The sequence below is a fragment of the Cryobacterium luteum genome (assembly GCF_900110125.1).
Lineage (GTDB): Bacteria > Actinomycetota > Actinomycetes > Actinomycetales > Microbacteriaceae > Cryobacterium > Cryobacterium luteum.
In genome coordinates this window covers 283,932-341,400 of record NZ_FOCN01000002.1, presented here as the reverse complement: position 1 = coordinate 341,400, position 57,469 = coordinate 283,932, and the positions used below count along the sequence as shown (strand labels likewise).

The following is a 57,469-nucleotide window of genomic DNA, read 5'->3' as shown; positions in this document are numbered from 1 at the left end:
GGCAGGATGCTGTACGAGTACGAAGAGAGGGAATACGTGCGCGGGTCAGCAGATGTGTAGACGTTGGTGAGGTCTTGGGTGAGGTACTCGGGTGAGGCGGTGTCTTCGTTGATTTGAGCACTGAGCAGTCCAACGGCAACATTCTGAGCGGTCGGCTCGGTGTAGTAGCCGGCACCGTTGAGCACCTTGGCGACGGGGTAGCCCGAGTTCAGGGCGTAAGAGTACTCGACGAAGGTGATCGCCCCCACGGCATGCGGGAGTGCCACGTAGCCGGCGACACCGTTGGATCCGGATCGGGCGACGAATCCGGAACCGGGAATGACCGGGTAGTTGCTCGTGACGCCGCAATGATCATTCACCAGGGGACGCCCAACCTTCGGGCAGTACGCATCCCACAGGCCCGCATGTTCTTGTCGAAGCCAGATCGACACCTGCGCGGTGGCGCCGGAACCGTCAGAACGCACCACCGGAACGATCGGGATGGAAGGGAGTACGAGGGCGGGATTGTCGACTTTCACCTGGGGGTCGTCCCAACGAGTGATCACGCCGGTGAAGATCTTCGCGATGGTATCGCCCGACAGTCGCAGGTTGGTTACCCGCTTACCACCAATTTCGAGGTTGTACATGAATGCGGTGCCGCCGGCGACGATCGGCATGTACGCGAATTCGCGACTGGGGCGAATATCCGCCTCATTGCTGTTGGCGATGGCGTACGGAATCTCCGAGACGCCGAAGTCGGAGGTGCCGTTCGCGAAATCGTTTCGACCCTGAGTCGAGCCGGACTCGGAGTAGGTGATCTTCCACTGGTAGTTAGCCCACACGTTACGAATCCACGCCTGCAGCGCATTGGCCGACCAGGTGGAGCCTGAGCCTACGATCGGCGAATGCACCGTTCCGACGGCGTAGGCGGGTAGAGCACCGGCGGCTCCAAAGACGCCAAAGGCGATCAGGGCGAGGCCAAGCAACGCGACGGTCACGCGCGCCACACCCCAACGTGGGATTCTCTGCAGGCTCATCGGGTGACCTCCTGGTCGTCGGGAATTGCTGGAACGTCAAGCCGATCGGGTGTCGTCGGCACGCGCTGGTCGAATCGAACGGCGTCGCGCAGCGAAGCGGCGCGAGCTCGCGCCTGCCCCCCGGGAGAGAGCACGCCTGCTCCCTTTCCGCCGATGATGCGGGCGACAAGGAACAACACAAACACCAGCACCATCAACACCGCCGCGGCACCGAAACCTCGCGCGATCTGCGAAGGCTCGGGCGACTTCACCAGCGTGAAGGTGGCGAAAGGCAAAGACACCATCGGCCCGGAAAATGGGTTGAGGTTGTAATAGGTGGTGTAGCCGGCGGTCAGCAGCACCGGCGAGGTCTCTCCGATGCCGCGGGCAGTGCCGAGGATGATCGCGGTCATCAGACCGGACTTGCTGGTGGGCAGCACCACGTGCCAGATCGTGCGCCACTGGCTGGTGCCCAGTGCCAGCGACGCTTCCTTCAGCGTGCCGGGCACCAGGCGCAGTACGACGTCGGCCGAGCGGATAATGATCGGCAGGATCATGATCGTGATTGCCAGGCTCGCCGCGAATCCCGATTTGTCGAAGCCGAACAACAGGATGTAGGTGGCGTAGATAAAGAGGCCGCACACGATGGACGGCAGCGCCGTCATCGCCTCAACCACGGTGCGCACGATGCGGGCGAAAGGACTCGGAAACTCAGCGAGGAACACCGCGCAGAGAAGCCCGAGCGGAATCGCGATAGCGAGTGAGATCGAGATCATGATCAGGGTGCCAATGGCCGCATGCGCCATGCCGCCGACGGTCATCGGGTCGAGCGGGCCAGCCAAAGACAGGTCCTGAACCCAGAAGTTCCAATTGAGAAAGGCCTCGGAGCCGCGACCGAGAGTGAAGACGATCACCACGGCAAGCGCCAAAATCAGAACCACCGCGAGGGAATGCATGACCACCGCGGCGACTCGGTCAATCACCGTCACCCGGTTGTCGTCGAAGCTGATCAGCACCACGAAGAACCCGACGAAGAGCAGGTAGGCGATCACGACGAACGTGAGCGGTCCCTCGAAGGGAAAAACCTGAGCAAACAACCAGGCGGTGCCGGCGACGGCTGCGGCCGCTGCGCCAACAACGCGCAACACGTCGTCGCGGCGGATCCGCGCGAGGTTTCGCCGCGTCTCGGGGCGGGTGGGATGGCTGCTGCGACCATCACGGCCCGGGACCGCCGTGCGGGTGATGCGTCCGGGTCTTTGCGCACGCCGCTGCGCGCGAGGAGTATCAGTGATTGTCATCGGGGTCTCTCAGCTTGCCGCGCCGGAACGGGAACGTTGGATGATGATGCCGGCACCGAAGTTGACCAGCATCGTGATGAGGAACAAGACCAGCCCGGCCGCCATCAGAGCAGACAGCTCAAACGGCGACGCCTCCCCATAGCGCAATGCGATCAGTGAGGAGATCGAGTTGCTGCCGGTCTGCAGAATGTGCGGCTGGATGACGAAGACGGGCGAGATGACAAGGTAGACCGCGATCGTCTCCCCGAGCGCCCGACCGAGGCCGAGCATGGCACCACCGATCATGCCGCCCATACCGAAGGGGTAAACCACCGAGCGGATCATCCCCCACTTGGTCGACCCCAGAGCCAGAGCACCCTCACGCTCGCCGATCGGAGCCTGCGCGAAGACCTCACGCATGATCGACGCGGCTACCGGGGCGACCATCATCGCTACCACTAAGCCAGCCAGGAAGGCGCTGGCGGTGAACACCGTCGGTGTCGCGAGGGGGTCCCCTGGATTGAAGTTGGGAACGTTGAAGATCGGAATCCACCCGAAGTAGGTCGAAATCCATTGGGCGACCGGCAGGATCGCCCCTTCGAGCCAGAACATACCCCAGAGGCCATAAACCACAGAGGGGATTGCGGCCATCAAATCGACGATACCCACCAGCAGCGGCCTCAGCCCCAACGGGGCGTACTCAGAAATATACGTCGCGGTACCGACCGCGAGCGGCAGGGCGACGACGATCGCGATCAGCGCAATCGCCACGGTGCCAAACAGTACAGCGGCAATGCCGAAACGGCCGGAGTTGGGTTCCCAGTCCTGCTCGGTGAGGAACGACGGCCCGGCCGATGCAATCGCTTCCGCGCCCCTGACCGCGAGGAAGAGCCCGACGAGCGTCATGATCGACAGCACCAGCACGCCACCACCGTGCGCCGCGACGCGGAAAACAGTGTCGGACGGGCCACGCACCGTGGTTAGCTGCCGCGGGCTATCGTCTTGGGGACGTGAGCCGTCGGAGACGTCAAGCGCCTCAAGAATGTTGGGGCCGCTCATGCGTCGAAGCCGTGAAGAGGGGGAAGGCCTGCTATCAGTGGAATCTGGCTGTACTCCAGAATCGCGCTGTGCGGCGTGTTCCGCGTGATCATTATCAGTTCCCCCTCGGCACCCGCCGACCGCGATCGGTCGGCGCTCTCGGGGCACGAAATCACGGATCTTTACTGACCGGTTTACGCCCCGCTAGCCAGTATGGCCGCCAGGCTCATGGCCAAATCTGTCTCACGCCGAAGATTTGGGTAACTGTCAACTGCACTTTGGCAGACACATAATGAACACTTCGGAGGAGGGGTAACGATTGTTTCGCAGCGGACATATAGGGATGGAATGCGAGTTGCGGATCGCGACTGGACCGCGGGCCAAGGCGCAGTATTCACGCCTGCCTGCCAGGGAGCTGAGCGTCACTCAAGCGCGTCGTCGCGGCGACCGGTGACGATGTCGGTGTTGCGCCGCACCGTCAGAGTGCGCTGCGTGCGTGCTGGGCGTCGTGCAACACGACACCCACTCGCCCGGTACTTCCCTGGGTAGCGATAAGGACCACGACCGCCAGGCCGAGCGAGACGGTCGCGACCACGCCGATGCCGGCCAGGGCACGGCGCGTGCGTCTGCGCTTGTGGTGGTCGACATATTCCAACACCTGCTTGCGCATCGCCGCGCGGCGCTCGGGCGATAGCTGCGGCTCGTTCACCGTGCGCCGCCCAACTTGCCTTTCAGCCGCGAACGCACTCGATTCAATCGTTTGCGCACCGAAGGTATCGAGATATCGAGGGCGCGAGACGTCTCGTCGTATGAGGCTCCTTGGCTGATGATGGCGTGGTAAACCTGCTGATCCAAAAACGGCATCGATACCACCTCCTCCTCAACTCGGTCCATCAGCATTCGCGAGTCCAGACGTGCATCGAGTAACTCTGCTTCAAGAACATTAGGTCCTTGATCGTCAAAATCCGTGGTGACTGGCCGACGGCTGGCGGAACGCAGTCTGTTGGCGGTCACATTTCGACACGTCATAAGCAGCCACGGCAAAATCGACCCGTTCACCATTCGAATCTTCGGGAGCTTTCGCCACGCAATCGCGAAAACTTCCTGGGTCACATCTTCAGCGTCGTCCTCACTACCGAGCTCGTGAGCGGCTTGAAGGAACACCGCCTCGACGTAGAGGTCGTAAAGGTCACCGAAAGCCCGCTCGTCACCACGTGAAGCGGCAGCGACGAGACGCTGATCCCCCGTCGCGTCCATCACGGGGACTATACCGCACCGCGCAGTCCGACAGACTGTGTCTAGTGAAAACCGTAGCCGTCAGGCGGCAGCCCGACGGCGGGTCATACGGTCGGTGACGAGCACCAGCGCGAGCGCAACGACCAGCACTCCAACGTAGACAATCGGCACCGTTTCAAGCCCGACGCTGTCGATCAGCATCGCGCCGAGGAGGGCGCCGCCGCCGATTCCGGCGTTGAACGCGGTGGTGTAGAAGGCGGAGGCGGTGTCGCGAATGCGGGGTGACGCGGCGTGCAGCATCCGCGTCTGCAGGAGCGGGGGGAGCGTGCCGAACGCCATCCCCCAGAGCACGAAGGCGGCGAGCGCGATGGGTAGGGTCGCCGTGAACATCGCCAGGATGGTCACGCTCAGGGCGCTGATGGCCAGGCCCAGAATCAGGCCGAGGCTCGGGCGCGTGCCGAAAACCGTTCCGACCAGCAGCAGTCCGACCGCGCCGGCCACGCCGTAGACGAAGAGCAGCGGGGCGACAAGACCCAGGTCGACGCCGAGCCCATCGAGCAGAAAGGGCGTGATGTAGGTGTAAAAACTGTAGTGGCCGATCATGGTGATGCCGGTGATGATGCAGATCAGAACGACCGCCGGCACTGTCGCGTCGCGCGGCGGTCGCGTCGTGGCTGCGGCAGCGGATGCCGGTGCGCCGGTCGAATACCGCGCCACCGGTGGCAGAAATTTCCAGACCAGAACCGCTCCGACGAGCATCAGCCCGGCGAGCACGACGAAGGAGAGCCGCCAGCCGAGCAGGTGCCCGCCCGCTGTGCCGAGCGGCACCCCGAAGACGAAGGCGAGCGTGCCGCCGGCGACCGTGATGGAGACGGCGCGACCGATCTGGGCTTTCGGCACGAGATGCCCGGCATAAGCACCGACCACCGACCAGAACAGCCCGTGCGCGACGCCGCCGAGCACCCGCGCCGCGACGACGAGCTCGTAGGTCGGCGCGATCGCGGTGAGAATATTGCTCACGGCAAAAATGACCAGCACGACGATAATCAGGCCGTGCCGGGGAAAGCGGCGGGTCCAGATGGCCACCGGCGCGCTCGTGAGCACGACCGTGAACGCGAACCAGGAGACCAGCAGCCCGATCTGGGACTGCGCCACATTCAGGCTGCGGCTCATTTCGGGGAGCAGGCCGGTCGGCAGCATTTCGCTCGTGACCGAGAGAAAAACGGCGGCGGAGAGGGTGATCAGCCCGACCCAGGGGAACGGAGTCGGGAATCCATTCTTCGCGTCGGACACGGCCGGGAGAGACCCGGTCGGCAGAAAGATATTGGCGGTGTTGGTCATGGCTGCATTCGAAGCTGGTAAGTCGGGGACGACCGGTGGGACCATTCACACCGAGATCGAAGCCGCACGACTACGCGCCGACGTGCGCGCCCGGGGCCGACTTGTTCAGTGCGACCAACACGTAGTCTACCCAAACAGGGTGATGCGGCAACCGGGAGGACCGCGGCATCCGCTCTCGTGCCGGGTATTCTGAGCCAATGACTTCTTCGACCCCGCATCACTGGGTAATCACGCTGGTCTGTGCCGACCAGCCCGGCATCGTGCACGCCGTCAGCGGTGCGATCGTGCAGGCGCACGGCAACATCTCGGAGAGCCAGCAGTTCTCCAGCGACGACACCGGACGCTTCTTCATGCGACTGCAGGTGCAGTCGCCCGCCACCCGGCCCGAGCTCGAGGCCGCGCTCGCGCCAGTAATCGAGCGCTACGCGATGGCGTCGATCATCGACGTCGTCGGGCGTCCGTTGCGCACGCTCGTGCTCGCCTCGTCGGCCGGACACTGCGTGAACGACCTGCTGTTCCGGCAGCGCGGCGGACAGATTCCGGTGGAGATTCCGCTCGTGCTGAGCAACCACGGCACGCTGCGCGACCTCGTGGGGTTCTACGGGGTGCCGTTCGAATCGCTGCCCATAACGGATGCCGCCAGCAAGGCCGACTTCGAGGCCCGCGTGCTCGAGGCGGTCGACGAGCTCGACATTGAATTGGTCGTGCTCGCCCGCTATATGCAGATTCTGTCGCCCGAACTCTGCGCGAAACTGAACGGGCGAGCGATCAACATTCACCATTCGTTCCTGCCGGGGTTCAAGGGCGCCAACCCCTACCGCCAGGCGCACGCGCGCGGCGTGAAGCTCATCGGGGCGACGGCGCACTTCGTGACCAGCAACCTCGACGAGGGGCCCATCATTGAGCAGAACGTGGTGCGGGTCGACCACTCGCGCACCCCGGCGGAGCTCGTGTCGATCGGGCAGGACGAGGAGAGTCGCACACTCACCCAGGCGGTGAAGTGGTTCGCCGAGAACCGGGTGCTGCTCGACGGGGCCCGCACGATCATCTTCAAATAGTCGGACGGGGCCCAGGCCCCGTCCGTGGGCCCAGCTTATAAACTGGGCCCGGGGCCCGGGCCTGGGCCCCGTCCGCAGTGCGGCAAGGAACGTCAGCCCGGAAAGCAGGGGTGCGACGCCTCGCTAAGATTGACGGGTGACAGATACGCGCGAACTGCCGAAAATCGGCCCCAACGACATGCTCCGGTTCGTGCTCGAACTCTTCGCCTTCATCAGCCTTGGAATCTGGGGCTTCCTCGCCTGGCCGCTCCCCTGGCCCGGCGTGCTGGTCGGCTTGGCCACCCCCGCCTTCGCCATTCTGATCTGGGCACTGTTCCGGTCGCCGAAGGCCGTTTTCCGCCTCGACGCGTTCGGTAAGGCCTTCATCGAGATCGCCATCTTCGGCTCGGCCGCGATCGCCTGGTGGGACCTTGGCTTTCCCATCATCACCGTGATCTTCGCCGTCGTCGCCACGGTCAGCGGCGTCATCTCGGGGCGCAAAGAGCTCCGCTAGGCCAACCACCTCAGGGCGGCGGCGACATCGGAGTCGGCGATGCCGTGCCCACCGGGCCGCAACACCTGCTCCACCGTCGCACCGCGCGCTTCGAGCAAGCTGACGAGCCGGTGCACACTCGACAGCGGCGCCATCGGGTCACTGTCACCGTTCAGCAGCAGCAGAACGGATGCCGCCAGGCCGCTCGTCGTGACCCGCGCGCCCGAGCCTCCCACCGGCAGACCGTCGAGCGGATGCATTCCGGAGAACGCGATCACGCGTGGCACCATCTCGGGGCGCAGCAGCGCCAGGGCGAGGGCGATGTTGGCGCCGTTTGAGAATCCGACGGCGACCAGCGGGCGATCGCCCAACTCGTAGTACTCACGCGCCCAGACCAGGAATCCGGCGAGGTCGTCGGCCCGGCGAGCCACGTCGTCGGTATCGAAAACCCCCTCCGACAGGCGTCGGAACCAACGATTCATGCCGTTTTCGACTACCCCTCCGCGCGGGGCGAGCACGGCGGCTCTGGGGTCGAGCGCAGCGGCCAGTCCGCTGATCTGCTGCTCGTCGCCTCCGGTTCCGTGCAGCATGAGCAGCACGGGCGCGTCGACGGAACCGGGCCGAAACAGGTGCGGCCATTCGGCCTGCGCGGCGCTCATTCGGTGACCGAGGCGGCAGCGGCGACCGGCGCCGCGGCATCCGCCAAACCAGGGTTGTTCTCGGCGGGCACGCTCAGCGGCACGACCGAATTCTCGATGGCCTCGCGGCTGGGCTCGAGCCACGGCGGAAGCTTGAGCGACCGGCCGAGTTCGAGCAGCGGCTCGTCGATGTCGAATCCGGGGGTGTCGGTGGCGATTTCGAACAGCACACCGCCGGGTTCACGAAAGTAGATCGAGGTGAAATAGTCGCGGTCGAGGATGGCCGTCACACCGTAACCGCGGTCAACGAGCTGCTCACGCCAGACTTGCTGGGTGGCACGGTCGGGCACCCGGAACGCTACGTGATGCACCGAGCCGCCGGCGGTCAGTCCCTGTTCGCCGGTGGGATCGGCGAGCACGTCCACGAGGTTGCCGGCGGCACCATCGCCGGCACCGACGCGAATGCGACCGTCAGTTTCGGAGATGACGTGCATGCCGAGATCGGCGGTGAGCACCTGCACGGTCGTCGCCGGGTCACGCACGGAGAGCACCGAGGAGTGCTGCCCGCGCACCGCGAACTCGGCGGGAACGGATGCGGAATCCCAGGGATTGCGCGGATCCACCGTCGACGACGCCACGAGATCGATCTGCAGCCCATCGGGGTCGCGCAGCGAGAGGCGTTCCTCGTGCGAGGAGCGGCCGGTGATCGCTGATTCCACGCCGATTGTGGCAAAGTGGTCCTTCCACCAGCCGAGGCTGCCGGCCGGAACCGAGAACGCGGTGGTCGTCGACTGGCCGGCGCCGATGCGTCCGCTGCGAATTCCGGTCCACGGAAAGAAGGTGAGGAGCGAGCCTGGGCGGCCGGAATCGTCACCGTAGTAGAGGTGGTAGGTGCCCGGGTCGTCGAAATTGACGGTTCTCTTGACCAGGCGCAAGCCGAGGCCGGTCACGTAGAAGTCGATGTTGCGTTGCGGGGCGCCCGCAATGGCGGTGACGTGGTGCAGTCCGCTGGTCTTCACGGTCATGAGGTCTTCTCCTTAGCGAATCAATCGTTCGATATTTATGCAAACGCATGTATCTAGGATTTCATTCCCCATTCTTGCCACGCCAGAGCGTTCCCACGTGGCTAATTCAGGAAATCGGCCCCAGATGCCCGGCGAGGTCCCGTCATCATGCGGAAGTTCAGTGGGCACCGCCGATCTTTCCTGAATTAGCCACGCGAGCGCGGCCACACCTGCGCGGCCGGCCCGGCTCAGGCGCCGACGCGCCGCTCCGACGGCATCCGCAGTGCGTAGGCGGCCGCAACGAGCAGAAACACCCCGCCGACGGCGAACCCGGCCGAGAACGAGAAGGTGTCGACGAGCAGGCCGGCCACCAGCGGACCGACGATGGCACCGGCATCCGCGCACATCGAGAACACCGACACCGGGCGGCCCCCGCGGGCACCGGCGGCATCGCCCACCGCGGCGGCCGGAGCGGTGCCCATGAACGCCGCGGCGACCCCGTAGACGCAGAGCAGGCCGCCGAGCACCCAAATGTTCGGCGCGAAGGAGATGGCCACGATGGTGAGCCCGGCCACGGCGAAAGCCCCGATGATGGCCGGTTTACGCCCGACGGTATCGACGAACCGGGCGGCCGGCGCCAGTGCAAGCGCCTGCGCCACTGCCGCCGCGGCGAGGGCGATGCCGGTCCACGAGCTCGTGCCGCCGAGCACCACGACCACGAACAGCGGAATGAGTGTCGTGCGCACGCCGAGGGAGGTCCAGCCCTGGGCGAAGTTGGCCAGGCAGGCCGCGCGAAAACGCTCGTCGCGCAGCACGGTGCGAAACGGCGTACGCACAGCGGATGCGTCAGCGCCGGCCAGCGCGCTGCCCCGCCCGCCCGAACGCAGCAGGAACAGCCCGACCAGGCCGGCCACCGTCAGGGTGCCGGCATAGAAGAAGAACGGAGCGGTGAGGGAGATCGTGGCGAGCAGGCTGCCGATGGCCGGCCCGGCCATGCCGCCGATCAGAAACCCGCCCTGGTAGAAGCCGATCGCGCGCGCCCGACGGCCCGGCTCGGCCGTGCGCAGCAGCAGCGTCATCGCCGAAACCGAGAACATGGCCGAGCCGATGCCGCCCGCGCCGCGCAGCAGCAACAGGTGCAGGTAGCTGTCGGCGGCGCCAACCAGCCCGCTGGAGAGCGCCACGATGCCGATACCGACGGCAAGCACGGTGCGTTCCCCGGCCCAGTCGATCAGGCGTCCGCAGGCGGGGCTGAACACGAAGCGCATGAGGGCGAACGCCGAGACGACCGCCCCGACCTCGAGGTTGCCCACCCCAAAGCTCTGCACGTACACCGGCAACACCGGAACGACGACACCGAACCCGACCATCACGAAGAACGCGATGACGCCGAGCACGATTACGTCGCGATTCAGTCGGGGCTTCGGGCTAGCTGGGCTCAGTTCGCGTACAGCGGATGCCCGGGGCCGCCCCCGCATCCATCCCGCCACTCGCATCCCTCCAGCCTAGGCTGCCGCGCTGGGCGCCGGGTTCGCCCTGGGCCCACCTTATGACCATGGGCCCAGTTTCTAAGCTGGGCCCGGGGACGGGGCCCGGGCCCCGTCCCGAGAGAGACGGGGCCCGGGTTCAGGCAGAGCGCGCGGGGCTACCGCACGATCAGCAGCGCCCGCGCGGCGCTGTTCGCGGCCGCGACCGCGTCGTTCCCGCCGTAGTGCCCGACCACCTTGTACAGGCCACGACCGAGCTTGGGCAGTGTCACACTGCCGTGCCCGTTCGCATCGAGCGCCACCCTGAAGCTGCGCTTGTCGACGGTCACGGTGGCCGAGTCGCCGACTTCACCCTTGCTGGTCACGGTGACGGACACGGTGACCCGGCTGGAGGAGAGAACGACCCGATGGTTGAGATTCACCACTACCCTCGCGGGGTACTTCACCCTGAGCCCAGCCGACGTCGCCGTGGCACTCGGCCCGCCTGTTGCCGTGGCGGTCACCACCACGGTCAGCGTGGTTCCGGCGAGCGCCCTGGTCGGCGTGAAGTTTGCCGAGGTGGCACCGGAAATGTCGACGCTGTCGCTCTGCCACTGGTAGCCGAAGGCGAGGCCATCGGTGTTCCACTGGCCGGGATCAGCCGTCAGCAGCGACCCGATCTCCGGGGTGCCGGAGATGCTGGGTGCCACCGTGTTCACCGGGGCATCCGTTTCGCCGCCTTCGCTCGCGGCGATGGCGAGAATCGTCGACGCGGCACTGTCGCCGTAGTCGACCACACCGAGGTACGGCGTGTTCGGCAGGAGGCCCGCCCAGCTCAGCGTGTAGGTGATCGGAACGCCCTGCGGCCCCTGAATCGCCGGCGGAGTCGCCGTGAATCCATTCGTGGGCTCCCCCGACGCAACCGAGAAGGTGTTCACGTCGAACGCGGTCGTACCGTTGAACACGTCCACGACAACCTGATAGAAACCGGCCTCGGGGTCGGAAAGGTCGACGCGCTCGTCGGCTGAACCGGTGGCCGACTGCCAGCCGGCAACCGGGTCACCACCGGCGCCGTCAAGGAGGAACACGAACAGGTCGAGGTCGGTTGAATCATCGACGGCGTCCAGGTCGAACCGGGCCAGCCGGCCTCCCTGGATCTCGACCTCGTAGGCGAACTGATCGCCGGTCGTACCCGCACCGGTGCGCGGGTCGAGCGGGTCGTCGGCGTTGTTCTGGTGCACCCCGTTGGCGAGGCCGCTGAGGTTCAGCGCCACCGGATCCGAGCCACCGGGCGCTACGGTCACATCGACCGTGCCGTCCACGCCGGCGCCGTCCACCTCGGTCGGGGCGACGACGGTGACCGGACGAACGGCGATCGGGCTGTGCACCACGTCGAAGAAGTCACCGGGGTCACCCGAACCGCCGTTGCCGAAGCCCCAGTCCAGCGAGCCGGTCGCGTAGACGTCGAGCGGGGCATCCGTTCGGGTGAAGGTCACCGTGTAACTCTGCTGCTCGCCGACCGCAGCGAACGTCATCTCGGCCGGGGAGACGACGGCGTCGATGCCGGGAATCTCGATCGGGGTGGCGGTGTAGGTACCCTCCCGAACGGCGGTGACCGTGCGGGTGATCGTCTCAGGCGCGGTCAGGGCTCCGATCTGAATCGACGGCAGGTTGAGGTTGCTCGCGTCGATCGGCTCCACGCCGGCATCGAACCCGATTCCCTGCAGGTAGGCCAGCCAGTCGACGGGGCCGCTCTGGTAAACCAGTCCCGGATAGTCGAAGGACGAGGGATTGACCTGCCCGGCCCCCTGTGCGAACGGGTCGGTCACCCGGTCACCATTGGCGTCGACCGTGTCTTTCGCGGTCGTCATCATGACCGATTTAATCTCGGACGGGGTCGCGAGCGGCCGGAAGCCCAGAATCAGCGCGGCAAGCCCGGCGATGTGCGGGCTGGCCATGGAGGTACCCGACAGAAATTCGAACGTCGGGTCGGCGCCTTGCGCATTCGGGCCGTCGGCCAAAATACTGACACCCGGGGCGGCGATATCGGGCTTGAGCAGGTCGCCGCCGTCGGCGGTCACCGGCCCGCGGGAGGAGAATCCGGCAACCTGGGGCACCGGAGTCTGCTCGGCGGTGGTGTTGTCTGGCGTGAACGTGACCGTCGCGCCATCCGTTGCCGCGTAGGCGAAGACCGGGTCGAAGGCGGGAGCGTCGAGGTGGATGCTCGGCACCGAGTGTTCGTCGGTGTCGACGTCGGCCGGTGTGCGGTTGACCAGCAGCATTCCGCTGCCTCCCGCCCGCAGAACCTCGGCCGACTTGGCTACCCGGTCGTAGACACCGCGCTGGCAAAAGACGATGCCGCCAGCTACCTTGGCCGGGTCGAGTGAATCCGGTGCGCACAGCAGCGCGTCGGCCGGGTCGAAGCCGTCAACCGAGACGAGGTCGGCTCGCACCAGATCATCGGAGAGCGGGGTGGTTCCCGGCGTGCGGTCGACCGTGATCGAGGCACCGGCGTACTGCGAGCCGTCGCCCAGGGTGGCCGTCGCCTCATACGACGGGATGGTCGTCGCCGCGACCGTCGTGATCCACGGTGACGCGTTGTCGAGAGTTGACTCCTCGGGTCCGGCATTGCCGGCCGAAGCGGCCACGAAGATGCCGGCTGCCGCCGCGCCGAGGAAGGCCTGGTCGGTCGGTGAGAACGTGGTCTGGGCCGGGCCGCCGCCGATCGAGTAGTTGATCACGTCGACGCCATCGGAGATGGCCTGGTCGATGGCTCGCAGAATATCGGTGTCCGTGCAGCCGTCATCGGTCGTGACCGAATTGTCGGGGCCGGACCAACACACCTTGTAGGCGGCGATTTTAGCGGCCGGAGCGACACCCGAAATGACGCCGAAGTCGACGCCGTTCACGTTCGCGGCAACGTCGACGTTGCCGCCGGCGGTGCTCGCGGTGTGCGAACCATGGCCGTCACCGTCGCGTGGGGAGACATATTCCCCGGTGGACGCGTCACCGATCTGGTCGGCGCCGAACCCGTCGAGAAAGTATCGAGCTCCGATCACCTTGGTGCTGCAGGCATCGGCTCTGAACTGTTCTCCGGTCTGGCAGGTTCCGGTGAAGGTCGTTCCGTCGGCCTTGTTCATGGTGATCGTGTCACCATCGAGCCACGGCTCGTCGCCCGGCGTCGTGCCAAGAGCGGAGCCGGCAAAAGATGCGTTCTCCGGGGCGATACCGGTGTCCAGAACGCCGATCACCACGCCCTTTCCCGCCCCGCTCGCTCCGCCCAACTTGGACCACAGTCCGGTCGGCCCGCTCAGCCGCAGATAGTCGGTCGACGACTCGGCTGTCACGTGGCGGAGGGCGTCGGGGACGACCGACACCACATTCTTCTTCACGGCGAGCGCAGCAGCCTGTTTCGCGGTCAGCTGCGCGGCGAACCCGTTGACGGCGAGCGTGTAAGAATACCCCACGGTCGCATCGACGGATGCTGCCACCTCCTGGTGCACCCGGGTGAGGTAGTCCGTGTAGGTCTCGGCCGAGCGGCTTTGGGCGTCCAGCTTGGCTCCGGCGCCCGGCATCGTCGCCGAGAAACCGTTGATTCCGCCCTGATACAGCGCAACAGCCTCGTCACTGAGGGTCACGATGTAGCGGCCGGCGGTGAAGTCCATGCGGGTGCCGTCGGGCGCGCTGATACCGCCGGCCAGGCCGGTCGCAGCGGCAGAGGCAGCCTGCGGTGTCAGTGCGCCGGCGGGAACGGTTCCGCCGACCAGTACAGAAGCGCCCACCAGGGCGAGGGTGACGGTGGCCGCGATTGTGGCGCGGCGGCGCGTACGGGATGTCGGCGCCGGGTTCAGCGCTGAATCCGGCGCCGACATCGTGCGCCTGAAGAAGGAACTCACGTGGTGTCCAATCCGATAAGGGTGCGAGGTGGTCTCGTTCCTGAACGGGAACGCTTCGCTGCCCCGATGCGCGGGACAGTCCGCTCGTGACCGTAGCGCGCGCGCCGCCCCCCGGATAGGGGCATTCCGCAGGTACCAACGTCGTGGTCCGCGGGCGGTCACGCGCAAACGCGCGCGGCAGTATCCACTCTGAAAACGGATGCCGCGGCGCGCGCCCACCTCCCGGCCCGGCTACCGCACCGTCAGGGGGCGACCGCCGCCGCCGATGCGGCCGGGGTCGGCGGCGCGGAGACCGGCGCCCGCCGTGCCGCCGCCCGGTCCCGCCGGCCCCCGATCGCCCGCAGCGCATTCAGAATTGTCACGAGGTCCACGACCTCCTGGCTGATCGCCCCCGCGGTTGCCGGAATCAGGCCGAATGCGGCCACGACCATCAGCACGACACTCAGCATGATGCCGAGCCAAATGCTGTGCAGAGCCACCCGTACGGTGTCTTTCCCGATGCGCACGGCACTGACGACGCGGGAGATATCGTCGAGCAGAATGACCGCGTCGGCCGATTCGCTTGCGGCCGTCGCCCCCTTCGCTCCCATTGCGATGCCCACGTCGGCGACGGCCAGCACGGGAGCGTCGTTGACCCCGTCACCGACCATGATCACCGGCCGCCGGGTGAGCGCTCGCACCGCCTCGACCTTGTCGCTCGGCAGGCAGTCTGCCCGCACGTGCACGATGCCGACCTGGCCGGCCACGTGCTGGGCGGTGGCGCGCGCGTCGCCGGTGAGCATGAGATTCTCCCGCACCCCCAGCCGGGCGAGATCGGCGACGCTCTGGCGGGCGTTGGCGCGCACCCGATCGCTCGCCACGATACTGCCCGCGAACCGCCCGTCCACGGCGACGTACATGGCCAGCTCGCCGCCGGCGAGGTGGGTGGCCGTGGCATCAGCTGCTTCGTCGGTGATGAAGGTGAGCTTACCGACCCGTACCGTGCCGTCTCCGAACCGGGCCTCGACGCCGAAGGTCGCGGCCTCGCTCGCCGAGTCCGCCGTGTGCAGCGTCAGGCCGCGCTCGTGGGCGGCCCCAATGACGGATGCCGCCAGCACGTGACTGGAATACTGCTCGGCTGACGCCGCGAGGGTCAGCAGTTCGTCGGCGGTGAAGCCGGCTTCGGGGCGCACCTCGGTGATCGCCGGCGTACCGTAAGTGAGCGTTCCGGTTTTGTCGAAGACGACCGTCCTGGCCCGGGACAGCGCTTCGAGCACGCCCGCGCCCTTCACGATGATGCCGTTGCGGGCGGCGCGACTCATTCCGCCCATGAACGCGACCGGGGCGGCCAGCAGCAGCGGGCACGGTGTCGCCACCACGAGCACCTCGGCGAACCGCACCGGGTCGCCGGAGAGCGCCCAGGCCAAGCCGGCGAGGGCGAGCGAGCCGACGGTGAACGGCACGGCGTAGCGGTCGGCGAGGCGCACCACCGGGGCTTTGCTTTTCGACGCTTCGTCCACCAGGGCGATGATCTGCTGGTACTGGCTGTTCGCGGCGGTCGCCGTCGCGACGATCGTCGCGGCGACCTGCCCGTTGATCGAACCGCTGAGCACCCCGTCACCGACTGCTCGTTCCACCGGAAGGCTCTCGCCGGTGAGCGAGGATTCGTCGAACGCGGCGCTGTCACTGTGCAACTGCCCGTCGACGGGCACGATCTCGGAGGGACGCACGAGCAGCAGATCCCCCACGCGCACCTCGGTGGCGGCCACATCCGTGGCCTCACCCGAGTCGGGGTCGAGCCGATGCGCAATCTGGGGGGCACGTTTCAGCAGCGCGTCGAGTTCCCGCGCTGCACGTCCGGCGGCGAAGTCTTCGAGGGCCGCCCCGCCGGCGAGCATGAGCACGATGAGCAGGGTCGCCACGTATTCGCCGACGAGAACAGTCGCCACGATCGCGATGATCGCGAGTAGGTCGATGCCCAGGCTGCCGCGGCGCAGCCGACGCAGCATCCCGACGAATTCGATCAGGGCCACGACGAGCCCGTAACCGCTGAACAGCCATCGCACCATCGATGCCGCATCGACGGCCACCAGGGCCAGGCCGAGCACCCCGACGACGATCGTCGTTGAAACAACGGGATACCTCAGGGCGAAGGCCGGGATGCGGGTCATGGACTGAGTCTGGTCCCTGCGCGCCCCGGTCGCCAGTCGGCCTCGAGCGCAGGCTCGCCCGGGCGGGTGCACGCCGAGCCGCACCGGCATCCGCTCATGAACGCGCGAAGGCCCCGACCAGGTGCGGTCGGGGCCTTCGTGGTACGGCTGGTGCGGGTTATGCCAGGCGGGTCTGCAAGTTCTCGGCGAGCGAGGCGAGGAACTCTTCGGTGGTCTGGTAGCCCTGGTCGGGGCCGACCAGCAGCGCGAGGTCCTTGGTCATCTTGCCGCTTTCCACGGTCTTGATGACGACGTCTTCGAGGGTCAGCGCGAACTCCGCCAGGGCCGGGTTGTTGTCAAGCTTCGCGCGGTGTGACAGGCCGCGGGTCCAGGCGTAGATCGACGCGATCGGGTTGGTCGAGGTGGGCTTGCCGAGCTGATGCTGGCGATAGTGACGCGTCACGGTACCGTGGGCGGCCTCAGCTTCGACAATCTTGCCGTCGGGGGTGGAGAGCACGCTGGTCATGAGGCCGAGCGAGCCGAAGCCCTGGGCGACGGTGTCGGACTGAACGTCGCCGTCATAGTTCTTGCAGGCCCAGAGGTAGCCGCCCTCCCACTTCATGGCCGAAGCGACCATGTCGTCGATGAGGCGGTGCTCGTAGCTGAGGCCAGCCGCCTCGTAGGCGGTCTTGAACTCGGCGTCGAAGATGTCCTGAAAGATGTCCTTGAACCGACCGTCGTAGGCCTTGAGGATGGTGTTCTTGGTCGAGAGGAAGACGGGCACGTTACGCTCGAGGCCGTAGGCCAGGGTAGCGCGGGCGAAGTCGGTGATCGACGAGTCGAGGTTGTACATGCCCATGGCCACGCCGTCGCCGGGAGCTTCGAACACCTCGAACGTCGAGGGCTCGCTGCCGTCCTGCGGGGTGAAGGTCATGCTGAGCGTGCCCTTGCCCTTGAACCGAAAGTTGGTGGCCTTGTACTGGTCGCCGTAGGCGTGGCGGCTGATGATGATCGGCTTGTTCCAGCCCGGAACCAGGCGCGGGATGTTGGAGATGACGATCGGCTCGCGAAAGATGGTGCCGCCGAGGATGTTGCGAATGGTGCCGTTCGGCGAGAGCCACATCTTCTTGAGGCCGAACTCTTCCACCCGAGCTTCGTCGGGCGTGATGGTCGCGCACTTCACGCCGACGCCGTGCTTCTGGATGGCATGGGCGGCGTCGATCGTGACCTGGTCGTTGGTTTCGTCGCGCTTCTGAATCGAGAGGTCGTAGTACTCGAGGTCAATATCGAGGTACGGGTGAATGAGCGTTTCCTTGATGGCGTGCCAGATGATGCGGGTCATCTCGTCGCCATCGAGCTCGACAACTGTTCCCTCAACCTTGATCTTCGACAAAAATTTCTCCTCTTTACTCAGTGTGGCCGTCACGACCATCGTCAAGCTTACTAGAAGCCCGCAACTGTCTTGACATCGAGATAAATTCCCACGTGAATTGCGGGTGTCGAAGCGGTACTCGACTACCGGCGACCTCGGGCGCACGTTAGCCTGAAGACATGGGTGAGCTGACGCTGGAAGAATTATCCGCACGTAACATCGTTGCGGCCAACAACCTGAGCCTCAAGCCGGGCCAGGAGCAATTCATCGCACCGGTCTCGTACTCGGTCGCCGCGTCGGTGATCAACCCGGCCACGTCGTGGCAGCGCGTGGTACTTCTCGACGGCGTCGTCGCTGGTTTCATCCACGGCAACTTCGACCCCACCTCCGAACACGAAGAGTTTCGGGCCTGCATCTGGCGCATCAACGTCAACGCCGAGACGCAGGGGCAGGGTGTCGGCAAGTTCGCCGCCGAAGCGCTGGCCGCCGAAGCCCGCGACCGTGGTTTCGACCACGTCAACGTCATCTGGGAGCCCGGCGCCGACGGCCCCGAGGCCTTCTTCCACCGACTCGGTTTCGTCGATGTCGGCGAAACCCAGTACGGCGAGGTCATCGGCTCCCTGAAGCTCTAATCGTTCCGGTGAACGAGCCCGACGACTTCGTGTCCCGGGTGCTCGGCGTCGTCGAATCGATCCCACCGGGGCGCGTGATGACCTACGGCGGCGTGGCCGCGCAGCTCGGTTCCCTCGCGGCCCGCGCCGTCGGGCAGGTAATGGCCCGCTACGGTTCCGACGTCGCCTGGTGGAGGGTCATTCGCGCCGGCGGGCATCCGCCGAGCGGGCATGAGGCCCAGGCGCTGCCGCACTATCGCGCCGAGAATACGCCGTTGCTCGCCACGCAAACGGATGCCGCCTACCGGATCGACTACGCCGCCGCCCACTGGTCACCGCCCGCCTGACGAAGTCCACGCAAACGGATGCCGCGAACCTCGCAGAGTGACTACGCCGCCGCCCGCTTGACGGCGCCGGGCCAAAGGGCCCGGCACCGACGCAGCGTTTCGACCGGCCTCGGCGGGTCAGCCCTGGGGCGCTCCAACCGATTCAGGAGCCGGTTCGGTCGGGCCCTGGTCCAGCCGGAACGGCGGGTAGTCGTCGCGCAGCAACGCCGTGTAGGTGATGACACGAAAGACCCAGCGGTTGACGCCCATGATGAAATTGAACAGCGGCCGCTGATACCGGCCGGTGAACAGCAGAATGACCCCGGCGACCACGACGAGCAGTCCCAGCAGCGAGACCTCGTCGGTTCCGCCGATACCGGCTCCGTCATCGCCGCGCCACGGGTCGGCCCAGGTCGACATGCCGCCGACGAGCACCGTGAGCAGCACGAGGTGCGGGATGGCGAGCAGCCAGCTCTTCACGAGCACGAGCCCGCGCGACAGCCGCTCGGGATACTCGACGTCGAAGTCCGCCGGGTAGTCGGTGCGCGCGAGCGTGAACGGCGGGTAGCGGTCGGTGCCGAGAGCGGAATAGGCGTAGAAGGACACCCGCCAGCTCCAGCGAAGCACTCCCACATTGAAGTGAAAGATCGAGCGCGGGTAGCGACCGGTGAATAAGATGGCAAACGCCGCCACGATCGTGGTGACCAGGAACGCGAACCACAGGCAGGCCAGCAGCACGAAGTGCGGAACGGCCAGCAGCCACTTGATCAGCCACAGGCCGCGCGAGAGCACGGGGTCGAGATGACCGGTCAGCGTTGCCGGCGAGATCGGTTTCAATGACGCATCCGCCCCAACGGATGCCGGCGCTACCGCCGCCGCCAGCGGCGGGGTGACCGGGCCGGTCGCATCCACTCGGCCAAAGGCCGGCGGCTGCGGTGACGCGACCGCAATACCGGGCGTGCGCGGCGCCGGGGCGAGGTTACGGCCGAGGCCGATGGCTCCGGCGACGACCAGTAAGACACCGATCAGAAAGAGGATGCCGCCACCCACGAGAAGTCCCACCGCGATCGGACCGAGCAGGTCGGTGTGCACACCGGCGGCAAGGTTCACCGCGACTCCTTCGCTCGCGTCGGCGTTCATGACGACAACAGACCAGTTTCCCGCAGCGGGCTTCCAGATGATCTCCTGCGTGCCGGCGCCCGAGGCAGATTCGGTCCAAAAACTCTCGTCGGTGGGAGCGCCCGGCGTTTGAGTTCCGGGAACGTTCAGGTAGTCGTCCCGAAACGGCCGACTCTCCACCTCGCGCAGTTCGCTGTGGTTCACGTCAGCGAGATACGCGTCGACGTCGGCGCGCGGTGCGATGCCGATGAACACGTCCCGATCGGAGTCGACCGCGGTTGCCTGCAGGCGCACGGTGGCGAGGTCGAATCCGACCCCGGTCGGCACGCCGAAGTCCATTCCGACATCGAGCTTCGGCGTGGTGATCGCATAGGAATCGACAGCGAAGGTCTCCGCCGGCGAGGTGAAGTAGCCGTCGTCCTGCTGGGAGGCCGTCACAACGGCGAGCGCCGTTCCGCCCGTGAGCATGCCGGCGCCGACCAGGCCCAGCACCGTGCCCAGCACGAGCATGATGATCGCTCCGGGTCGCGCTCCCGAGCGTGAGCGCGGGGTTTGACCGGGCGGGGTTTGGTTGGGGGGAGTCGGGTGGGGGGAAGTCGGGTTGGGTGGCGTGATACTGCTCATCGTCTGGCAGCCTTTCTGGTGCGGTGCATGTGGAAGGACCACACGCGCGCCTCCAGCATCCCGCACCTCCCCCGATCGCACTAGTGACCAAAGACCCGATAAGTCGCGGGGTCTTAAAGCGAGGGACCCGCCCGGCGCCTGTGCAGGCGGCCGGCCCGGTGCTACCGTGCTGGCATGCAGAGCGATCCGGTCCGTACCAACCCGCAGTTCTATCGAGTGATCTTCGAGAACGATCGGGTGCGGGTGCTCGAATACCTCGACCGGCCCGGCGATGAGACCACGCCCCATCGGCACCCTGACAGTGTCATGTTCACCCTGACCGCCTTCACCCGGCGGCTCGCGACCGGCGGCCGATCGGTCGACGTCGAACTGCCCGAAGGCGTCGCGCGGTGGCTCCCCGCCCAGGAACATTCCGGGGCGAACATCGGCGAGACAGCCACGCACACCATCTTCGTGGAGCTCAAAGAGCCCACCCCGATCCCGGTCACCCCCGGCCCATCCGAGCCCCTTGGCCCTGTCCCCTAAGTCGTTTCACAGTGCCGCGGGACGTGCGCCACTGCGCGGGAGTCGCAACTCGCTTGCATTGGCGCAGGTCCAGCGTGTCGCGTGGCGCGGGAGGTCTGGCCACATCCCAGGTCCCGCGCACCGGCTCGACTCCCGCGCCGACCCACACAGTCAAGCGGATGCCCGCTGCCGGAGTTCGCGCGCACCGGCGCAGGTCCCGCGCTGCGGCAAAACCCCAGCGCCGCCCGCCAGACCCAGACCCAGACCCAGCCCCAGACCTAGACGAGTGACTCGCGCCAGGCGGCGTGCATGGTCGCGAAACGGCCCGTTCCGGAGATGAGCTCATTCGGGGTGCCGTCCTCCACGATGCGGCCGTGTTCCATCACGAGCACGCGGTCGGCAATCGCGACGGTCGACAGGCGGTGCGCGATGATCACGGCCGTGCGGTCGGCGAGCAGCGTCTGCAGCGCCTCCTGCACGAGCCGTTCGCTCGGAATATCCAGCGACGACGTAGCCTCATCGAGGATGAGCACGGCCGGGTTGGCGAGAAAAGCGCGCGCAAACGAGATCAGCTGCCGTTGCCCCGCCGACACCCGCCCGCCCCGCTTGTTCACATCGGTGTCGTACCCGTTGGGCAGGCTCTCGATGAAGTCGTGGGCACCGACGGCGGCCGCGGCGGCGCGGATCTCGTGCGCCGAGGCATCCGGTTTGCCGATCGCGATGTTCTCGGCGACCGAGCCGCTGAACAGGTAGGCCTCCTGGGTGACCATGACGATCGCCCGGCGCAGGTCCTTGGGGTGCAGGTCGCGCAGATCCACCTCGTCGAGCCGCACCCGGCCGTCCGTCGGGTCGTAGAACCGGCTCATGAGCTTGGCGAGGGTGGACTTGCCGGCTCCGGTCGACCCGACCAGGGCAATGGTCTGCCCGGCCGGAATGTCGAGGTCGACGTGCGGCAGAATCTCCCGATCGGCCTGATAGGCGAACTGCACATTGTCGAAGCGCACCCGCCCGCGCGCTTCCCAGAGGTCGACCGGGGCGACCGGATCGGGCACGCCCGGGCGTTCCTCGAGCACGCCCGAGATCTTCTCAAGAGCCGCAGCGGCCGACTGGTAGGAGTTGTAGAACATCGCCATCTCCTCCATCGGATCGAAGAATCGGCGGGTGTAGAGCAGCGTTGCGAGCAGCGCGCCGATGGCGAGCTGACCGTCGGCCACCCGAAAACCGCCGACCAGCAGCACGACGGCGACCGTGACGTTGCCGATCAGCACCAGTCCGGGGTCGAACACCCCGAACAGCTGGATCACGCGGGCGTTGACCCGACGGTAGCTTTCCACGAGCGCGCCGAACACGCTCTCGTTGTGCTTCTCGGTGCGAAACGCCTTGACGGCGCGAATACCGGTCATGGTCTCGACGAAGCGCACGATGAGGCTCGCCGATGCGACCCGCGACTGCCGGAACAGGCTTTGCGACCGCACCTGGAACCAGCGGGTGAGAATGAAGAGCGGCAGCAGGGCGCCGAGCAGCACGAGTCCGCTGGTGCCGTCGAGCAGCACGAGGGCCAAAGCGGTGAACGACATGTAGAGAATGCCCTGCACGAGCTGGTTGATACCCGAGTCGAGCAGTTCCCGAATGGCGTCGAGGTCACTGGTCTGGCGGGAGATGATGCGGCCCGAGGTGTACGACTCGTGAAATTCCAGGCTGAGCTTCTGCGTGTGCAGGAACACCCGCTTGCGTAGGTCGATCAGCACGGTTTGGCTCACCCGGGCGCTCAGCACGGTATACCAGGCGATCAGCAGCGCACCCGACACCCCGGCGACGAGGTAGATCACGCCGGTCGCGGCGAGCGGCATCCAGTCTTGTTCGAGCAGGGCGGGCAGGCCGCGGTCGATGCCGAAGGCGATGAGCGCCGGGCCGGCCACCTGCGCGGCGGTCGAGACGACGACCACGAGCATGGCGAGCACGACCTTGCCGCGCACCGGCAGCAGCAGCGAGCCGAGCAGCCGCAACGAGCGCGCCCGAATCTGCTTGCTTTCGGCCTGGGTGAAATCGTGGCGTTCTTCGCCCTCGACACCGGTGACGCTCACAGTGCTTCCTCTGTTCGGATTGACTCTCGGCGTTCTTCGTCTTCCAGGCTGGAGATGACGAAGGTGTAGTGCGGGCTGGTGCGCAGCAGCTCGGAGTGCGTGCCGACGGCGGTGATGCGCCCATTTTCGAGCAGCGCCACCCGGTCGGCGAGCATGACCGTTGACGGGCGGTGCGCCACGATGAGCGCCGTGGTGTGCACGAGCACCTCGCGCAGCGCGTTCTCCACGAGCGATTCGGTGTTCACGTCGAGCGCCGACAGCGGGTCATCCAAAATGAGAACGGATGGCCGCGCGGCGACCGCTCGGGCCAGCGCGAGACGCTGCCGCTGACCGCCGGACAGACTCATCCCCTCCTCTCCGACGAGGGTATCGACGCCGAGCGGCAGGTCGTGCACGAAGCCGGCCTGCGCGATCTGCAGGGCCTGCGCGAGCGCGGCATCCGCTTCGGGGCTGGCTTCGGCCAGATCGGCGCGACCGAGCAGAACGTTGTCGCGAACGGATGCCGAGAACAGCGTTGCATCCTCGAACGCCATCGCCAGGTGGCGGCGCAGCTCCTCACGATTGAGCGCCCGCACGTCGACACCGTCGAGGGTCACCGCGCCGGCCGTCACGTCATAGAGACGGGTGGTCAGGGCCGTCAGGGTGGACTTACCCGAGCCGGTGAGGCCGACGAGCGCCATGGTCTCGCCGGGTTCGAGCACGAGGTCGATGCCGTCGAGCAGGTCGGGAAAACGCTCGGGCGAGTCCGGGTAGCGAAAGTGCACGTTGTCGAACGCGAGCCGGCCGAGCGGCGCGGTCAGCGTGGCCGGGTGGGCGGGGTCGGTGATCTCGTTCGGGGTGTCGAGAATGTCGAAGAATCGGTCGGTTGCGGTGCGCGCGTCGAAGGTCATCGACAGCAGAAACCCGATCGACTCCACCGGAAACCGCAGCACGGTCGCCGTCGCGAAGAACGCCAGCAGCTCGCCGACGCTCAGGTCGCCCTGACTGGTGAGCCAGACGCCGGTGACGAGGCAGAGCGCGAAGGCAACGTCGGGAACGAGCAGCAGCCACAGCCAGATTCCGGCGATGGCCCGCGCCTTCTCGATCTCGGTGCCGCGCAGGCTCTCCGCCTGCGAGGCGAAGTTCTTCAGCGCGAACGAGCCGCGACCGAAGGCCTTGAGCACGCGGATCCCGTGCACGGACTCCTCGACCGCGGTCGCGAGGTCGCCAGCCTGGTCCTGGCTGCGCCGGGCGATCACCGAGTACTTCTCCTCGAAGACGTAGCCGTAGATCCAGATGGGAATCGAGCAGACCACGAAGATCACGCCGAGCAGCCAGTGCATCCAGAGCAGAATGACGACACCCACGACGATGGTGAGAAAGTTGACGACGAGCAGCACGAGGCCGAACGACACCCAGCGGCGAATGAGGTTGAGGTCGCTCACGGCGCGGGAGAGCAGCTGGCCGCTCGGCCAGCGGTCATGAAAACTCACCGGCAGGTCCTGCAACCGGGCGTAGAGGTGGTTGCGCATGCGCGCCTCGATGTGGGTGCCGGGGGTGAGCACGAACCAGCGGCGCAGGGCGATCATGATCGCCTCAACGACGCCGAGGGTGAGCACGATCCACACGGCCGGCCAGATCTGGGCGGCGCTGTCGCCGCCGCCCACGCCGCTGAGCGGTCCGTCGACGAGCCAGGCCAGCACCTGCGGGATGGCCAGCGCCACGAGGCCGGCGAGCAGCGCGGCGACCATGCCGAGGTACAGGCGCGGCAGGGCCGGTTTGGCGTAGGGATAGAGCCGTTGCAGGCTGCGGAAGGTCGTGCGGCGTGCCGTCGTGCTGTCGGGGGGAGGCGTCGCGGCCGGTGGGGCGGTGGGGGTCATTGTTCCAGTCCTGATGGTGCTGCGGCTGCGCCCGCGGTTCTAGTGGTGCAGCGGATGTCTGTGGTCGCCAAGAACGCGGGCGACCAAGTGTGCGGCTGATGATCCGAATACCGGGGACGATCAGCCCAAGAGTGCGTGCCGGGGCCACGTTTTTACAGGTGGCGAGTTAGACCCACCCCGTGGTCGCGCTGGCGGATCGGTGTGCGCGAGCCGCCGTGCGGGGAACGACGAGGCTAGGCGACGCGAGTCTGGCTAACTGACACCGGGGCAAACGCGCCAAAGTGTGCTCCGTCGTTCGCAAGGGGTGCGAGTGTGATCGGTGCTGTCTTTGTCATGTCTGCCTCCTGGGCGCCTCAAGAATATGTATCAATTGCCCCCCGGATCAGGCAGCCTTTCAGACTATGGCGAAACGGGGGCAGAACACAAGTATTTTCTGCGCCGGGTGCCCCCGCTCGCGACGGCATCGCGTGCCGAACCACTCCGGGTCCCGGCCCTTCCCAGCATTACGTCCCGTAGTCTGGGTTCTGCGCCTCTGTCGGCATCGCCATGCCACGCGCTCTCGCTCTGTTGGAAGGATTCGTCATGCTGCCCACCCTGTTCGGAATCGATTTTCTCGACTCTGAGTGGCTGATCCACTCGTTTGGATCGTTTGTGCTGCTGGGCGTCGCCGCGGTCGTGTTTATCGAGACCGGGTTCATCGTGCTGTCGTTCCTGCCCGGCGATTCGCTGTTGTTCACGGTGGGTCTGCTCACCGCGACCGGCGTCGTTCCGCTGCCGATCTGGGTGACCTGCCTGGTCGTGTTCATCGCCGCCTTCGCCGGCGATCAGCTCGCCTACGTGATCGGTCGAAAAGCCGGCCCGGCCGTGTTCTCCCGGGAGAAGAACCGGTTCTTCAACCCGAAGAACGTTGAACGCACCAACGCCTTCTTCGCCAAGCACGGCGGCAAGTCCATCATCCTCGCCCGGTTCCTGCCCATTTTTCGCGCTTTCGTGCCGGTCGCCGCCGGCGTCGGCAAGATGCGCTATCGCAACTTCGTGACCTTCAACGCGATCGGTGCCTTCGCCTGGGGCGTCGGCCTCACCCTGGTCGGATTCTTCCTCGGCCAAATCGCATTCGTCGAGAAGTACTCCGAATTCTTCATCATCGGCATCATCCTGCTCTCCGGAATTCCGATTCTCACGGAGCTGACCAAGGCCGCGAGCACGACTCTCAAAGAGCGCCGCGCGGCAGCCCGCGTTCAGCCCACCATCCCGGCCGACCTGCGCGAATAGACCTCGCCCCGCCCGTGACCGCGCCCCATTTGCGTGGCCGCTACAGTAACCGGCGTAGCGGCCACCCAGAAGGGGCGCGCCCATGACCCGAAGAGGCCCGGAACGGGCTATCGGGCGGCGTTCAGGCGGGCCGCCGCGAGTCGCTCGGCGGCCGCGAGGGTCGTGATCTCGTTCGCGCGGGCATCCGCGAAGATCTGGCTGAGCACGGAACCGATGGCAGCCACGCGCGCCGAGATCTGGCCGAGGTCGGCGTTCGGCTCGCTCGCCAGGTCGAGATAGACAACACCGCCGGCGTTGACGACGAAATCCGGCGCCCAGAGGATGCCCCGCGCGTCCAGCAGCGTCGCTCCGGCAGGCGAAGCGAGCTGGTTGTTGGCGGCGCCGCAGACGCCGAGCACGTTGAGCTCCGCAATTACCTCTTTCGTCAGCACCCCGCCGAGGCCGCACGGCACGAACAGATCGGCGTGCACCCGGTGCGCGTCGGCAACCGATACCCAGCTTGCGCCGAGCGCGTCGGCCAGCGCGCGCTTGTCCGGGTTGATGTCGGTGACGGTGAGGGTGGCGCCGGCGGCGGCGAGAGCGGTCGAGAGGCGTCCGCCGACCTGGCCGAGGCCCGAGATGACCAGGTGACGCCCACGTACGTCGCGGCTGCCGAACAGGGCCTCCAGGGTGGATTCGATGCTCGCGTACACGCCGGCCGCGGTCGCCTCCGCCGGTTCGCCGACGCCGCCGATTGCGGCGGGCAGTCCGCAGACGTGACTGGTGCGTTCGGCGACGATGGCCATGAGTTCGGCGCTCGTGCCGACGTCTTCGGCGGTCATGAAGGCGCCGCCCAGGCTTTCGATGGCGTCGCCGAGGTCGAGCATCGCCAGACGCTTCAGCGCATCGGTCAGCACGGTGCCAAGCGGCAGGTAGATTACCGACTTGCCGCCGCCGCGGCGAAGCCCCGCAGCCGCGTTCTTGAGGGTCATGGCGGCGGAGAGGCGCAGCGCGTCGGCGACAGCGTCGGTCCAGTTCGCGTATTGCCAGAGGCGGGCGCCGCCGAGTGCCTGGCCGAGGCGGGTGGAGTGAACGGCCACCGTGATCATGAGTCCCGAGCGTTCTCCGGTGACGATCAGTACTTTCTCATGGGACGGCGTCGTCTGGGCGAGAGAATCGACAGCGACGGTGGGGTGCGTGAGGGTCATGGAAACTCCGTTGTTTCGGGCCTTGTGGGCCGGATGCGGCGACGCCGGTGTGTGGCACCGCCTCGAACAGGATAACCAAACCGGGTGCGCAAAAGCACCCTCGATTGAATATCGACGGTGCTTTTCGCGATCGGACTAGTGGAAGAAGTGGCGCTCTCCGGTGAAGTACATCGACACACCGGCCGCGGTCGCCGCGGCGATGACCTCGGGGTCGCGCACCGAACCGCCGGGCTGTACGACAGCGGCGATTCCGGCTTCGAGCAGCACCTCGAGGCCGTCGGCGAAGGGGAAGAACGCGTCGGACGCGGCGACCGAACCCTCGGCCCGTTCGCCGGCGCGGCTCACGGCGAGGTGGCAGGAGTCGACCCGGTTGACCTGGCCCATGCCCACCCCAACAGATGCTCCGGCGTGCGCGAGCAGAATAGCGTTCGACTTCACGGAACGGCACGACTTCCACGCGAATTCGAGGTCGGCGCGAGTGGCGGCATCCACTTCGGGGCCGGCCACGAGCGTCCAGCCGGCCGAGCTGAAGTCTTCGAAGCTGTCGGTCTCCTGCACGAGCAGGCCGCCGGAGATCTGGTGTAGTTCGAGCGAGGACCGTTCGTAATCGGCGGGCAGCTCGAGCAGGCGAATGTTCTTCTTCTTGGTAAGCAGTTCCACCGCGGCCGGCTCGAAGCCGGGGGCCACGAGCACCTCGGTGAAGATCTCACTGATGGTTTGGGCCATGTTGAACGTGACAACGCGGTTCGCGGCGATCACGCCGCCGAACGCCGAGATCGGGTCGCAGGCGTGGGCGCGCAGGTGCGCCGAGGCAATGGCATCCGGTGCGTTGGGCTTGGCGATGGCGATGCCGCAGGGGTTGGCGTGCTTCACGATGGCGACGGCCGGTTCGCTGAAGTCGAAGGCGGCGCGCACCGCGGCATCCGCGTCGACGTAGTTGTTGTACGACATGTCCTTGCCGTGCAGCTGCCGGGCCTGGGCGATGCCGCGGCCGCCCTCACCCACGTAGAGCGCTGCAGCCTGGTGCGAGTTCTCGCCGTAGCGCAGAATGGCCTCGCGGGTGACCTCGATGCCCAAGCCCTCCGGGAACGGCGACTCGTCGTCTTCCTCGTCGTCTTCGTGTTCCAGCACGTCGGCCTCGCCGAGGGCCTCGGTGTCGTCCTGCCACTGGTCGTAGACGTTTTCGGTGAACCAGGCCGACACGCTCAGGTCGTAGTCGGCGGTGTGCTCGAACGCGAGCGAGGCGAGCTTCTGGCGCAGTGTGAGGGTCGATCCGCCGGCGGTGACGGCTTCGATGATCTCGCCGTAGTTGGCCGGGTCGACGACGATGGCCACGTTGGCGTGGTTTTTAGCGGATGCCCGCACCAGCGCCGGGCCGCCGATGTCGATCTGCTCGATCACGTCGGCCGGCTCGGCGCCGCTCTCGACCGTCTCGACGAAGGGATACAGGTTGACCACGACGAGCTGGAAGGCCTTGATGCCAAGCTCGCTCAGCTGCGCTTCGTGGGCTTCCAGGCGCAGGTCGGCGAGGATGCCGGCGTGCACGCCGGGGTGCAGGGTCTTGACACGACCGTCGAGGGACTCCGGAAAACCGGTGACCGTCGAGACATCGGTCACGTCGAAGCCGGCGGCGCGAATGGTGGCCGCCGTCGATCCGGTGGAGACGATTTCGACGCTATCCGCTTTCAGCGCTGCGACGAGTTCGAGCAGGCCGGTCTTGTCGCTCACGGAGATGAGTGCGCGCTCGATGCGGATCTGGTCCCGGTCACGGTACAAGCTGGGCGCGTTGGTGTGTCCACTCATGCGTTGGAATTCTCCTTGAGGTTCATATGTCCGTTGGCGATGTCGAGCACGGCCTGGATGAGCAGTCGGCGTTCGACGATCTTGATGCGATTCTGCAGGGAAGCTTCGGTGTCATCGGGCAGAACGGCGACGCGTTCCTGCACCAGGATGGGGCCCTCGTCGACACCGTTATCGACCACGATGATGCTCGCACCGGTCTGCACAGCCCCGGCGGCGAGGGCGTCCCGCACGGCGTGTGCCCCGGGGAACTCGGGAAGGTAGGCCGGGTGCGTGTTGATCAGGTTCGGCGACAGTGCGGCGACCACGCGTGGCGGCAGCAGGCGCATCATGCCGCTGAGTACGACCAGGTCGGGCTGCCACTGCTGAATCTGCGCGAGCAGTTCGTCGCCCCACGCGGCGCGGTCGGCAAAGGACGCGAAGGGAACAGAGAAGGCGGGGATGCCGAATTCCACCCCGAGCTCGAGCCCGTCGGCATCACGGTCGGCGCCGATCGCGACTATTCGGGCCGGAAACTCGGCGTCTTCTGACGCCTCCAGCAGGGCTCGCAGATTGGATCCTCCGCCGGAGATCAACACGACAATAGACAGCACGCACTGAGCTTACCGTTTGACGGAGAGCCCCGACGGGAGTCGCACCCGGCCGGCCAGCATGCCGAGGGCCGCAGCGACACCGATTTCGGCGGCGGCGAGAGCCCCGACCAGCAACGGATCGGGCCCGACCTCGACCAGACGGCCGGGGCCCATGGCTCCGGCCGACCACCAGGCGAGCACGCCGAGCAGTGCGCCGGCGACCACTCCCATGCCGAGGCCGGTGAGCACGTGTTCAAGCGTGGTGCGTTCGGGCACACCGGGGCGGTCCAAATACTGTCGGGTGACGACCGCCACAATGAAGCCGATCAGCACCGGAACGAGCAGTCCGAGGAAGCCGTAGGCCGGGGTGCCCTGCGGCAGCGCACCGAACAGGGGCAGGCCGGGCAGGGTGCCGACGACGGTTCCGATCGGCGAGACGCTCGTTCCCACGCCGAGCGCGATGCCCGGACCGACGAACCATGCGGCGGCCCAGATGACCAGGTTGGGAATGAGGGCGAGCTGGGCGAGAGTGATGGTGGCGCCGCCGAACACGCCGGCCTGCACCGCCTCGTACAGCCCGATGATGGTCGCGTAGTTGACCGCGATGAGCGCGGCCACGGCCACGGCCGACACGATCAGCACCCCGGCGGCGGCCGCTGTTCCGCCGCGCAGAGCGGCCTCGATGATGGTGCGACTGGTCTGCGGCATCCGCTGGTACCACGAGCGGATGCGCAGGCTCACCCGATCCACAGCGTCAACGGCCCCCGCGGTCTTGCGCCGCCCCAGTTCCGCTCCCACCAGAACTCCGGCGGCATAGATGAGCGCCGGCAGCAGAACACCCTGCAGCTGGTTGGGCGCGACGGTTTGCGACACGGCCGACACGGTCACGAGCGTGGCGAGAAGGGCATAGGTGCCAACGGCAACGCCGACGCCGGTCCAGCGGTGCGGGGTTTCTGCGGCGCGCCGACCGGTGTGCACGCCCATGAGCACCGACAGCATCGCGAACCCGAGCGGTACTACCGAGATCAGAAAGGGGGTGTCTGCGCCGGCCAGGCCGAGCGCCGCGGCCACGTCGGGGCCGAGTTGCACCGTGAGGTCGACGCCATTGCCGAGCAGCCAGATATCGGCGGCAGCGCGCCAGAAGACGAACCATTCGACCGAGAGGCCGAAGTGGGCGGCCCAGAGCACGGTGAGGGGCACCATGGCGATGCCGATGCCGATGGCGACGACAAGTAGTGCCTCGAGAGCGGCGAGCAGGGCGGTCGTTATGCGGTTCATCCGTTGCGAGCCTATCTCTCCGGGCCGACATTGCCCGCCAGCCCGCGCCCACTTGCGGCACACAACCCTCCGTTCGTAACTGCGGAGATCCCCCGCGTGTGTGCCGGCGCGCGCGAACACGCGCGTGATCACGCGGCGCGCCCGGGCATCCGCTCGAAATCTCCGCAGATCTGCACGCCCGCCAGCGCCCCGCCCACACAAAAGGGGCCCGCCGATAGTCCGGCGAGCCCCTCGTTTGAGCGAATTACTGTGAAACTAATTACAGTGAAACAAATTACAGTGCGGCGAGTGCCTCGCGCAGCAGGGTTGCAGCCTCGCTCGGCGTCTTGCCGACCTTGACTCCGGCGGCCTCGAGGGCCTCCTTCTTGCCCTGGGCGGTTCCGGCTCCGTCGGAGACGATGGCGCCGGCGTGGCCCATGGTCTTACCCTCGGGGGCGGTGAAACCGGCGACGTAGCCGATGACCGGCTTCGTGACGTGCGCCTTGATGTATTCAGCGGCCTTCTCTTCAGCGTCGCCGCCGATTTCGCCGATCATGACGATGGCGAGGGTCTCCGGGTCGTTCTCGAAGGCTTCGAGCGCGTCGATGTGCGTGGTGCCGATGATGGGGTCGCCACCGATGCCGATCGCGGTGGAGAAGCCGAGGTCGCGCAGTTCGTACATCATCTGGTAGGTCAGCGTGCCCGACTTGGAGACGAGTCCGACCGGGCCCTTGACGGTGATGTTCGCCGGGGTGATGCCGACGAGTGCTTCACCGGGCGTGATGATGCCGGGGCAGTTCGGGCCGATGATGCGGGTCTTGTTGCCCTTGGCGATGGCGTAGGCCCAGAACTCGGCCGAGTCCTGCACGGGAACACCCTCGGTGATGATGACGAGCAGCGGAATCTCAGCATCGATCGCTTCGATGACGGCGTCCTTGGTGAACACCGGCGGTACGAAGATGATCGACACGTCGGCGCCGGTCTTCGCGACGGCCTCGGCGACCGTGCCGAACACGGGCAGCTCGACGCTGCCGTGCACAACGGTAGTGCCGGCCTTGCGCGCGTTGACGCCACCGACGACCTGGGTTCCGGCCTTGAGCATGAGGGCGGTGTGCTTGGTGCCCTCACCTCCGGTGATGCCCTGAACGATGACCTTGGAGTCTTTGTTGAGGAAGATTGACATGCTTGGTTGTCCCTTACTTCGCTGCGTGGGCGAGCTCGGCGGCCTTGGCGGCGCCCTCGTCCATGGTGGCGGCCAGTGTTACGAGCGGGTGGTTCGCCTCGGCGAGGATGCGGCGACCCTCCTCGACGTTGTTGCCGTCGAGGCGCACCACGAGCGGCTTGTTGGCGCTGGCACCGAGCTCGGCGAGCGCGCCGACGATGCCCTTGGCGACGGCGTCACACGCGGTGATGCCACCGAAGACGTTGACGAACACGCTCTTGACCTGCGGGTCGCCGAGGATGACGTCGAGGCCGGCGGCCATGACCTCAGCGGATGCTCCGCCCCCGATGTCGAGGAAGTTGGCCGGCTTGACGCTGCCGAAGTTCTCACCGGCGTAGGCGACGACGTCGAGGGTGCTCATGACGAGCCCTGCGCCGTTACCGATGATGCCGACTTCACCGTCGAGCTTGACGTAGTTGAGGCCGGCGGCCTTGGCCTTGGCTTCGAGCGGGTCAGCCGCAGCGGCGTCCTCGAGGAGGGCGTGCTTGGGGTGACGGAAGTCGGCGTTCTCATCGATCGTGACCTTGCCGTCGAGGGCGATGATGTCGCCCTCTTCGGTCAGCACGAGCGGGTTGACCTCGACCAGGGTTGCGTCTTCACCCTTGAATACGTTGTACAGCTTGACGAAGACCGGGGCGACCTTGTCGACGAGCTCGGCCGGGAACTTGGCGTCGATCGCGATCTGCTTCGCCACGGCGAGATCGATGCCGACGGTCGGGTCGACTGCTGTGTAGGCGAGCGCTTCGGGCTTCTCGACGGCGAGAACTTCGATCTCTACGCCACCCTCGTAGCTGGCGAGCGACAGGTAGGAGCGGTTGGACCGGTCCAGCAGCACGGAGAAGTAGAACTCCTGCTTGATGCGGGCGCCGCCCGCCACCATGACGCGGTGAACGGTGTGACCCTTGATGTCCAGGCCCAGAATGCCCTGGCCTGCGGCCTCAGCGTCATCCGGAGTCTTGGCTACCTTGACGCCGCCGGCCTTGCCGCGGCCGCCAACCTTGACCTGCGCCTTGACCACGACAACACCACCGAGCTTCTCGGCTGCTGCACGTACTTCGGCGGGGGTGTCCGCGATGATGCCCGGCAGAACCGGCACACCATATTCCTCAAAGAGGTCTCTCGCTTGGTACTCGTAAAGATCCACGCTGCTCTTCCAATCCGCGTCTTGGCGATCACACCGCCGGTGAAGATATATGAGGTTGTTGGTAACAGCAGTCGTTGTCGTAAATTAGCTCGACATCAAGACATACCGGCCCTGGGAAACTCTATCGCGTGAATCATGCGTCATGGCGCACCCCGATGCCGCATCGACCGGTGCAAAAACGGGCGGAAGGCTAGCCACACCTTGCTGGACGACTCCGGCACCGAGTGCTTATCGTAGGACCATGACTGATCTTGTCCAAGCGGTTGAACCGCACGCCGCCGGCCTCGCCTCCCGCCTGAACTGGCTGCGCGCCGGTGTTCTGGGCGCGAACGACGGAATCGTCTCCGTCGCCGCCCTCGTCGTGGGTGTTGCCGCCGCCACGACAAACTCCCACGTCATCCTCATCGCCGGCGTGGCGAGCCTGCTTGCCGGCGCGATCTCGATGGCCCTCGGCGAATACGTGTCGGTGAGCAGCCAGCGCGACTCCGAACGTGCCCTGATCGCCAAGGAAACCTGGGAACTCGAGAACGAGCCCGACGAGGAACTCGCCGAACTGGCCGGATTCTACGAAGCCAAGGGGCTCTCCAGCCAGACCGCCCAGCAGGTGGCGATCGAGCTCACCCGGCATGACGCCCTCGCCGCCCACCTCGAAGTTGAACTGCACATCACCGAGCAGGACGTGTCGAACCCGTGGCACGCGGCCTACGCATCCGCTATCGCTTTCACCGTTGGCGCCGCACTCCCCCTGCTCGCCGTGCTGCTGCCGCCGGCCGAGTACCGCATCGGTGCCACCTTCGTCGCTGTACTGATCGCGCTCGTCGTCACCGGCTGGCTGAGCGCCCACCTCGGCAGCAGCCCCAAGCCGCGGGCCATCGCCCGCATCGTCATCGGCGGCATCCTCGCCCTCGCGGTCACGTACGTGATCGGCGCCCTCATCGGCGGCAACATCTAGTCGAGCCGGCTCACAGACAACACCGGGTTACGCCCCGGCCGCGTGGCTAGGCTGAAAATATGGCATCACTGCACATCAAAGCTGGCCCCATTCCTCGATCGTCAATCATCACGGCGGGCGTGCTCGACGCGGTACTCGTGCTCGCGTTCGCAGCCATCGGTCGGTTGAGCCACAAAGAGAGCCTGGCCGGCCTCGGCGTCACCTACTGGCCGTTTCTGGGCGGGCTGATCATCGGCTGGCTGCTGCTGCGCGCCTGGCGTCACCCCCACAACATCGTCTGGACCGGCCTCGCGATCTGGATCGTGACCGTGGCCGGCGGCCTGTTGCTGCGCCTGGCCAGCGGCCAGGGCGTTCAGCTCAGTTTCGCGATCGTGACGACCATCGTGCTCGGCGTGTTCCTGCTCGGCTGGCGCGCCATCGCCGCACTCGTGCAGCGCGCCTCTCGCCAGCGCATGCCGACCCACTCCTAGTCTGTCGGCCGCACCGGTCCTAGCCGGCGGCGATTGCGTCAAAGAGCAGGTAGACGCCGAACAGGCTGGCCGCCATCAGAGCGGCCAGCGCGAGCGCCACTGCCCGGTCTGGCCAGCGGCGACCTCCGCCGAGAGCCAGGAGCAGGCCCAGGGCGCTCTCGCCCCACCACTGCGGGCCGCCGATCAGCAGCGCGCCGTAGAACGCCTCGCCGAGGACGAGCCCGCTCATCACGGCCAAACCCAATCGGTGCGCGAGCGGCTGCCGTCGGCCGGCCAGGTCACCCGCCAGCCCACACAGCGCGCCGGCGCCGATGGCGACGATCCCCCACAGCACGAGCACGCGGGGTGGCTGCGACTCCGGGCCGAGTACGGCCCAGGTTACGACCATCGCCGCCAGCGCGGTCACGCCAAGCAGGATCGCGCGCGACCCGCGGGTTCGGGTCAGCGCTGCAACGGTGAACGGAAGCAGGCCCCACAGCGCGCTGGTGTTGGCGAGCGTGGTCCACGGCTCCGGCAGCACTGCATACAGCGCGCGGGCCAGCAGCCCGGTCGCGATCCCGGCGCCGACCGCCACGAGCAGACTGCGGGCGAGCGTCGCTGGCCGACGCATCCGTTCGTCGGTCAGGGTCATGCTGCGAGCCTAGGGTGTTGTACGCCGCCTCCTGGGCGGGCGGGCGGCGCCGGGCGCAGGCTTGCTCTCCGGGCGCACGTTTGATCATGCGCCCAGCGAGCCAACCTGCGCCCCGCTGCTACTGCCTAGGCGAGCACCTTGAGGCCGGTGTTCCAGTTGTACGAGGCGTGTGCCGGGTTGACCTGCAGGGTCATGATGAGCAGCTGGAAGCCCTCGAGCTCGCGGGCGCGACGCAGCGGGCCGACATCGATGGGGTTGAGTCCGGCGTCGGTGACGAACGACTCGACGGCGGCTTTGGCCGTGTCGGAGTCACTCGCGACGAACACGTCGAGCGGCTGGCCGGAGACCGACCCGGTGACGAGCGTGCCGGCGAAGGTCGTGTTGAAGGCCTTAACGATGTTGACGCCGTCAGCGGCGAGCTTGGCGAGCTCTTCGGCCGCTGAGGTGCCGGGGGCGACGGTCAGGGAGTCGAAGGTCGTGAAGTCGACCGGGTTGGTGATGTCGATCACGGTCTTGCCGGCGAGTGCGGCGCCGTAGCCGGTCACGAGGGCGCGAGCCGCGTCGTAGGGAACGGCGAGCACGACGATGTCGCCGTCGACGGCAGCGAAGTCGACCGGGCCGCTGGTAACGGATGCCCCGAGTTCGGCAGCGAGCGCCGCCGCCTTGGCCAGGTCCTGTCCGAGAATCTGCACGCTGCGGCCGGCCGCCACTGCACGGGTTCCGATGCCGCGAGCCATGTTGCCGCTGCCGATGATAACGATGTCAGTCATGAGAATTCTCTTTCTATTGGGGGGAGAGGCCTGTTGGTCGTGTTCACGATGTGGATGTTACTTACTTGAAGCAACAACTAAAACCTAGGGCTTTTTAGTTGAAACGTCAAGTCAACTGGTAGATTGTCTGTTATGACTTCCCCTCCCCAACGCACCTCGGAGCCGCGCTGGCTCACCGAGGACGAGCGCATCGCCTGGCTGCGCCTGATGGCGGTCACGATGCTGCTCCCGGCCCGCCTGGAGTCCGAGCTGAAACGTGACGCCGGCCTCAGCCACTTCGAGTACTACGTGCTCGCCATGATCTCCGAGAACGACGAACACTCGTTGCCGCTCAGTGAACTCGCCTCACGCACCAACTCCTCCCTCTCCCGGCTCTCGCACGTGCTCACCCGCTTGGAAACGCAGGGCTACCTCACCCGCTGTGCCTCGCAAGCGGATGCCCGCGCCTCCCTGGCCCGCCTCACCGAAACGGGCTGGCAGAAGGTCGTCGCCAGCGCTCCCGGCCACGTCGATGAGGTGCGCACCGTGGTGTTCGACCCGCTCACCGCCCGCCAGGTCGGCCAGCTCAGCGAGATCTGCGGTCGACTGCTCGGCACCCTCGACCCCGACCACCGCCTGCTCGACCACGACTGACCAAGCACGACCGGTCAGCCACGACCGAACAGCTGATCAGTACCGGTCGTCGTTGTCGAAGTCGAGATCGGCGTAGGCGCCTGGATCCAGATCGAGGTCGAAGCTGCGGTCGATCAAGCGCCAGGTACAAACTGTCCGGGCAGTCTGAAATGACCTATTCGGCCCGGCGCAGCCCCGGCGTCGCGAGCAACTGGCCGTCACGCAACACGGCGAGAACATCGATGGGAAAGCGCTCGGTCATTTCGTTCAGCGTCGCCTCGCCGCCAGCCACGATCGCCGTCGCGAGCACGTCGGCCGTAACGATATCGGCGGCAAAAACGCTCACCTGGCGAAACGGCGACGGCTCACCGTTCAACGCCGTCCAGATGTGCTCGCCGCGTTCCGCGCTGCCCGAGGTGGCCACGGCTCGAAGCGGATGCCGCAGCGGAACGCTCGCAATCACGTCACCCCGATCGAATGGATTGACGATCGCCACGACCCATTCGAGGTGCTCGGTCACCGCGGCCGGCGCCGCCACTCGATGCCCGGTCGGCATCGCACTGTCGGCGGACTCCCACGCCTCAAATCGTTCGCCCGGCTGACCACTGACCAGCACGTCACCGCCGGCGTTGATCGACCAGTCGGCGAAGCCGCTCGCGATCAGGGCCGCCCCGGCTTCGGCGATGGCGAGCGCCTTGACCACCCCGGACAGGTCGATCACGCCATCCGCACGATGCGGAGTGAATACGCCCCGGGTGCGATCCCGCCAGTCCAGCGCGAGGGCGTAACAATTGCGCAGGCTCTCACTCGCGTCGGTCAAACGGATGTCCCCGCGCGCGACCCGAGACAGCTCCGAGTCGTCTCGGTAGAGGCTGAATTGCTGATCCCAGCGCCGAAACACTGTCTCGACCAGGTCACCGGCAGCGGTATCGGCAGCGAAATCGCCGAGTCGCAAACTGACGACGGTGCCCATCGTTGCAAAGGTGAGCGCGGGCATCCGGTCAGAGTCGCGGCACACGGCAGGCACCTAGAACCCGGCCGTATCGAGGGCCGACTGCAGCGACCGCAGGTAGCCCTGGGTCGTGTAGGTGGCGCCACTCACGTTTTGCACGCTCGCGGATTGGGCCGCGAGCACCTCGGAGCGCAAGATCGGCGCGGCCTGGTTACTGATGGCAACCGATCGGCCGCCACGGTTGGTCAGTTGCAGCGGAGTGACCTCGGTGATCGCCCCGTTGACGATCGTCACGGACACCTGCATGTTGCCGAACTGGGTGGCGACGACCGAGCCGGTGAAGCTTCCCGATTGCGACGATGCGGTCGCCGCGGTGGCTGCAGCCGCGGCCGCGTTGGCAGCTGCGTCGGCCGCGGCTGTTGCTGCTGCCGCCGCATCCGCTGCTGCCTTCGTCGAGGCAGCGGTGTTGGCGGCATCGGCCTGGGCTTGGGCTGTGGCCGCAGCGCCGGCGGCCGCTTTCGCGGTCGCTGCGGCCTGGGCGGCGGCATCCGTTGCGGCCGAGGCGGCGGCGGCTGCGCCGGTACCGGTGGCTGCGGTCAGGCTCTGCGAGGCGTCGATAGCCTGCGAGCCGAGCTGCCAGCCGATGCCGACGATCGAGACGGAGGCCAGTGCGGCCAGTGCTACGGCACGTGCTCTCACCAGTCAAACCTTTCGTAGTGGATCTGCTTCTTGGGGACCCCGCCGGCGCGGGCGTCTCGCACAACGGCGTCGGTCCACGGGCGGGGACCGCAGATGTAGATATCGCAGTGGAGCAGTTCGGGCACGATCTTGCGCAGGGTGATGCCGGCGCGGGCGGCATCCGCTGGCAGCCAGGTGCTCACGCCCTTGGGACGTTTGCCGGCGATGATGCGCAGTTCAGCGCCGCGCACCCGGCACAGGTCGGTCAGCTCGTCGACGAGGTAAGTATCGCCGAGGCTGTGCGAGCGCAGGAGCACGGTGGCGTTGCCCGGCGCGAACGATACCGTTTCCAGCAGCGAGCGGATGGGGGCGACGCCGATGCCGGCGGCGATCAAGACGACGCGGGGCGATGTGCGAGCGTTCTCGGTGAAGAGCCCGTACGGGCCTTCGAAGCTCACTCGCGTGCCGCGCTTCAGCTGGGGAAGCTGCTGCGAGGCATCGCCGAGACTGCGCACCGTGATGCGCAGTCCGCGCTCGCTCGGCGCTGACGACAGGGAGAAGGGGTGCGCCTGCCACCAGAGTCCGTGGGACCAGAACCGCCAGACGAAGAACTGCCCGGAGGTCGCCCGGAGTTTGTCCAGCTGCCGCCCGGTCAGTGTGATGGAGACCACGCCCGGAGCGATGGCGTCGACCCGGTCAACCACGAGGCGATGGCGCAACGACCGGGTGACCGGCAGCAGAAAGCGAAACACGATGATGGAGCCGGCAACCGCCACGTAGAGGGCGAGCCAGTAGTAGCGGGCAATAGCCCCCTCGCTGAGCAGGTTGCCGACGCTCAGCTGGTGCGGGATGGCGACCAGAACCGAGAGGTAGGCGAGCAGGTGCACTGCGTGCCAGGCCTCGTAGCGAAATTTACGGCGCACGACCACGAGCGAGGTGATCACGACACCGAGCATGAGCGCGAGGCCGAGGAAGGCGAGCGGCATGTCGGGCAGGGTCGTAAGCATGTTCCAGACCTCGACGAACACGTTCACGTTTTCGGCGAGGGCATAGCCGGTGATGAGCAGCGCCGCGTGGCCGAGGATGAGATAGAGGGCGGGCTTGCCGAGCGACTGGTGCACGGCCATGGCCTGGTCGTGTCCGAAAGCGCGGTCGATCGGGGGCAGCCGCGCGGCCAGCACGAGCATCACGAGCAGCAGGTCGGTTCCGACCAGTCCGGCGACGATTCCGAGCGAGGTGAAAGCGTCGGCCGGAGCGGAGAACTTGGCTGCTCCCCCGTCGGCGAGAAAGATGGCGATGACGATGGCGACCGACGCCACGCAGAGAATCTGCAGGCTGTCGGCGAGGCGCATCCGCTTCTGGTAGGCGGGGTGCTGCAACGCCGTACGGGTGCGGCGTGTGGGCGCCTGGCCGGTTCGGTTGGTGCGCGTGTCGAGGCTCATGAGTAAAGCATCGACCGGGGGGCCATAGAACAGCTATCGATAACCTGTGAACAGTCTGTGTGTCGTCAATGCCTGTTTTTCAGCCGGACCCGCGCCCGCACGAGCAGCACGATCACCAGGGCGAAGACGCTGCCCAGCACGGTCTCGAGCACGCGATCGACCAGCAGCGCCGGAACCGGTACCGGGCTGGTGAGGTGCACCACGGTGAGGGCGAGCGGGGTCACGAACAGCAGGGCGGCGCCGTAGTCTCGGCCGATCCGAATCTCGGCGCCGAACTGGCCCAGGGCGATGTCCAGAATCAGCACCGCCACTGGCGGACCGGGCAGCAGATGATCGCGAGCATGAGCGTGCCGGCAACGGTGACCGTGCGCAGCCGCACCCGGTAGAGGGCTCGTTCCGGCCGAACAGCGCTGTCATGGCGCCGAAGGCCGCGTAGGCGGCCCAGTCGAGCTGGCCGGTGAGCACGAGAACGGTGAGTGGCAGCGCGGCGGCGACCGCTGCCCGGGTGGCGACCTCGAACTGGAAGGAGCGTAGGGAGAGCGCCCACTGCCTCAGGGATTCGGGCTGGCGCAAGGAATCGGGCTGGCCCGGTTCCGGCCCTGGCGCGGGTTGAACGGGGTGCTCGCTAGATCTTTTCGATCGGGGCGATCTTGATCAGCAGCTTCTTGGCGCCGGCCGTGTCGAACTGCACGTGCGCGATGCGTTTGGTGCCCTCGCCGGTGACCTGATTGACCCGGCCCTCGCCGAAATCGTGATGACGGATGCGGTCACCCGCCGCGAGCTCGAGGCTGCCGTTGTCGCGCACGGTGCCGGTGATCTTGTTGGCCCACTCGGTCTTCGGCTTGCCCGGCGGCAGGCCGGCCGGCTTCGCGCTGTTTCCGTAACCGCTGCGCCCGCCATAGCCGTCGCTCGACGAACCTACGGAGTTTCCAAAACCACCGAAGCCGCCGTCGCGCCGTGCGTTGAGGGCGCGCGGCTGGGTGCCGCCGCGCGAGTTGGCCATGCCCGGCGACTGCTTCCAGTCGATCAGCTCGGCCGGAATCTCCTGCAAGTACCGGCTCGGCATGGCCACGTTGATGTCGCCGAACTGCGCGCGGGTCATGGCGAGCGAGAGATAGAGCCGTTTGCGGGCGCGGGTGATGCCCACATAGAACAGGCGGCGTTCCTCGGCCGGTCCGCCGGGCTCGTTCGCCGACATCTGGTGCGGCAGCAGACCCTCCTCGACACCGGTGAGGAACACGGCCTCATATTCGAGGCCCTTCGCGGTGTGCAGGGTCATCAGTGAGACCGTGCCCGAGGCGTCGTCGAGGTCGTCGGCCGCGGCGACGAGCGAGACCTGGGTGAGAAAGTCGACCAGGCCGCCATCGGGGTTCTCCTTGTTGAAGTCCTTGGTCTGGGCGACGAGTTCTTCGATGTTTTCGGCGCGCACTTCGTCTTGCGGGTCGCGGCTGCCGCGCAGCACGGCGAGCAGTCCGCAGCCGTTCAGCAGAAATTCCAACACCTCGCTGACGTTTGCGGCGCCGACCGGCACGCCGTCAGCGGTGACCGAGGTAGGCACAAGCATGAGCGCGGCGGCGTCAAGCAGTTCGGCGAGCTTGAGAATGGCGCCGGTCACCTTCGGGCCGAGGCCAAGCGCTGCGGAGTTGCGCATGGCCTGTCGAAAGGTGAGGTCGTTGTCGTCGGCGAAGCTGGACAGCCCGGTCTCGGTGGCCGGGCCGATGCCGCGCTTGGGGGTGTTCAGGATGCGGCGCAGGGCGAGTTCGTCGACCGGGTTGGCGACGGCGATGAGGTAGGCCAGGGCATCCTTGATCTCGGCCCGCTCGTAGAATTTGGTGCCGCCGACCACCCGGTAGGGAGTGGCCGAACGCACCAGGATTTCTTCGAGCGCTCGGGTCTGCGCGTTGGTGCGGTAGAACACCGCCATGTCGCGGTAGGCCATGCCCGCCGCGTGAAGAACCTGGATCTCGTCGGAGACGAACTGGGCTTCGTCGTGCCCGGAATAGGCGGTGAAGCCGACGATCTTCTCGCCGTCGCCGCCGGCACTCCACAGCTTTTTGTCGGTGCGGTCAAAGTTGTGACCGATCACGGCGTTCGCCGCCGAGAGGATGTTCTGGGTGGACCGGTAGTTCTGTTCGAGCAGAATTACCTTCGCGCCGGGGTAGTCCCGCTCGAATCCGCTGATATTGCGGGTGTCGGCGCCGCGGAAGGCGTAGATCGACTGGTCGGAGTCGCCGACCACGGTGAGCGATGCTCCGGGGATGGCGCCGCTCGCGTCGCGCAGGTTGCGCACGTGCACACCGTCATCGTCCATCTCTTGCGCGAGCTCGGCCGTGACCGGCCGGGTGAGCTCGTGCACCAGGGCGTACTGGGCGTGGTTGGTGTCCTGGTATTCGTCGACCAGCAGGTGCCGAAACCGGCGCCGGTAGAGCGCGGCAACCTTGGGGAACGCTCGGAACAGGTAGACGGTCTCGCCGATGAGGTCGTCGAAGTCGAGCGCGCTCGCGGCGCGCAGCCGGGCCGAGTACTGCCGAAAAATCTCGACGAACATGACCTCCTGCGGGTCGCTCATGTTTGCGTTGCGGGCGTAGGAGTCCGCGTCGGCGAGCTCATTCTTAAGCTTGGAGATCTTGGCGCCGGCCGAGCCGGGGGTGAACCCGTAGGTGTCGGCGTCGAGCCCCTTGATGATGCGCTTGAGGGTGACCTTGGTGTCGGCCGAGTCATAGATGCTGAAAGTGCTCGACAGGCCGATCTTCTCGGCTTCGCGACGCAGGATGCGCACACAGGAGGAGTGGAACGTGCTGATCCACATACCGTCGGACCCCTGCCCGAGAATGGCGTGCACCCGCTCGCGCATTTCGGCGGCCGCTTTGTTGGTGAAGGTGATCGCGAGAATCTGGCTCGGCCAGGCGTCGCGGGTCTCCAGCAGGCTCGCGACCCGCCGGGTGAGCACACTGGTCTTGCCCGAGCCGGCACCGGCGATGATGAGCAGCGCCTGCCCGCGGTATTCGACCGCCTCTTTCTGCTGCGGGTTGAGCCCGTCGAGCAGGGGGCTCTGCCGGGTGCCTTCCGTGCCCGCACGTCCCTGTGCCGCGTCTCCAGGCGAATCGAGAATGATCGGCGTGGCCGAACGAGTGGCGGTTGCGGGCGCGGATTCCGCGTTAAGAGGTGTGGTCATGTCGGTTTCCAGTGTAGGCGAGGCCCCTGACAGCAGATCTGGTCAGGGCAGCTCGTCCCGCACGTGCACGGCCAGATCGGGGTGGTCGGCGAACACTCCGTCGATGCCCGAACCGAGAATCACCCGAAACTCCGACTGCCAGTGGCCGAAGTCCGCCTTGCGGGTGCCGCTTCGAAACGACTTCGCCAAAAACCTGTTCTCCGGGCGCAGTGTCCAGCAGTAAATCTCCAGCCCGGCCACGTGGGCGTCGTCGACCAGAGCGGATGCCCCGACCACGTCACCAGCGGCATCCGTTTCGAGAATGAGCGACTTCGGAACGCTGATGCCGTCGATCCCGTCAGAACCGGCGGCCAGGTTCGCGAGCCCGGCAATCGTGAGGTGATCGGCGTAGGACACGGCGCCGGCACCGTACTCCGCCGGCTGGTCAGCCGGGTGCCCCTGGTCTTCGAGCAGAAAGATGCGCCTGCCGCGCACGCCCTCCGCGCGCACCTGGGCGAGCACGGTCGGTTCGAAGCTCTCCACGGTGAGCCGGTCGATGTTCCAGCCGGCGGCGGAGACCTCGGCCGCGAACAGTTCGGCCAGCGGCAGGTCGAGGGCGGCAAAATAGCTGGCATGCTTAATCTCGGCGACAATCCCGAGCACCCGGTCGGTCTGCTCGGCCGCGGCGTCGACGAGGTCGAACAGGTCGCGCAGCCGCAGAATCGGCTGCTGGTCGTCGAAGGTTGTATTGCCCTGCCGCAGGGCGGGCAGCCGTTCCCGGGCGCGCAGGGTGCTCAGTTCGGCCCAGGTGAAGTCTTCGGTGAACCAGCCGGTGACGGGCTTGCCGTCAACGTGTTTCTGCCGGCGGCGAGCGGCGAATTCGGCGCGAGTGGCGACATCCGTTGTGCCGGAGATCTCGTTTTCGTGGCGAATGACGAGCACGCCGTCGCGGGTTGCCACCAGGTCGGGTTCAACGGCGTCGGCTCCGAGCGCGAAGGCCAGGGTGAAAGCGGAACGCGTGTGCTCCGGCCGGTGGCCGCTCGCCCCGCGGTGGCCGATGACGATGGGTCGCATGGTGTCAGGCTAACCCCGCAGGCTACCGGTGCCGGCAAAACGGATGCGGGCACCGGTAACGCTCGCAGCGAAATGAGTGCGAAACACCGCCGAAAATGCTGCAAATCGGCTGATCCCCGGTGCATTCGATCACGCTCTCGGGTACCGTGGAGGGAGCGCTGCACCAGGCGCTGCGTGCCGGTTCGACCGCGCATCCCACACCACCAGCTGATTGTGAGTACAGCACCCCATGGCATCCTCCAACCCCGCTTTCTCCCGCAACGAGGCGTTCGGCCCTCGCGGCGCAGTGGCGTCGTCGCAGGCCCTCTCGGACAACGATCTGCAGTCGATGTACAACCGGCCCTCCGCCGGTGCTCAGGACACCGAACGCATGACCTACGAAGACACCATCACCAAGACCGGCCTCGGCTTCGCGCTGCTGGTCGTCGCGGCAATGATCTCCTGGGTCGCCACGCCGGTGCTGCCGTTCCTGTTCATTCTCGGCGCCATCGTCGGTTTCGTGCTCGGCCTGGTCAACACCTTCAAGAAGGAGCCGTCGGCTCCGCTGATCCTCACCTTCGCCGCGGCCCAGGGCCTGTTCGTCGGCGGCATCTCGCGCGTCTTCGACGACATCTACCCGGGCGTCGTGGTGCAGGCGGTTCTCGCCACCCTCGTCGTGGTCGGCGTCACCTTGGCCCTGTTCAAGAGCGGCAAGATCCGCGCCTCGAAGAAGGCCACCAAGATCTTCCTGGTCGCCATGATCGGCTACGCTGCGTTCTCGCTCATCAACGTGGGAATGATGATCTTCGGCGGCACCGACCAGGCTTTCGGCCTGCGCAGCCAGAGCATCAGCATTCTCGGCTTTGACATCAAGCTCGGCATCCTCATCGGCCTGCTCGCGGTGCTTCTGGCCGCGTACTCGCTCGTGCTCGACTTCGACTTCATCCAGAAGGGCGTCAACAACCGTCTGCCCCGCAAGTACGGCTGGACCGGCGCGTTCGGCATCATCATGACCGTCGTCTGGCTCTACGTCGAAATGCTGCGCATCTTCGTGCTCACCCGCGAGTAGCAGTACGCAGAACAACCGGTGGGTCGATCCTGGTGGATCGGCCCACTTTTTGTGCGTCCACCCCGGCCGTTCACCCGCACCGGCCATACTGAACCGGTCGGCCACGGAAGGATCACATGACTGAGCTCGAATTCTCCGATCTGGTCTCTCTTCAGGCCGACGTTGAATCGCTGCGGGCGCACCTGCTGCTCGCCGAGGTGCGCCAGGCCGACGAGATTCTCGCCGTCGCAGCACGGCACACAGCCAGTGCAACCAACCTCGTGCACTACGTCGAGCTGCGAGCCCACGATCTGCGCGATCTTCAGGCGCGTCTCACCAATCGCGGTCTCACCTCTTTGGGGCGCACCGAATCAGGCGTTCTCGCGAGCGTTGACGGACTGCTGCGAACGCTGACGCTGCTGATCCCTCAGGTCGGCGCCGTGAATCCCGTCTACGCTCCCGAGGTTGAGCGGCCGCCCGACGGCTCCGCCCTCCTCACCCACAATGCCGCGCTGCTGCTCGGTGCTCAACCCGCGCAGCGGTCAACGCGCATCATGGTGACCCTGCCGAGTGAATCGGCGACCGACGCCGCCATGGTGGCGTCCATGCTCGAGAGTGGGATGGACCTGGCCCGCATCAACTGTGCGCACGACGGTCCGACCAGTTGGGCCGCGATGATCGCCAATATCCACTCCGCCGAGGCGGCAACCGGTGAGCGCTGCCGGATTGCCATGGATCTTGGCGGTCCGAAGCTGCGCACCGGCCCCATCACGCCCGGCCCAGAGGTGATCAAGGTCAAGCCGATCCGATCCCCGACCGGTGCCGTTCAGAAACGCGGTCTGGCCTGGCTCGGAACCCGACCCGACAACGCGGTCGCGCTCGGGGCACCCGTCATTCCCATCACCGATTCGAGCTGGCTGGCCCGGCGCCGGGTCGGCGACGAAATCCACCTCGTCGACACGCGCGGGGCCCACCGCACCCTCACTGTCGAGCAGATCTTTTCAGACGGATGCCTCGTCTCCCTCCCCCAAACTGTCTACTTCGGACCCGGGCTGGCCCTGGCCGCCGCGCGGGACGAACGAGACGTGGTCGCGTTCGTTGGCACCCTGAATCCCACCGAGCAATTCTTGCTCGTGCACCGTGGTGACACCCTGATCCTCACCGCGGACCTCAGCCCGGCAGACGTCACGACCGATGGGACACACCGAATCGGCTGCACCCTGCCTTCCGCTTTTCTGGAAGCGCGACCCGGTGAACGAGTCATGCTCGACGATGGCAAGATCGGCGGGGTCATCGTTGCCGTGGCCGCCACCGAAATAACGGTCGCGGTGCACCATGCCAGCCTTGTTGGCACAAAACTGCGCGCTGAAAAGGGCATCAACCTGCCCGATACTCATCTTTCCATCTCGGCGCTCACCGAGCAGGATGAGGCCGACCTGGACTTTGTGCGAGCACACGCCGATATCGTCAACATGTCCTTTGTACGAAGTGCCGACGACGTGCGAGACCTGCTCTCACACCTCAAGGGCAACCCGGAGCTCGGCATCGTGCTCAAGATTGAGACCGTCGCGGCGTTCGAGGCCCTACCGCAGATCCTGCTTGAAGCCATGCGGTGGCAGGGTGTCGGCGTTATGATCGCCCGCGGCGACCTCGCCGTCGAGGCCGGTTTCGAACGGCTCGCCGAGGTGCAGGAAGAGATCCTCTGGCTGTGCGAATCCGCCCACGTGCCGGTGATCTGGGCAACGCAGGTGCTCGATACCCTCGCCCGCACCGGTTTGCCATCTCGCGCCGAGGTGACCGATGCCGCCATGGCCGAACGCGCCGAGTGCGTGATGCTCAACAAGGGCCCGTTCATCGCCGACGCAATCTCCATGCTTGCGGGAATCCTCGGGCGCATGCAGGGTCACACCGACAAGAAACGCAGCCTGCTGCGACGACTGCGTGCCTGGGATCTCGATGCCCCGGATGCCACAGCCACCGCAAGTCCCGCCGGCCAGGCATCCCCCCAGCGTTCGTGAAACCCGGCGCTTTTTCGTACCGTGCACACGTCACACTGTGGTTGGCTTAAGCAATGAGTTTCACTGACCTGCACCCGCTGCTCCCCCTCGAAATCAGCGGCTCGAATGCCACGTTCGGCTACATTGGCAGCGCCATCGTGCTGCTCGGCCTCGCCTGGGTGGTCGTGCTCGCCATTCGCCGATACCTGAAAGCTCCCAAGGACTGATCCAGCGGATGCTCGCGTGCGGGCCCGCCCGCGCCGCCACCCCCGCCGTTACCCGCGCCGTCACCCCGCGTTCACCCCGTGAGCGCGCCCGCTATCGGTAGCCGCTACGCCGGTTACCGTAGCAGCTACCGATAGCGGGCGCGGCCACGGAGGTGGATACGTTCGTGCGGGGATATCGGAGCTCTGGCGACGATGACGGCAGCGATCGAGCCCAGCACGATGACGATCCCGGCGATCTGAATCAGGCTGAGGTGCTCTCCGGCGATGGTCCAGCCGAGCAGGATCGCCACGATCGGGCTCAGCAAGCCGAGGAATGCGATCGTGCTGGCCGGCAGGCGCGCAATGCCGTGAAACCAGGCCACGTAGGCGAATGCGGTGCCGGCCACGGACAGATACACGTACCCGGCGATATTGGTCGCGGTCAACGGAGCGGCGGGGATGCCCTCGATCAGGAGCAGGACCGGCAGAAGAGTGAGCCCGCCCGCGATGAGTTGCCACGATGTTGTCGCCAGAAGGGATGCCGGCTGCCCCCATTTCTTGGAGAGCACGATGCCGAGGGCCATGCACAGTGTGCCGGCGAGCGCGGCGAGAATTCCGATGGCATCGAGCCGCGCCTGCGACTGCAACACGATGAGGCTCACCCCGAAGGCTCCGGCGGCACCGCTGCCGAGCACCCGCCCGCTCAGCCGTTCGTGCAGCACGCGGCTGGCGAGCAGGGCTACGACAAGGGGCTGCAAACCACCGACGATGGCGGCCACGCCGCCGGGGAGACGATAGGCCGCGATGAAGAGCAGGGCAAAGAACGCCCCGATGTTGAGCACACCGAGCACCCAGGACTTCCACCACCATGCACCGCGCGGCAACCGGCGGCACAGCATCAGAAGCAGAAGCCCCGCCGGCAGCGCCCGCAGGAATGCTGCGAGCAGCGGTCGGTCCGCCGGCAGGAACATGGTCGTCGTCAAGTAGGTGGTTCCCCAAAGCACGGGAGCCAGGGCGGTGGTCGCCAACAGGACATATCGATTGCTAAGCACTTAGCTAGTATAGCTAAGTGCTTAGCCATTGCTAGGGTGGACCCATGGCAGACCAGGTGGATCGAATCCTTGAGCAATGGCAGGCCGAGAAGCCCGAACTCGACGTCTCCCCCATGGCCGTTATCGGCCGCTTGAGTCGCACCGCGCTGGCGGTCGACTCGCGCCTGGCCGTCACCTTTGCGCGGTACGGGCTGGACGCATCCGTTTTCGACGTGCTCGCCACGCTGCTACGCAGCGGCGCGCCGTATCGCGTCAGCCCGGCAGCCCTGGCCCGAGATGCGATGATCTCGTCTAGTGCGGTGGCCCAGCGTCTGAACAAGCTGCAGTCGCGAGGGCTGGTCAGTCGTGCGGCCAATCCCGACGATGGCCGGGGCACCCTCGTTGCACTCACGGAGGCCGGCAGGCGACTCATCGACGCCGCTCTAGCCCCGCACGTGGAGACCGAACGCACCCTCATCGCCGGTCTCAGCAGAGAGGAGCAGGCGACTCTCGTGGGGCTCCTGCAGCGGATCAGCGCCGCCGCAGCGCACGACACCTGAGCCCTTCGACGAGCACCCGATGCCGCATCGCGGCCTGCCGGTACCACTACGACGACTAGCAAGATATCGCTTACCCGGCCGTTTTCACGTAAATCCGTTCGCGGTGAGGCCGCGCGTCAGCGGCGCGGGCGCGCTGCCAGCTCCGTCGCCGTCGTAGTGACCAGCAGCACCAGGGAAACGGGTGCCCAGATCATGCGCTCCAGCCGGCTCGGCGTGAGAGTGTTCAGCACGACTCCCACGGCCAGCAGCCCGACCGCCGTCCACATGACCGCCGGAACGGCCTGGCCGGGCACCACCCGCCTCACCTCGTGGCCACCGCGACGCAGCACCACGAGCGCGATCACCGCCCACACAACGGATGCGACGGCGCTGCTCGCGCGCATCCGCTTGGTTGGGTGCTCGGTCGCCCCGCCATAGGCCGCCCGACCCCAGGGAGCTCCGAGCGCCAGCGCGAGCTGAAATCCCGCGAGGGCCGTCAGGAACACAGCGCCGACGCCGGACGACACCCGGGCGATTGAGGAGGACGGTAACCGAGTCATGCCGCCGATCTTAGGCGTATTCGGATGACCGCGCCCGCTACGGGGGGGGCGCTCCCTCTATTACTGGCGCGCCCACCCGTAGCGGGCGCGCCCACGAACGGATGCGCGGGCACGTCCACACAAAAAGGGCCGGCTCTTCAGAGCCGGCCCTTCGCTATGTCGGGATCACTCCCACTCGATGGTTCCCGGCGGCTTGCTCGTGACGTCGAGCACCACGCGGTTCACCCCGTCGACCTCGTTGGTGATGCGGTTCGAGATCTTGGCGAGCAGATCGTAGGGCAGACGGGTCCAGTCGGCGGTCATGGCGTCTTCGCTCGACACCGGGCGCAGCACGATCGGGTGTCCGTAGGTGCGGCCGTCGCCCTGCACGCCCACCGAGCGCACGTCGGCCAGCAGCACGACCGGGCACTGCCAGATCTCACGGTCGAGACCGGCGGCGGTCAGCTCGAAGCGCACGATCGCATCCGCCTGGCGCAGCAGGTCGAGGCGTTCTTGGGTGATCGAGCCGACGATGCGAATGCCGAGCCCGGGGCCGGGAAACGGCTGACGCTGCACGATTTCGGCCGGCAGGCCGAGCTCGGCGCCGATCGCCCGTACCTCGTCCTTGAACAGGGTGCGCAGCGGTTCGACCAGTTCGAACTTGAGGTCGTCGGGCAGGCCGCCTACGTTGTGGTGGCTCTTGATGTTCGCGGTACCGCTGCCGCCGCCGGATTCGACGACGTCGGGGTAGAGCGTGCCCTGCACAAGGAACGCGATGGGGTCGCCGTCAGTTTCCTTCGATTCGAGAACGAGTTCGGCCTGAGCCTGCTCGAAGGTGCGGATGAACTCGCGACCGATGATCTTACGCTTGGTCTCCGGGTCGCTCACACCCTTGAGCGCCACCAGGAACTGCTCACGCACGTCGGCGGTGACCAACCGGATGCCGGTGGCCTTGACGTAATCCTCCTCGACCTGGCGGCGTTCATCCTGGCGCAGCAGGCCGTGGTCGACGAAGACGCAGACGAGCTGGTCGCCGATGGCCTTGTGCACGAGGGCCGCGGCGACGGCGGAGTCGACTCCGCCGGAGAGCCCGCAGATGACCTTGCCGGTGCCGACCTGCGCGCGAATTTTCGCGACCTGCTCGGCGATGACGTTGCCGCTGTTCCAGTCCGGGTTGATGCCGGCGGCGCGGTGCAGAAAGTTCTCGAGCACGTGCTGTCCGTTTTCGGAGTGCTTGACCTCGGGGTGCCACTGCACGCCGTAGAGCCGCTTGGCGTCGTTGGCGAACGCGGCGACCGGGGTTGAGACCGAGGAGGCGAGCACGGTGAAACCGTCGGGGGCGGTGGCGACCGAGTCTCCGTGGCTCATCCACACGGTCTGGCTGTCAGGCTGGTCGGCGAGCAGCACGTTGTCGCCGTTGCTCACGGTGACCGGGGTCGAGCCGTATTCGCGCGCGCCGGTGTGGGCCACGGTGCCGCCGAGGGCGGTCGCCATCACCTGAAAGCCGTAGCAAATGCCGAGCACGGGAACACCGAGCTCGAAGATCGCGCCGTCGAAGGCGGGGGCACCCTCGGCGTAGACGCTCGACGGCCCACCACTCAGCACGATTCCGCGCGGGTTCTTGGCGAGCACCTCGGCGGCGGTGATCGTGTGGGGCACGATCTCCGAATAAACGGATGCCTCGCGCACGCGCCGGGCGATCAGCTGCGCGTACTGCGCACCGAAGTCGACCACGAGAACGGGGCGATCGAGCCCCGAATCGGCGGGGGCGGCATCCGTTGCGGGATTGGTCGTGGTCATGCTTGAGCCTGAGCCTTCTCGGCAATTGCCGCGGTTTCTTCGGCGTTCTCGGCGAGGAAGCGCTTCACCGTTCGGGCGACGGGAACTTCGACGATGAACGACAGGGTGGGAACGACGCCGCCGAGGGCGATGAGCACGAAGCGCCAGAACGGCCAGCGCATGAGGCTCCACAGGCGAAAGTCGGCGAACAGGTAGAGCACGTAGAACCAGCCGTGCGCGATCAGGATGCCGGTGCTGAGGTTGACGGCCGCGACCGTGTCGGTCGGAACGAGGGCGAGGAAGCCCTGCGCGCCGCCGAGTTCGATCTGGTGGCCGAAGCCGTACTTGATGACCATTTCGATGCAGAGCAGCAGCAGGAAGACACCGGTAATGGTCGATGACACCTGGTACAGCCGGAGCGCACCGGGGATTCTGGAAATATCGGCGGGCTTGGGTTGACGAGGCATGTGCCTAATTCTAGGCGAGCGCGCTCGACGCTTCCGCTGCCTCGGCGTCTTCCTGCTCGCGCTCGAGGGCGTCGCGCACCAGTCGGTACCAGAGGAAGACGGCGAATCCGGCGAAGACGACCCACTCGATGGCGTAGAAGATGTTCAGCCAGTTGAGCGACTGGTCAACTTCGGGCACCGGGGAGTCGATCACATCGAGGCCGGCCGGAGCCGCCGCGTCGACGATATAGGCGGAGTAGACCGATTCGTCGGAGAAATCCGCCCATAGATTGATGAGAGCGGATGGCGCGACCTTGGTCAGCTCCTTCGAGTCACCTTCCGGGTCGGGCAGCTCAGGGGCCTCGCCGGTGAGGAAGCGTCCGGTCAGGGCGACCGGGGTGTTTTGCGGTGCACTCTGGAGCGTGGCGATGACGGCTTCGGCCGTGGCTTTGTCGGGAGCCCATCCGCGCGCGACGGCGATGCTGACGGCGGCATCCGTTCGAAAATGACTGACCACCCAGAAGCCCTCGGTACCGCCGTTGATGCGGGTGGTGATGAGCGTCTCGTCTCCGGGTACCCAGGTGCCCTCGGCGGTGACCATCTGGCCCGTTGCAACCTGCGTCACTCCGCCGTCAGGCTGCGCCACTTCAGCGAGCGGCTGCGCCTGCTCGGTGGTTCGCTCCACAACCACGCCGGACTCGATGGCGCGTTCCAGCTGCCAGTTCCCCAACAGGGCGAAGCCAGCGGCAATGCCGAGGGCAAATAGCAGTGCGGCCACCCAACGGGGGCGCAGCATCATTCTGATCACGAATAGTCACCTGTGTGGGATTCTCGCCCGGGTTTACGTGCCGGTTTGTCGGTCGTGTCATCGGGTGGTGGGGAATGCTGGCCGAGAGCGAAATCGGCCATGGGATCCAGACCGGAATCGGTCGGGTGGGAGCGTTTCACTGTATCGATCCCCGGGTGGGAATTGGCCGAGTCGCGCTTGGAAGCACGGCGGGCGAACTCGTCGGCGTCGGCGGCCTGGGCTGCGGTCGCCGCCTCGACGAGGGCGATCTCTTCCTCGAGCATCGGGTTGCGCGGCGCACGGGTGGCAGCGGATGCCGGCATGCGGCGGCGCAGAATCGACCCGATCTTCTCGGAATTCGCAGCGAACAGCGGGCCGAGGATCGCCATGACAAGAACGTAGAGGCCCGCGAACGGCTGCAGCCTCGGGTCAAGCCCGGCCGACACCGACAGGGTCGCCAGAATCAGCGTGAACTCACCGCGGTTGACGAAGATCGCCGCAGTGTTAAGGGCTTCACGCGGCCCCATTTTGTGCAGCCAGGCCAGCAAGGCGCCCGACAACAGGCTGAGCACGAAGGTCATCACGATTGCGATAAGAACGACGCCAATCACCGATCCGAACTGGGCGATGTCGAGGGCCAGACCGAAGTTGAGAAAGAAGAAGGCCGCGAAGATGTCCCGCAGCGGCACGGCCACGCGTTCGATCCTGGCGCGGTAGCTGCTCGCGCCGAGCACGACGCCGATCAGGAAGGCGCCGATCGCGTCGGTAACGCCGATGATCTCGCCAATGCCGGCGAACAGCACCACGAGGCCGAAGAACAAAATGGTGAAGAGTTCGTCGTCCTTGGTACGCATGAGGCGCGACACCACGCGCCCGCCCCAGCGGGCGAGCGAGAACATCGCCACGAGAAACAGGAACGCGATGGAGAGTTGCAGAACGATCGGCCAGATCTCGGTTTCGCCGCTGAGCACGACGGACACGATCGAGAGGTAGATCGCGATGAAGATGTCACCGACGACGGTCACCCCGAGAATCATCGGCGTCTCTTTGTTGGCGAGGCGGCGCAGTTCGATGAGCAGTTTGGTGATGATCGCACTCGACGAGGTTCCGGTCATTCCGGCGATGACGAGCGCTTCCCGCGGTCCCCAGCCCACGAGCAGGCCGAACGCGAAGCCGGCGCCCATGTTGATGAGAATCCAGGAACCGCCGGAGATCATCAGGGTTTTGGCGTTGCCGAAGAATTCTTCCTGATCGAATTCGAGGCCGAGGCTGAACAGCAGCAGAATCAGGCCGAAGACGGCGATGAGTTCGATATCGGCGGATTGAAAGTCAAGGGGGAAGAAGTCGGTGTTCGGGCTCGCCAGAACACCGACGATCATGTAGATCGGGATGGTGGGAAGCCCGATCAGCTTGCCCAGACGGCCAAGAATGTAGGCGACGACGAGCAGGATGCCAAGAACGAGGAGGTCTTCGCCCAGGTGCATCGTTTACCCCCCGGGTGGAGCGTCGACGGTCTTCGCCTTTACTTCACCGGTGCGAAAGAATGCGAAGGCCTTAACGACCTTCTCCGGCGACCCAGCGACGACGAGGGTGTCACCGGGAAAAACCTTGAAGTCGGCGGCGGGAGCCGGGTTGGCGGATTCGCCGCGCACGACGGCGACCACGGTGAGTCCGGCGATGCCGCGGTCGGCAGGATTGCCGAGCGCCTGCCCGGCGATGTGATCTTCATAGTCCACGGTGAACCAGTCGATGCTGAGGCCCGGAATCTGGTCGAGGGCGCTGAGCGACTCGGTGATCTGGGTGCCGCCGAGCAGTTCGGCGAGGGTGTGCGCCTCGTCTTCGTTGAGCCGGAGCGAGACCTTGCTCGCGTCGGGGCCGCCCTCGTCGTCGGCGAAAGTGATGAGGTCGCTGTGGCCGGAACGGTGGGCGATGACGCCGACCTTGCCGCCGTCATCCGTGATGAAGGTGTGCAGCACACCCACGCCGGGAAGTTTGACCCGCCGAACATCAACCATTGTCATGACTCCTGAGGTTTAGGGGCAGTCCCCTTATTCTACCGGAGCCGCTTTTGCCGTGGCGCCGTCGCATCCGCTTGCCGCATGCGCGTGTGAAGCGGATGCGCGCGCCCGAAACGGGTAGCCGCTACGCCGGTTACCGTGGCGCGCACCGGTATCGGGCGCGGCCATCCCTCGGACCGGTCGAGTTCTCCACAGATTGCTGCCGGGTGGTCCGACCGCGTTCGCCGCGTGCCACGCTCACGTCATGACTCTCGCATTCGCAGCCGCGCATCTCTCGCTCGCTGCCATCACCAGAGCGGATGGCCTTTTGCTGCGCTCCGAGGCGGTGGCCGTCGGCCTCGAGCAGGAATTGCGTCGCGATTTCTCGCAGAAGCGCATTTTCCGCCTGCGACACGGCGTGTATATGAGCACCATTCTCTGGTCAACGCTGAAGCACGACGCGCGTTACCTCGCCCGCATTCGCGCCTACGCGGCGATCAGTTCCGAAGCGCCGGTGTTCTCACACCATTCCGCCGCGGCGATCTGGGGGTTGCCGCGGCCGGTCGACTGGCCGACGGATGTCCACGTCACCGTTCCACAGGCATCCGGTGGCCGATCGCGTCACGGTATCGTGCGGCACACCGTGGAACACCAGCCGCGTGTCGTCGAGAGGGCCGGGCTCCTGGTTGCGCCGGTTTCCGAAACGGCGATCGAGATGGCACGGATTCTCCCCTTTTCGGATGCCGTGGCGATGATGGACCGCGCCATCCACATTCCGCGCTGGGGCGACAGCCTGGCCACCCGTGCGGAGTTGGAGTCCGCCCTCGAGTCCCTCAACGGACCAGCCAGGGTCAAAGGACGTGGGGCTGCACTGAGAGCTGCGGAGTTCGCCTCGACCCAATCGGGCTCGGGCGGCGAGTCGATCAGCCGCGCCAACATCTTTCTGCTCGGATTCGCGGCTCCCGAACTGCAAGTGCGCTTCGACGACGCCGCAGGATTCATTGCCTTCGTCGACTTCTTCTGGCGAACCATCAACAAGGTCGGTGAGTTCGACGGCCTCGGCAAGTACCTCAAGGACGAGTACACCCGCGGCCTCACCACGGCCCAGGTCGTGATGGCAGAGAAGGACCGCGAGGACCCCGTGCGGGCGCTCGGCCCCACTTTTGCGCGCTGGGACTGGAAGATCGCCCGCGACCTCATCGTGTTCGGGCGGTTCCTGACCGGGCACGGCATTCCGCGCGCCCGGTAGTCTCTCTCGCCGGCCCCGACGGACCGCGCTCACCCTGAACCTCATGGCCGCGCCTAAAATGGGTAGCCGCTACGCCGGTTACCGTAGCGCGCACCCAGATCGGGCGCACCCACGCTTTCGCCCGACTCGACCACCGGGTGACTGCGCCCGAAACGGGTGACCGCTACGCCGGTTACCGTAGCGGCCACCAATATCGGGCGCGGTCATGGTTCGGGCGCGCTCCGCCCGGGCGCGGGGCGCGGGAACGCGAGCCCCGGCGCCTAGTTGGTGACCATGATGTCGGGGGCCTCGAGCCGCACCCGGTCGGCGGATTCGTCGTTGGGCTCCTCCTGCGAGGCCCGCTCGGCGGCGACCCGGGTGAGGTAGAAACCCACCTCGCGGTCGATGCGCTCCTGATCCCAGCCCAGCACCCCGGCCATGAGCCCTGCGGCGACCGGCGCGGCCGAAACCCCGCGGTCCCAGGCTTCGATCGAGATGCGGGTGCGGCGGGCGAGCACGTCTTCCAGGTGCAAGGCTCCCTCGTGCGAAGCCGCGTAGACGACCTCGGCACCGATGTAGTCATCGGCCCCGGGCAACGGTTCGGCGAGCGCCGGGTTGGCGCGGATGAGGTCGAGCAGCTCATCGGTGAGGGTGCCGTAGCGGTTGAGCAGGTGTTCCACCCGCACGGTGTGCAGCCCGAACGCTCTGGCGATCTTGCCGCGCTTGTTCCACGCAGCCTGATATCCCTCAGCCCCCAACAAGGGGATGTCCTGGGTCGCCGACGCGGGAATGCGGCCGTCGAGGGCCGACGCCGCGGCATCCACTGCGTCTTTGGCCATGATGCGGTAGGTGGTCCACTTGCCGCCGGCGATCACGACGAGGCCGGGCACCGAGTGTCCGACGAGGTGTTCGCGGGACAGCTTGGAGGTCTGGTCACTTTCGCCGGCCAGAAGCGGACGGAGCCCGGCATAAACACCCTCGACGTCTTCGCGAGTGAGCGGCACGGTCAAAACCGAATTGATGTGCTCAAGAATGTAGTCGATGTCGGCTGCCGTCGCCGCTGGATGCGCCTTGTCGAGGTACCAGTCGGTGTCGGTCGTGCCGATGAGCCAGTGCCTGCCCCACGGGATCACGAACAGAACGCTCTTTTCGGTGCGCAGCAGAAGCCCCATCGCGCTCTGGAACCGGTCGCGCGGCACCACGAGGTGCACGCCCTTCGACGCGCGTACCTTGAAGGTGCCGCGTTCGCCGACCATGCGTTGGGTGTCGTCGGTCCAAACCCCGGTGGCATTCACGACCTGCTTGGCCCGCACGTCGAAGCGTTCGTCGGTCTGCAGGTCGTGGGCGCGCACGCCGACGACGCGCTCCCCCACCTTGATGAAGCCCTCGACCCGCACCCGGCTGGCCGCGTGGGCGCCGTAGAAGGAGGCCGTGCGCACGAGCGACGACACGTAGCGGGCGTCGTCGACCTGGGCATCGTAGTAGGTGATGCCGCCGACCAGTGCGTTGTTGGCGAGGCTCGGAATGAGCTTCTGCACCTGGCCTTTGGACAGGTGGCGGTGGTGCGGCACGCCGGGCGGGCGACCACCGGTGTGGGAGAAGATGTCGTAGAGCAGCATGCCGGCACCGATGTAGAGCCGTTCGGTGAATCGTTT

At 66.5% G+C, this 57,469-nt stretch carries 51 protein-coding genes (2 of these 51 only partly in view); 14 read left to right on the top strand and 37 right to left on the bottom strand.

Going from position 1 to position 57,469, the window contains the following annotated elements; translation table 11 throughout:
• The 6 genes from BMW72_RS03850 to BMW72_RS03825 form a co-directional block, all read right to left on the bottom strand.
• Positions 1-1,016: the 5' portion of a substrate-binding domain-containing protein gene (locus BMW72_RS03850; RefSeq protein WP_092107418.1), read on the bottom strand. Its footprint begins 664 nt before the window's first position; only the first 1,016 of its 1,680 coding nucleotides appear in the window; its start codon is at positions 1,014-1,016; its stop codon lies off the left edge, out of view.
• A complete protein-coding gene (gene pstA, locus BMW72_RS03845) occupies positions 1,013-2,293 on the bottom strand; it encodes a phosphate ABC transporter permease PstA (RefSeq protein ID WP_092107416.1) in 1,281 nt (426 codons plus the stop codon). Before pstA ends, BMW72_RS03850 begins: the two co-directional genes overlap by 4 nt.
• A 9-nt stretch (positions 2,294-2,302) precedes the next feature.
• Positions 2,303-3,331, bottom strand: a complete 1,029-nt coding sequence (pstC, locus tag BMW72_RS03840; protein WP_092107414.1) for a phosphate ABC transporter permease subunit PstC — start codon at positions 3,329-3,331, stop codon at positions 2,303-2,305.
• A 457-nt stretch (positions 3,332-3,788) separates the two neighbouring features.
• Positions 3,789-4,019 (bottom strand): hypothetical protein, encoded by a 231-nt coding sequence (locus BMW72_RS03835; RefSeq protein ID WP_092107412.1) that lies wholly within the window; start codon positions 4,017-4,019, stop codon positions 3,789-3,791.
• Positions 4,016-4,567: an RNA polymerase sigma factor gene (locus BMW72_RS03830; protein ID WP_134361045.1), complete on the bottom strand. Its 552-nt coding sequence runs from the start codon at positions 4,565-4,567 to the stop codon at positions 4,016-4,018. The genes BMW72_RS03835 and BMW72_RS03830 overlap by 4 nt, the downstream gene beginning before the upstream one ends.
• 60 nt (positions 4,568-4,627) lie before the next feature.
• A complete protein-coding gene (locus tag BMW72_RS03825) occupies positions 4,628-5,887 on the bottom strand; it encodes an MFS transporter (RefSeq protein WP_092107408.1) in 1,260 nt (419 codons plus the stop codon).
• 197 nt (positions 5,888-6,084) lie between these two features.
• Between BMW72_RS03825 and purU the strand changes: the two genes are divergently transcribed.
• Together purU and BMW72_RS03815 are read left to right on the top strand one after the other, a co-directional pair.
• Entirely contained in the window at positions 6,085-6,945 is an 861-nt protein-coding gene (gene purU / locus BMW72_RS03820) for a formyltetrahydrofolate deformylase (protein WP_092107405.1), read from the top strand.
• Between the two features lie 136 nt (positions 6,946-7,081).
• Complete coding sequence (locus BMW72_RS03815; RefSeq protein WP_241983945.1) at positions 7,082-7,438, top strand: YrdB family protein; 357 nt, start codon at positions 7,082-7,084, stop codon at positions 7,436-7,438.
• Here BMW72_RS03815 and BMW72_RS03810 read toward each other — a convergent pair.
• The 6 genes from BMW72_RS03810 to BMW72_RS03785 form a co-directional block, all read right to left on the bottom strand.
• Entirely contained in the window at positions 7,435-8,076 is a 642-nt protein-coding gene (locus BMW72_RS03810; RefSeq protein WP_092107403.1) for an alpha/beta hydrolase, read from the bottom strand. The two genes, BMW72_RS03815 and BMW72_RS03810, sit on opposite strands and share 4 nt — an antisense overlap.
• The gene (locus BMW72_RS03805; RefSeq protein WP_092107401.1) at positions 8,073-9,080 is read right to left on the bottom strand and encodes a ring-cleaving dioxygenase; all 1,008 of its coding nucleotides are present in this window, start codon (positions 9,078-9,080) and stop codon (positions 8,073-8,075) included. Before BMW72_RS03805 ends, BMW72_RS03810 begins: the two co-directional genes overlap by 4 nt.
• A 227-nt stretch (positions 9,081-9,307) precedes the next feature.
• A complete protein-coding gene (locus BMW72_RS03800) occupies positions 9,308-10,555 on the bottom strand; it encodes an MFS transporter (protein WP_241983944.1) in 1,248 nt (415 codons plus the stop codon).
• 149 nt (positions 10,556-10,704) lie between these two features.
• Positions 10,705-14,421, bottom strand: a complete 3,717-nt coding sequence (locus BMW72_RS03795) for a S8 family serine peptidase (RefSeq protein ID WP_241983943.1) — start codon at positions 14,419-14,421, stop codon at positions 10,705-10,707.
• Between the two features lie 242 nt (positions 14,422-14,663).
• Entirely contained in the window at positions 14,664-16,571 is a 1,908-nt protein-coding gene (locus BMW72_RS03790; RefSeq protein ID WP_092107395.1) for a heavy metal translocating P-type ATPase, read from the bottom strand.
• A gap of 157 nt (positions 16,572-16,728) precedes the next feature.
• Positions 16,729-17,943 carry an NADP-dependent isocitrate dehydrogenase gene (locus BMW72_RS03785; RefSeq protein WP_092107621.1) on the bottom strand — a complete coding sequence of 405 codons (1,215 nt, stop codon included), beginning with the start codon at positions 17,941-17,943 and terminating at the stop codon, positions 16,729-16,731.
• Between the two features lie 158 nt (positions 17,944-18,101).
• Here BMW72_RS03785 and BMW72_RS03780 point away from each other — a divergent pair, with 158 nt between their 5' ends.
• The gene (locus tag BMW72_RS03780) at positions 18,102-18,554 is read left to right on the top strand and encodes a GNAT family N-acetyltransferase (RefSeq protein WP_092107393.1); all 453 of its coding nucleotides are present in this window, start codon (positions 18,102-18,104) and stop codon (positions 18,552-18,554) included.
• Positions 18,555-18,562: 8 nt separating this feature from the next.
• Positions 18,563-18,880: an MGMT family protein gene (locus BMW72_RS03775; protein WP_422386310.1), complete on the top strand. Its 318-nt coding sequence runs from the start codon at positions 18,563-18,565 to the stop codon at positions 18,878-18,880.
• Positions 18,881-18,997: 117 nt separating this feature from the next.
• Here the strand turns inward: BMW72_RS03775 and BMW72_RS03770 are convergent, their stop codons facing one another.
• Positions 18,998-20,602, bottom strand: coding sequence for a DUF4389 domain-containing protein (locus BMW72_RS03770; protein ID WP_198416336.1), 1,605 nt, complete (start codon positions 20,600-20,602; stop codon positions 18,998-19,000).
• Positions 20,603-20,776: 174 nt separating this feature from the next.
• Here BMW72_RS03770 and BMW72_RS03765 point away from each other — a divergent pair, with 174 nt between their 5' ends.
• The gene (locus tag BMW72_RS03765) at positions 20,777-21,127 is read left to right on the top strand and encodes a cupin domain-containing protein (protein ID WP_092107389.1); all 351 of its coding nucleotides are present in this window, start codon (positions 20,777-20,779) and stop codon (positions 21,125-21,127) included.
• Between the two features lie 257 nt (positions 21,128-21,384).
• On the opposite strand, the gene BMW72_RS03760 is transcribed toward BMW72_RS03765, so the two are convergent.
• The gene (locus tag BMW72_RS03760; RefSeq protein WP_092107387.1) at positions 21,385-23,190 is read right to left on the bottom strand and encodes an ABC transporter ATP-binding protein; all 1,806 of its coding nucleotides are present in this window, start codon (positions 23,188-23,190) and stop codon (positions 21,385-21,387) included.
• Positions 23,187-25,049, bottom strand: a complete 1,863-nt coding sequence (locus tag BMW72_RS03755; RefSeq protein WP_092107385.1) for an ABC transporter ATP-binding protein — start codon at positions 25,047-25,049, stop codon at positions 23,187-23,189. Before BMW72_RS03755 ends, BMW72_RS03760 begins: the two co-directional genes overlap by 4 nt.
• A 546-nt stretch (positions 25,050-25,595) precedes the next feature.
• On the opposite strand from BMW72_RS03755, the gene BMW72_RS03750 reads away from it, so the two are divergent.
• Positions 25,596-26,321, top strand: coding sequence for a DedA family protein (locus tag BMW72_RS03750; RefSeq protein ID WP_092107383.1), 726 nt, complete (start codon positions 25,596-25,598; stop codon positions 26,319-26,321).
• Positions 26,322-26,428: 107 nt separating this feature from the next.
• Here BMW72_RS03750 and BMW72_RS03745 read toward each other — a convergent pair whose 3' ends face one another.
• From BMW72_RS03745 to sucC, 6 genes are all read right to left on the bottom strand, one after another.
• Positions 26,429-27,508, bottom strand: coding sequence for a Glu/Leu/Phe/Val dehydrogenase dimerization domain-containing protein (locus BMW72_RS03745; protein WP_092107381.1), 1,080 nt, complete (start codon positions 27,506-27,508; stop codon positions 26,429-26,431).
• A gap of 135 nt (positions 27,509-27,643) precedes the next feature.
• The gene (gene purH, locus BMW72_RS03740; RefSeq protein WP_092107379.1) at positions 27,644-29,311 is read right to left on the bottom strand and encodes a bifunctional phosphoribosylaminoimidazolecarboxamide formyltransferase/IMP cyclohydrolase; all 1,668 of its coding nucleotides are present in this window, start codon (positions 29,309-29,311) and stop codon (positions 27,644-27,646) included.
• Positions 29,308-29,901, bottom strand: a complete 594-nt coding sequence (gene purN, locus BMW72_RS03735) for a phosphoribosylglycinamide formyltransferase (RefSeq protein WP_092107377.1) — start codon at positions 29,899-29,901, stop codon at positions 29,308-29,310. Before purN ends, purH begins: the two co-directional genes overlap by 4 nt.
• Before the next feature lie 9 nt (positions 29,902-29,910).
• Positions 29,911-31,158 (bottom strand): cell division protein PerM, encoded by a 1,248-nt coding sequence (locus tag BMW72_RS03730; RefSeq protein ID WP_092107375.1) that lies wholly within the window; start codon positions 31,156-31,158, stop codon positions 29,911-29,913.
• Between the two features lie 274 nt (positions 31,159-31,432).
• Positions 31,433-32,320, bottom strand: a complete 888-nt coding sequence (gene sucD / locus BMW72_RS03725) for a succinate--CoA ligase subunit alpha (RefSeq protein WP_092107373.1) — start codon at positions 32,318-32,320, stop codon at positions 31,433-31,435.
• A 13-nt stretch (positions 32,321-32,333) separates the two neighbouring features.
• Positions 32,334-33,503 carry an ADP-forming succinate--CoA ligase subunit beta gene (gene sucC / locus BMW72_RS03720; RefSeq protein ID WP_092107371.1) on the bottom strand — a complete coding sequence of 390 codons (1,170 nt, stop codon included), beginning with the start codon at positions 33,501-33,503 and terminating at the stop codon, positions 32,334-32,336.
• A 241-nt stretch (positions 33,504-33,744) separates the two neighbouring features.
• On the opposite strand from sucC, the gene BMW72_RS03715 reads away from it, so the two are divergent.
• Together BMW72_RS03715 and BMW72_RS03710 are read left to right on the top strand one after the other, a co-directional pair.
• Positions 33,745-34,455, top strand: a complete 711-nt coding sequence (locus BMW72_RS03715; RefSeq protein ID WP_092107369.1) for a VIT1/CCC1 transporter family protein — start codon at positions 33,745-33,747, stop codon at positions 34,453-34,455.
• A gap of 59 nt (positions 34,456-34,514) precedes the next feature.
• A complete protein-coding gene (locus BMW72_RS03710) occupies positions 34,515-34,925 on the top strand; it encodes a DUF3054 domain-containing protein (protein ID WP_092107367.1) in 411 nt (136 codons plus the stop codon).
• A gap of 19 nt (positions 34,926-34,944) precedes the next feature.
• Here BMW72_RS03710 and BMW72_RS03705 read toward each other — a convergent pair whose 3' ends face one another.
• Both BMW72_RS03705 and BMW72_RS03700 read right to left on the bottom strand, forming a co-directional pair.
• Positions 34,945-35,556, bottom strand: coding sequence for a DUF6518 family protein (locus BMW72_RS03705; RefSeq protein ID WP_092107365.1), 612 nt, complete (start codon positions 35,554-35,556; stop codon positions 34,945-34,947).
• A gap of 125 nt (positions 35,557-35,681) precedes the next feature.
• A complete protein-coding gene (locus tag BMW72_RS03700) occupies positions 35,682-36,326 on the bottom strand; it encodes an NADPH-dependent F420 reductase (protein WP_092107363.1) in 645 nt (214 codons plus the stop codon).
• Positions 36,327-36,458: 132 nt separating this feature from the next.
• Here BMW72_RS03700 and BMW72_RS03695 point away from each other — a divergent pair, with 132 nt between their 5' ends.
• On the top strand, positions 36,459-36,959 hold the full coding sequence (locus BMW72_RS03695) for a MarR family winged helix-turn-helix transcriptional regulator (protein ID WP_092107361.1): 501 nt from the start codon (positions 36,459-36,461) through the stop codon (positions 36,957-36,959).
• Between the two features lie 154 nt (positions 36,960-37,113).
• Here the strand turns inward: BMW72_RS03695 and BMW72_RS03690 are convergent, their stop codons facing one another.
• The 6 genes from BMW72_RS03690 to BMW72_RS03665 all read right to left on the bottom strand — a co-directional run bounded on the left by BMW72_RS03690 (position 37,114) and on the right by BMW72_RS03665 (position 44,238).
• A complete protein-coding gene (locus BMW72_RS03690; protein WP_241983942.1) occupies positions 37,114-37,956 on the bottom strand; it encodes an FAD:protein FMN transferase in 843 nt (280 codons plus the stop codon).
• A gap of 9 nt (positions 37,957-37,965) precedes the next feature.
• Positions 37,966-38,589 carry an FMN-binding protein gene (locus BMW72_RS19185; protein WP_241983941.1) on the bottom strand — a complete coding sequence of 208 codons (624 nt, stop codon included), beginning with the start codon at positions 38,587-38,589 and terminating at the stop codon, positions 37,966-37,968.
• Positions 38,586-40,010 carry a ferredoxin reductase family protein gene (locus tag BMW72_RS03680; protein WP_241983940.1) on the bottom strand — a complete coding sequence of 475 codons (1,425 nt, stop codon included), beginning with the start codon at positions 40,008-40,010 and terminating at the stop codon, positions 38,586-38,588. The genes BMW72_RS19185 and BMW72_RS03680 overlap by 4 nt, the downstream gene beginning before the upstream one ends.
• 65 nt (positions 40,011-40,075) lie before the next feature.
• On the bottom strand, positions 40,076-40,336 hold the full coding sequence (locus BMW72_RS03675; protein WP_255576171.1) for an FUSC family protein: 261 nt from the start codon (positions 40,334-40,336) through the stop codon (positions 40,076-40,078).
• Between the two features lie 299 nt (positions 40,337-40,635).
• Positions 40,636-43,185, bottom strand: a complete 2,550-nt coding sequence (locus tag BMW72_RS03670) for an ATP-dependent helicase (RefSeq protein WP_092107357.1) — start codon at positions 43,183-43,185, stop codon at positions 40,636-40,638.
• 42 nt (positions 43,186-43,227) lie between these two features.
• Positions 43,228-44,238, bottom strand: coding sequence for a glycerophosphodiester phosphodiesterase family protein (locus BMW72_RS03665; protein WP_092107355.1), 1,011 nt, complete (start codon positions 44,236-44,238; stop codon positions 43,228-43,230).
• A gap of 229 nt (positions 44,239-44,467) precedes the next feature.
• Between BMW72_RS03665 and BMW72_RS03660 the strand changes: the two genes are divergently transcribed.
• From BMW72_RS03660 to BMW72_RS18635, 3 genes are all read left to right on the top strand, one after another.
• Positions 44,468-45,286 carry a Bax inhibitor-1/YccA family protein gene (locus BMW72_RS03660; RefSeq protein WP_092107353.1) on the top strand — a complete coding sequence of 273 codons (819 nt, stop codon included), beginning with the start codon at positions 44,468-44,470 and terminating at the stop codon, positions 45,284-45,286.
• A 116-nt stretch (positions 45,287-45,402) separates the two neighbouring features.
• Positions 45,403-47,283 (top strand): pyruvate kinase, encoded by a 1,881-nt coding sequence (locus tag BMW72_RS03655; RefSeq protein WP_092107351.1) that lies wholly within the window; start codon positions 45,403-45,405, stop codon positions 47,281-47,283.
• Between the two features lie 53 nt (positions 47,284-47,336).
• Positions 47,337-47,489, top strand: a complete 153-nt coding sequence (locus tag BMW72_RS18635; RefSeq protein ID WP_166787741.1) for a hypothetical protein — start codon at positions 47,337-47,339, stop codon at positions 47,487-47,489.
• Between the two features lie 125 nt (positions 47,490-47,614).
• Here BMW72_RS18635 and BMW72_RS03650 read toward each other — a convergent pair whose 3' ends face one another.
• A complete protein-coding gene (locus BMW72_RS03650) occupies positions 47,615-48,520 on the bottom strand; it encodes an EamA family transporter (RefSeq protein WP_092107349.1) in 906 nt (301 codons plus the stop codon).
• A 44-nt stretch (positions 48,521-48,564) separates the two neighbouring features.
• Between BMW72_RS03650 and BMW72_RS03645 the strand changes: the two genes are divergently transcribed.
• Positions 48,565-49,059: a MarR family winged helix-turn-helix transcriptional regulator gene (locus BMW72_RS03645; RefSeq protein ID WP_092107347.1), complete on the top strand. Its 495-nt coding sequence runs from the start codon at positions 48,565-48,567 to the stop codon at positions 49,057-49,059.
• Between the two features lie 116 nt (positions 49,060-49,175).
• Here BMW72_RS03645 and BMW72_RS03640 read toward each other — a convergent pair whose 3' ends face one another.
• The 6 genes from BMW72_RS03640 to BMW72_RS03615 form a co-directional block, all read right to left on the bottom strand.
• Positions 49,176-49,598 carry a hypothetical protein gene (locus tag BMW72_RS03640; RefSeq protein ID WP_134361059.1) on the bottom strand — a complete coding sequence of 141 codons (423 nt, stop codon included), beginning with the start codon at positions 49,596-49,598 and terminating at the stop codon, positions 49,176-49,178.
• A gap of 165 nt (positions 49,599-49,763) precedes the next feature.
• Positions 49,764-51,377, bottom strand: a complete 1,614-nt coding sequence (gene guaA / locus BMW72_RS03635) for a glutamine-hydrolyzing GMP synthase (protein WP_092107343.1) — start codon at positions 51,375-51,377, stop codon at positions 49,764-49,766.
• Entirely contained in the window at positions 51,374-51,823 is a 450-nt protein-coding gene (locus BMW72_RS03630; protein WP_092107341.1) for a DUF3817 domain-containing protein, read from the bottom strand. The genes guaA and BMW72_RS03630 overlap by 4 nt, the downstream gene beginning before the upstream one ends.
• A gap of 10 nt (positions 51,824-51,833) precedes the next feature.
• Complete coding sequence (locus BMW72_RS03625; protein WP_092107339.1) at positions 51,834-52,601, bottom strand: SURF1 family protein; 768 nt, start codon at positions 52,599-52,601, stop codon at positions 51,834-51,836.
• Positions 52,602-52,606: 5 nt separating this feature from the next.
• Positions 52,607-54,073, bottom strand: coding sequence for a cation:proton antiporter (locus tag BMW72_RS03620; protein ID WP_092107337.1), 1,467 nt, complete (start codon positions 54,071-54,073; stop codon positions 52,607-52,609).
• A 3-nt stretch (positions 54,074-54,076) separates the two neighbouring features.
• Positions 54,077-54,610, bottom strand: coding sequence for a cation:proton antiporter regulatory subunit (locus tag BMW72_RS03615; RefSeq protein WP_233193339.1), 534 nt, complete (start codon positions 54,608-54,610; stop codon positions 54,077-54,079).
• A 241-nt stretch (positions 54,611-54,851) separates the two neighbouring features.
• Here BMW72_RS03615 and BMW72_RS03610 point away from each other — a divergent pair, with 241 nt between their 5' ends.
• Complete coding sequence (locus BMW72_RS03610) at positions 54,852-55,835, top strand: hypothetical protein (protein WP_134450383.1); 984 nt, start codon at positions 54,852-54,854, stop codon at positions 55,833-55,835.
• A gap of 260 nt (positions 55,836-56,095) precedes the next feature.
• On the opposite strand, the gene BMW72_RS03605 is transcribed toward BMW72_RS03610, so the two are convergent.
• Positions 56,096-57,469: the 3' portion of a glycerol-3-phosphate dehydrogenase/oxidase gene (locus BMW72_RS03605; RefSeq protein ID WP_092107331.1), read on the bottom strand. 357 nt of this gene lie beyond the right edge of the window; the window shows 1,374 of its 1,731 coding nt (coding positions 358-1,731); its start codon lies beyond the right edge, outside the window — the gene reads right to left on this strand; it ends in the stop codon at positions 56,096-56,098.

Excerpts from the sequence above, each read along its gene's own strand:
- BMW72_RS03615 (WP_233193339.1), bottom strand. The coding sequence starts at position 54,610 with ATGACAATGGTTGATGTTCGGCGGGTCAAACTTCCCGGCGTGGGTGTG.
- BMW72_RS03660 (WP_092107353.1), top strand. The coding sequence starts at position 44,468 with ATGGCATCCTCCAACCCCGCTTTCTCCCGCAACGAGGCGTTCGGCCCT.
- BMW72_RS03700 (WP_092107363.1), bottom strand. The coding sequence starts at position 36,326 with ATGACTGACATCGTTATCATCGGCAGCGGCAACATGGCTCGCGGCATC.
- BMW72_RS03745 (WP_092107381.1), bottom strand. The coding sequence starts at position 27,508 with ATGACCCTCACGCACCCCACCGTCGCTGTCGATTCTCTCGCCCAGACG.
- BMW72_RS03825 (WP_092107408.1), bottom strand. The coding sequence starts at position 5,887 with ATGACCAACACCGCCAATATCTTTCTGCCGACCGGGTCTCTCCCGGCC.
- BMW72_RS03800 (WP_241983944.1), bottom strand. The coding sequence starts at position 10,555 with ATGCGAGTGGCGGGATGGATGCGGGGGCGGCCCCGGGCATCCGCTGTA.
- BMW72_RS03670 (WP_092107357.1), bottom strand. The coding sequence starts at position 43,185 with ATGACCACACCTCTTAACGCGGAATCCGCGCCCGCAACCGCCACTCGT.
- BMW72_RS03665 (WP_092107355.1), bottom strand. The coding sequence starts at position 44,238 with ATGCGACCCATCGTCATCGGCCACCGCGGGGCGAGCGGCCACCGGCCG.
- pstA (WP_092107416.1), bottom strand. The coding sequence starts at position 2,293 with ATGACAATCACTGATACTCCTCGCGCGCAGCGGCGTGCGCAAAGACCC.
- purU (WP_092107405.1), top strand. The coding sequence starts at position 6,085 with ATGACTTCTTCGACCCCGCATCACTGGGTAATCACGCTGGTCTGTGCC.
- BMW72_RS03680 (WP_241983940.1), bottom strand. The coding sequence starts at position 40,010 with ATGAGCCTCGACACGCGCACCAACCGAACCGGCCAGGCGCCCACACGC.
- BMW72_RS03620 (WP_092107337.1), bottom strand. The coding sequence starts at position 54,073 with ATGCACCTGGGCGAAGACCTCCTCGTTCTTGGCATCCTGCTCGTCGTC.
- BMW72_RS03705 (WP_092107365.1), bottom strand. The coding sequence starts at position 35,556 with ATGACCCTGACCGACGAACGGATGCGTCGGCCAGCGACGCTCGCCCGC.
- BMW72_RS03765 (WP_092107389.1), top strand. The coding sequence starts at position 20,777 with ATGCAGAGCGATCCGGTCCGTACCAACCCGCAGTTCTATCGAGTGATC.
- BMW72_RS03630 (WP_092107341.1), bottom strand. The coding sequence starts at position 51,823 with ATGCCTCGTCAACCCAAGCCCGCCGATATTTCCAGAATCCCCGGTGCG.
- BMW72_RS03645 (WP_092107347.1), top strand. The coding sequence starts at position 48,565 with ATGGCAGACCAGGTGGATCGAATCCTTGAGCAATGGCAGGCCGAGAAG.
- BMW72_RS18635 (WP_166787741.1), top strand. The coding sequence starts at position 47,337 with ATGAGTTTCACTGACCTGCACCCGCTGCTCCCCCTCGAAATCAGCGGC.
- BMW72_RS03655 (WP_092107351.1), top strand. The coding sequence starts at position 45,403 with ATGACTGAGCTCGAATTCTCCGATCTGGTCTCTCTTCAGGCCGACGTT.
- BMW72_RS03695 (WP_092107361.1), top strand. The coding sequence starts at position 36,459 with ATGACTTCCCCTCCCCAACGCACCTCGGAGCCGCGCTGGCTCACCGAG.
- BMW72_RS03640 (WP_134361059.1), bottom strand. The coding sequence starts at position 49,598 with ATGACTCGGTTACCGTCCTCCTCAATCGCCCGGGTGTCGTCCGGCGTC.
- BMW72_RS03780 (WP_092107393.1), top strand. The coding sequence starts at position 18,102 with ATGGGTGAGCTGACGCTGGAAGAATTATCCGCACGTAACATCGTTGCG.
- BMW72_RS03730 (WP_092107375.1), bottom strand. The coding sequence starts at position 31,158 with ATGAACCGCATAACGACCGCCCTGCTCGCCGCTCTCGAGGCACTACTT.
- purH (WP_092107379.1), bottom strand. The coding sequence starts at position 29,311 with ATGAGTGGACACACCAACGCGCCCAGCTTGTACCGTGACCGGGACCAG.
- sucD (WP_092107373.1), bottom strand. The coding sequence starts at position 32,320 with ATGTCAATCTTCCTCAACAAAGACTCCAAGGTCATCGTTCAGGGCATC.
- BMW72_RS03610 (WP_134450383.1), top strand. The coding sequence starts at position 54,852 with ATGACTCTCGCATTCGCAGCCGCGCATCTCTCGCTCGCTGCCATCACC.
- BMW72_RS03770 (WP_198416336.1), bottom strand. The coding sequence starts at position 20,602 with ATGAGCAGTATCACGCCACCCAACCCGACTTCCCCCCACCCGACTCCC.
- guaA (WP_092107343.1), bottom strand. The coding sequence starts at position 51,377 with ATGACCACGACCAATCCCGCAACGGATGCCGCCCCCGCCGATTCGGGG.
- BMW72_RS03805 (WP_092107401.1), bottom strand. The coding sequence starts at position 9,080 with ATGACCGTGAAGACCAGCGGACTGCACCACGTCACCGCCATTGCGGGC.
- BMW72_RS03625 (WP_092107339.1), bottom strand. The coding sequence starts at position 52,601 with ATGATGCTGCGCCCCCGTTGGGTGGCCGCACTGCTATTTGCCCTCGGC.
- BMW72_RS03715 (WP_092107369.1), top strand. The coding sequence starts at position 33,745 with ATGACTGATCTTGTCCAAGCGGTTGAACCGCACGCCGCCGGCCTCGCC.
- pstC (WP_092107414.1), bottom strand. The coding sequence starts at position 3,331 with ATGAGCGGCCCCAACATTCTTGAGGCGCTTGACGTCTCCGACGGCTCA.
- BMW72_RS03755 (WP_092107385.1), bottom strand. The coding sequence starts at position 25,049 with ATGACCCCCACCGCCCCACCGGCCGCGACGCCTCCCCCCGACAGCACG.
- BMW72_RS03790 (WP_092107395.1), bottom strand. The coding sequence starts at position 16,571 with ATGACCCGCATCCCGGCCTTCGCCCTGAGGTATCCCGTTGTTTCAACG.
- BMW72_RS03810 (WP_092107403.1), bottom strand. The coding sequence starts at position 8,076 with ATGAGCGCCGCGCAGGCCGAATGGCCGCACCTGTTTCGGCCCGGTTCC.
- BMW72_RS03710 (WP_092107367.1), top strand. The coding sequence starts at position 34,515 with ATGGCATCACTGCACATCAAAGCTGGCCCCATTCCTCGATCGTCAATC.
- BMW72_RS03750 (WP_092107383.1), top strand. The coding sequence starts at position 25,596 with ATGCCACGCGCTCTCGCTCTGTTGGAAGGATTCGTCATGCTGCCCACC.
- BMW72_RS03830 (WP_134361045.1), bottom strand. The coding sequence starts at position 4,567 with ATGGACGCGACGGGGGATCAGCGTCTCGTCGCTGCCGCTTCACGTGGT.